We start from the raw sequence: 56,028 nt of genomic DNA, 5'->3' as shown, positions 1-56,028 counted from the left end.
CGAGGCCGACAGCACCACGGCGGACACGATGTTGCCGTTGTCGGGGTGCTGCGCGAGCACCTCGTCGATGGCGTCGTCGCGCTCCTGCGCGTTTTGCGGCAGGTTGATGAACTTCTCGGGCCCGCGGTAGTGCTGGCGCTTCTCGTAGGTCATGATGCCGTCGCGCAGCGCGTCGTAGGCCGCATTCTGGTCGCTGGCGACCAGGGTGGTGTAGACGTTCAGCCCGCGGGTATAGGCTTCGCTGCCGTACTGGGCAAAGATCAGCTGGCGCGCCATCTCGGCCACGTATTCGGCGTGCACCTTGTTGTCGGCGTTGCTGGAGCGCAGGCGCAGCGGCTCGGTGCGGGCCTTGTCGGCCTCGGCGCGGGAGATGAAGCCGTTCTCCTCCATGCGGTCGATGATGTAGAGCTGGCGCACCCGGGCGCGTTTGGGGTTGCTGATCGGGTTGTAGGCCGAAGGCGCCTTGGGCAGGCCCGCGAGCATGGCCGCTTCCGCCACCGAGATGTCCTTCAACGGCTTGCCGAAGTAGGTTTCCGAGGCGGCCGAGAACCCGTAGGCGCGGTTGCCCAGGTAGATCTGGTTCATATAGATTTCCAGGATCTGGTTCTTGGTCAGCAGGTGCTCGAGCTTGAAGGTCAGCAGGATTTCATAGATCTTGCGGGTGTAGGTCTTTTCCGAGGACAGATAGACATTACGCGCCACCTGCATGGTGATCGTGGAGGCGCCCTGGCTCTTGACCCGTCCCAGGTTGGCCAGCGCGGCGCGCAGCATGCCCTTGTAGTCCACGCCGTTGTGCTCGAAGAAGCGCGTGTCCTCGATCGCCAGCACGGCGTCGACCATCACCTTGGGGATCTCGGTGATGGGCGTGAGGTTGCGGCGTTCTTCACCGAACTCGCCCAGCAGCGCCCCTTCGGACGAGTAGATGCGCATCGGCAACTTGGGGCGGTAGTCCGCCAGCTCCGAGACATCGGGCAGGTTCGGATAGGCCATGGCCAGCCCGACGCCGAGGACCATCACGGCAGCCACGGCACAGCCGATCAGCACGCCGGTGAGCGTTGCGAAGAATTTGAGGATCTGGCCTCCCAGCGATGGGCGCGGTTGGGAGGCTTTGCGGGGAGGGGCCTTGTCGGAGGTCATGGGGTCAGGCCGTCTGGGATACATGCATAAGGGGCGGATGCTATCACGTAGACGTTAATGCCTCGTCGCCATGACGTAACTCAATGATTTTCACCGTTTTCAGGCCGTTTTTCCGACGCGGCCCGCAGCGTATTGTTTTGACAACGCACCAGATCGATTCGCCGTCATTTCTTTACGACGGCTCAAGCTTGCTGATAGCATGCCGCGAGGGTGTGGGTTTTGTAGCAAATTGAAAAAAGATAGAGAGGAGTCCACCGTGGTGTCAATGATGTCGCTTTTCAAGCGGCAGCCGCCGGCGCTGCTTGGAATTGACGTAAGCGCATCCAGTATCAAGCTGGTGGAGCTTGGGCGCAGTGGCAACGATAGTTACATCGTGGAACGCTGCGCGCAGGAGTTGCTGGAGCCGGGCTGGGTCACCGAGTCCGGTATCGAGCGCTTCGACGAGGTTGCCGACTCGCTGCGTCGGCTCGTCAAGAAAAGCGGTACCCGGACCAAGCAGGCCGCGCTGGCCTTGCCGCTGTCGGCCGTCATCCAGAAGAAGATCATCCTGCCGGCAGGTCTGTCCGAGCAGGAGATGGAATTCCAGGTCGAGTCCGAGGCCAACCAGTACATTCCCTTTTCGCTGGACGAGGTGAACCTCGATTTCTGCGTCATCGGGCCTACCGCCAATTCGGTGGGCGATGTCGACGTGCTGATCGCCGCTGCGCGCAAGGAAATGGTCCAGGACCGCCAGGGCCTGGCCGAGGCTGCCGGGCTGAAGCCCGTGGTCATCGAGATCGAGTCCAATGCCTCGGCCCTGGCCGCGAAACGCCTGATGGAGAACATGCCGAGCAAGGGCAAGGATGCGTTCGTAGCCGTTTTTGAAATAGGTGGGCACGCTTCGTTCATGCAGATTCTCCATAACGGAGAGGTGCTGTACGAGCGCGACCAGACCTTCAACGGCAACCAGCTGACGCAGATGATCATGCGCCAGTATGGCTTCTCGCAGGAAGAGGCAGAGCAGAAAAAGCGCAGCAACGACCTGCCGGCCGACTATAGGAAGGTCGTGCTGGATCCGTTTGTCGAGAATATCGCGGTCGAGGTGGGGCGGGCCCTGCAGTTCTTCTTCACCAGCACGCCGCACAATCGGATCGACCATATCTTCTTGGCGGGCGGATCGGCGGTTCTGGATGGCCTGGTGGAGTCCATCATCCAGACCACTGGCTTTGCCGCCTCGGTGGTCAATCCGTTCGAGAACATGGCGATGCACAACGCCTCGAGGAATCGCGGCAAGGGCGGCGGCTTCTCCACCTACCTGACGGCCTGCGGCCTGGCTTTCAGGAGGTTTGGCGCATGATTCTCATCAATCTGCTGCCGCACCGGGAGCTGGCCCGAAAGCGGCGAAAAGAAGCATTCAATGTCGCGCTGGTAGGCGCCGCTTTGGGTGGGTTGCTGATTTCCGCCGGTATTTACCTTGTCTATCAATACTATATTGAAGAACAAGCAGCGAGAAATCAGTATCTGAAATCGGAAATCAAGGCACTGGATGCCAAGATTGCCGATATTGCCAAGATCGACCAGGAAATCACGGCGCTGCGGGCGCGGCAAAAAGCGGTGGAAGACCTGCAGGCCGACCGCAACCTGCCCGTGCACCTGCTCAATGAGCTGGTGCTGCAGCTGCCGGACGGTGTCTATGTGGAGAGCATGAAGCAGGTGGACCAGACGGTCCAGATCCAGGGTGTGGCGCAATCCAACGAGCGGGTCTCGGAGCTGCTGAACAACCTCGCCAACAACACCCCCTGGCTGTCCAAGCCCGAACTGGTGGAGGTGGTTGGCACGGTCACCCAGCTCAATACCAAGGAAAAGCGGCGGGTGGCGGGCTTCAATCTGCGCTTCAAGCTGGTGCGTTCCAGCGAACTGAACCAGGATAACAACAGCGGAGCGCAGAAGAAAGAGGGTGCCCATGGCTAAGAAGGGAGTAGCCCTGGGCGAATACGCCCAGAAATTCCAGCAGCAGTTCCGGAACCTGGACCCCAAGGATCCTTCGGTGTGGCCGGCCGTGCCCAAGGCGCTGATGCTGATGTTGGTGGCGGCCATCGTCATCGGCCTGGCTTGGTATGCCTACCTCAGCGATTTCGAGGACAGCCTGCAGGCAGGCCGGGCCGAGGAGCTGAAGCTCAAGGACCAGTACAAGGACCGTGCGCGCAAGGCGGCCAATCTCGAAGCCTTGAAGAAGCAGCGCGAGCAGATCCAGCAGTATGTGATCCAGCTTGAAAAGCAACTGCCGAGCAAGGCGGAAATGGCGACCCTGCTGTCCGATATCAACCAGGCCGGCATCGGGCGCAGCCTGCAATTCGAGCTGTTCAGGCCCGGACAGGTGCTCGTCAAGGACTACTACGCCGAGCTGCCGATCTCGATCAAGATCAATGGCAAATACCATGATGTGGGGGCGTTTGCCGCAGACGTCGCCAACCTGTCGCGCATCGTCACGCTCAATAACGTGAGCCTGACGCCCAGCACGAAGGACAGCGATACGCTCACCATGGAAACCACGGCGCGCACCTTCCGGTATCTGGACGAGCAGGAGATCGCCCAGCAGCAAAGCGCCAGTAGCAAACAGAAGAAGAAATAGGGGGGGCCATGAATTCTTGGTTCAGATTCTGCTGGCTTCCGTGCCTGGCATTTCTGGTGGTCGGCTGCAGCGACGAGCAGGAAAACCTGCAGCAATGGATGCAGAACGAAAAGGCCAGCATCCGGCCGTCGGTCAAGCCCATTGCGCCGCCCAAGGAATTCGTGCCGCAAAGCTATATGGCGTCTGCGGCACTGGATCCTTTCAGCAAGGAGCGTCTGGCGTCGGTGATGCGCGGCAGCGCCGCCGTCAAGGACAGTGCCTCCGACGCCCTGGTGGCACCGGAGCGCGCCCGCAAGAAGGAGCAACTGGAAAGCTACCCACTGGATAGTTTCTCCATGGTGGGATATCTGCACAGGAATGCATCCGGGGTGGCCTTGGTGAAGCTGGACGGGCTGATCTACCAGGTGACCAAGGGAATGCACATGGGGCAGAACTACGGCAAGGTCATCAATATTTCTGAGAACGCCACGACCTTGCGGGAAGTTATACAGAACGGGGTAGGCGAATGGATAGAGAGGGAAGCAGTGCTGGAGCTGCAGGAGGCCAAAAAATGAAAAGAGCAAACGGGTGGAGTCATTTGGCATGGGCCAGCATATTGATGCTGTCGGTCAATGCATTTGCGGCGGGAACGATTTCCCGTATTTCCACCACCGTGCGGGACGGTGTGGAAATGGTCAAGATCGAAACCGATGCCACGCTGCTCGAAAGCCCGCAGAGCTTTGTCATTGATAACCCGCCCAAGGTGGTGCTGGATCTTCCTGGCTACCAGAATGGAGCCGGTACCAACAAGATCGAAGTCAACCAGGGAAATCTGCGCCATATCAATGTGGTGGATGTGGGCTCCAAATCCCGTATCGTGCTCAATCTGAAAAATGCCGCTAGCTTCACGACCAATATCGAGGGTGGCGATCTGGTCATTGCGCTGCAAGGGTCTGGTCTCGGCAAGGCGTCTAAATCGAATCTCGAGAAATTTGCCGACGATGGCAATCCCGATGCGCTGCCTTTGAGCGATCTGGATTTTCGTCGGGGCGCCGACGGCGCAGGGCGATTGATCGTGGGCCTGCCCAATAACCGTGTCGGCGTGAATATCAGCAGGAAGGCCGAAGGGCTGACGCTGGATCTGCAGCACGTCACCTTGCCCGAGGGGCTGCAGCGCAAGCTCGATGTGGTGGATTTCGGTACGCCGGTTCGGATGGTCAGCGCGGCACAGCGGGGGAATGGTGCTGTCATCGAGTTGAAAAACACTGGGGAATGGGAGCACAGCGCGTACCAGAGCGACAACCAGTTCGTCGTGGAGGTGCGGCAACGCCGGGTCGATCCGAACCGTCTTGGCTCCGGTGGCTCGTTCAACGGCGAAAAACTGTCACTGAATTTCCAGAACATCGAGGTACGTTCGCTGCTACAGGTCATTGCCGACTTCACCAATTTCAATATCGTGACGTCAGACACCGTCAATGGCTCGCTGACGCTGCGGCTCAAGGACGTGCCCTGGGACCAGGCCCTGCAGATCGTGCTCGATGCGAAAAGCCTGGGCATGCGCAAGTCCGGCAATGTGCTGTGGATCGCCCCCAAGGACGAAATCGATGAGCGCATCCAGAAGGACCTGGATGCGGCCGCCAAGATCATCGAAAAGCAGCAACTGCAGACCGAGGCCTTCCAACTGAACTATGCCAAGGCCGCGGCGCTCGCCCAGCAACTGGGCGGTACGGGCGGTACGGGTGGTGCCGCAGGTGGCGCGGCTGCCGGTGCGCGCGGGCGCTTCCTGTCGCCCCGCGGCTCCGTCATGGCCGAGCCCCGAACCAACCAGCTCTTCATCACGGATATTCCGCCCAAGATCGAGGAGTTCAGGAAACTGCTGGCGACCTTGGACATTCCGGTGCGCCAGGTCATGATCGAGGCGCGGATCGTGGAGGCCCGGGACACCTTTGGCCGGGCCTTGGGCGTGCGCCTGGGCGGTGGAGACCTGCGTGCCAATCGGGGGGGCGATGGCGGCTATGGCATTGGTGGGAATAACCGCATGGCAATCGGCACCAGCTACGACAACGCCGTGGCGAGCAGCGGCATGGGGGGAACGACCAGCAGTGGCGGCAACTTTGTGAATTTGCCGGCGGTTCTGGCGGGGGCACCTACGGCAGGTTCATTTGCCCTGTCCATTTTCAATTCAGCCGCCAACCGATTTCTATCGCTGGAGCTGTCTGCCATGGAGGCTGACGGCAAAGGGAAAATCATCTCTAGCCCGCGCCTGATTACGGCCGATCAAACCAAGGCGTTGATCGAGCAGGGTACGGAAATTCCTTATACTGCGTCAGCTCAAAACGGTGCTACTACCATAGAGTTCAAAAAGGCAGTATTGAAGCTGGAGGTGACACCGCAGGTGACGCCTGAGGGGAGTATTATTCTGGACCTTGATGTTGCCAAGGATTCCAGAGGGGTGGATTCTGGTGGTGGATCTCCGCCCGCCATCGATACCAAGCACATCAAAACCCAGGTGCTCGTCGAGAACGGCGGCACCGTGGTAATCGGCGGCATTTTTGAAATGCAGGAAACCCAGTCCACCAACAAGATTCCCGTGCTTGGGGATCTGCCGGTATTGGGAAATCTTTTCAAGAACAATACACGTGAATCGGAAAAGAGGGAGATGCTGGTATTCATTACGCCAAAAATGATTTCTGACAAGGGTGAAACTCGATAATTATTGATAGGTAGTTGTATATGAAATTTCTTTTGAAAACCTTGGTAGCAGCCATGCCAGTATTGCTGGCTGCTTGTGGTGGCGGTGGAGGCAGCTCGGGGGAGACGCAGGCGCCTTACACGATCACGCTGCGTACCGATAAGGCACAGTTGCCTGTCAACCTGGCCAACCAGAGGCCAAGCCTGGGCGCCTACGCCCCCTATACCACCACGCTGTACGTGGAAGCCAAGAAGAGCGGTGCTCCAATTCCTGGTGGTGAGGATATTTTTGGCTGCAATGTGGCCGGCGGCCTGGATTCTGGCGCGCTCTACTACCTGGATGGCAAGCCGGAGCACGAGACCGAGGTGGATGACGGCAATGGCGGCAAGACCAAGGTGCCGAATGCCTACCGCAGCATCACGCTGGGTTCCAACTCCGGCGGCAACTCGTTCCACTTCCATGCGGGCGACCAGGCTGGCTCGGTGAGCATCACCTGCTCGGTGACCGATCCGCGCGACAAGCAGGTGCGCAGCGCCAGCGTCAACATCCAGGTAGGTGGCGGCGGCACCAATGTGCCGGCCAGCATCGTCTACCAAGCGCAAGCCCCATACTACCTGGGCACGCGCGACAACCCGAACCATCTGCGCAACAACGTGGCCATCGAGGCGCTGGTCATGAATGACGGCAACCAGCGCATCAGCAGCAGCAAGCCCAATGTGCAGCTGAACATTCTGCCGACCACTGCGGCCGATGGCGCCCGCCTGCTGGCCAATGGCCAGACGGGCACCGCGCTGCAGGTGAGCACGTCGGGTGGGGTGGCGCAGTTCTCGTTGTCCAGCGGTGTGAATGCCGGCCTGCTGGCGGTGGAAATGATCACCGACCGCGCCGACAACGACGTGAGCAACGGCATCCAGCAGCCGATCCGCGCGCTGGCCGTGATTCCTGCGGTGCATGCGGTGACGGGTGATCCGGTGATCCCCGACAGCGAGGCCACGCTGACCGTGGAAAACGGCAAGCCCTACACCCATTACCTGGAAGCGTCGGGTGGACTGCCGCCGTACCAGTGGTCCACGACCTCGTCGCTGCCGGCTGGCCTGACGCTGAGCTCGTCGGGTGTGATTTCCGGCACGACGTCGTTGCCGGCCCCCGGCACTTTCACGCTCGTGCTGCAAGTGGTGGACGCCAATGGCGCCAAGGCGACCAAGACGGTGACGCTGAATGTCACCGGCAATCTGCCCGACAAGCCGGTGCAGTTCGCCATCAGCGGCTGTGCTAGCAGCGACGTGAACCAGGCGTGCGCCCTGCCGTCCACGCAAGTCGGCCTGTCGTATACCTACGCCTTCACGGCCACGGGTGGCGACAACGTCAAGTGGAAGATCTCCGGCGCGCCCTCGTGGATGAAGCTCGATGCCACCGGCGATCTCGGCGTCATCACCTCCGGCAACCTGCTGACCTGTGAGGACCGCGGCCGCTACACCTTCACGGTCACGGCCTACAACGACACCAATTCGGTGACCCGCCAGGCTTCGATCGTGGTGCAGGACGATCCGGATCCAGTGGTGTGCACGCCGCCGGTGACGCCGACACCCACCCCGTAAGTTGGCTGTGGTGTCCCCGGTGAGAGGGGGCACGTCGGCAACAGAGAATAAAAGCCTCGCAACGGTGGTTGCGGGGCTTTTTTATGCGCCCATGCCCCCACAAGACCTATGATCGCGGCTGTAGCTCCTACTGCTCCTATTGACTCCCCCATGCATCCCGTCATCACCCTCATCGGATTGCCCGGTTCCGGCAAGTCCACGGTCGGGCGCCAGTTGGCCCGCAAGTGGCGGCTGCCTTTTGTCGACTCGGACCATGCGATCGAGGACATGCTGGGCGGCTCGATCAGGAGCTATTTCGAGAGTCATGGCGAGAACGCGTTCCGCGACGTGGAGGCCAGCATGCTGCGCAGCCTGCTGGAGCGGCAGGAGCCCTGCGTGCTGTCCACCGGCGGCGGCTCGGTGCTGCGCGAGGAGAACCGGCGCATGCTGCACGAGCACAGCACGGTGTTCTACCTGCAGGCCGCGCCTGAGGATATCGCCCGCCGCCTGCGCCACGACACGACGCGGCCGCTGCTGCAGGGCGCCGATCCGCTGGTCCGGCTGCAGGACCTGCTGGCCCAGCGGGCGCCGCTGTATCTGGAGACGGCGCACTACGTCATCGATACCGGCCGCCTGAGCACCACGCAGACGGTGCGCAAGGTGGCCATGCAGGCGGAGCTGGCCGGCGCGCTGCTGCCGATGGCCGACTAGGATTCGGTAGCGACTTCAGCCCTTGGGCTTGCGCTTGGCGGTGGTCAGGTGCTGCACCAGCGCCTGGGTGCGGCTGGCCAGCCGGGCGTGGGGCGCGTTGGTGGCAGCCGGTACCGGCAGATCGGCGCTTTCCTCGGCCAGGCGTTTGGCGGCCTCGCCGGCCGGCAGGGCCGGGCGCAGCAGCACGACCAGGGCACCGGCGCCGCCTTCGGCCGGGCGGGCCTGCACAAAGGCCAGCACCTCGTTTTTCTGCACCAGCCAGCTGTGCACGCGGCTCTTGAGCACCGGCGTGCGGCCGGGCGAGCCCAGGCCCTTGCCGTGCACCACGCGCACGCAGCGCAGGCCGTGGCGGTGCGCCTGGCGGATGAAGGCGCCCAACTGGTCGCGGGCTTCGTCGGTGCGCAGGCCGTGCAGGTCGATCTGGCGCTGGATGCTCCAGTGCCCGGCGCGCAGCTTGTGCACCACGTCGCGCCCGATGCCGCGGCGGCGAAAGCTCAACTGGTCGTCGGTGTCGAGCAGGGTGCTGGCGTCGAAGGCGTCGCTCATGGTCTCCTGCAGCGCGCGCTCCTCGTCCAGCCAGTGCTGCAGCGGCAGGGGGTCGGGGGGCCGGGGCGCCAGGCGCGCGCGGTCGGCCGGGCGCAGGGGGCGGACGGCACCTATGGCACGGCGGAACAGCTGGCGGTCGCGTTCCGATTGCGCCAGCGCGGCTTCGTGCTGCTGCTGGCGCTGCTTTTTCTCGGCGGCGGTGCGCTCCTGCTGGGCGTTCAGGGCTTGCCGCAGTTGGCGCAGGTCGCGCAGCGATGCCGCCATGCTCACACCAGGCCTTCCTGCGCCATCGACAGCGTGGCGCCGGGCGCGACGATCACATGGTCGAGCACGCGCACGTCCACCAGGCCCAGTGCCGAGCGCAGGGTCTGCGTCAGCTGCCGGTCGGCGGCGCTGGGCGTGACATGGCCGCTGGGGTGGTTGTGCGCCAGGATCACGGCCGCGCTGTGGTGGTGCAGCGCGCGGATGACGACCTCGCGCGGGTACACGCTGGTCTGGTTGAGCGTGCCGCGGAACAGCTCTTCCAGCGCGATCAGCCGGTGCTGCGCATCGAGGAACAGCACCGCGAACACCTCGTGCGTGCGGTGCGCCAGGTGCAGCTGAACATAGGTCTTCACGGTATCGGTGCCGTCCAGCACCGGCCGCTGCTGCAACTGCTCGGCCATGGCGCGGCGGGCCAGCTCCAGCACGGCCATCAGTTCGGCGCGCTTGGCCGGGCCCAGGCCCTTGATGCGGCTCAGGTCGGCCAGGCTGGCCTGCAGCAGGCCGGCGATGCCGCCAAAGCCCGTGCCGCCGGCCTGATCGCCGCGCGGCGCCAGCAGCTCGGCGGCGAGCTGCAGCACGCTCTTGCCGGCAAGGCCGGTGCGCAGCAGGATGGCCAGCAGCTCGGCGTCACCGAGCGCTCCGGGGCCGCGGGCCAGCAGTTTCTCGCGCGGTTGGGCGTCCAGGGGCAGGTCTTTGAGCGGCATGTACTGGATATCGCGGAGGCAATGCGTAGGGGAATGCCCAGGTTTTTTACAATAGCGGCCAGTTTATAGGGATTTTCATGACAACCTCCTCGGCCTTCGTTTCGCCTGTTTCGCCCGATGCGCCGGTGGTGCAGGCCGGCTCGTTCCTGACGCTGCACTACCGCATGGCCGGTCCGGCCGGCGATGTGATCAACACCTTCGCCGACAAGCCCGCGACGCTGTCGCTGGGCGCGGGCGAGCTGTCGCCCGCGGTGGAGGAGTGCCTGATCGGCCTGCCCGAGGGCGCGCACACCACGTTCGAGATTCCGGCCGGCCAGGCTTTCGGCGAGCGCAACCCCGACATGCAGCAGTGGGTGGCGCGCAAGCTGCTCAACGAGCTGGGCGATCCGCACGAGCAGTACACCACCGGTGACGTGGTGCAGTTCCCCACGCCCGACGGCATGGGCACCTATGCGGGCGTGGCGCTGCAGGTGCGCGCCGACGGCGCGGTGCTGTTCGACTTCAACCACCCGCTGGCGGGCCAGCCGGTGACCTTCGAAGTCAAGCTGATCGGCGTGCTATGAGCGGGCCGCAAGCCATCGTGCTGGCCGAGCCGCGCGGCTTCTGCGCGGGGGTGGACCGGGCCATCGAGATCGTCGAGCGCGCCATCGAGAAGTTCGGCGCGCCCATCTACGTGCGCCACGAGATCGTGCACAACACCTTCGTGGTGAACGACCTCAAGGCCAAGGGCGCGATCTTCATCGAGGACCTGGCCGAGGTGCCGCCCGGCGCGACGCTGATCTTCTCGGCCCACGGCGTGAGCAAGGCCGTGCAGGCCGAGGCCGAGGCGCGCGGCTTCCAGATCTTCGATGCCACCTGCCCGCTGGTGACCAAGGTGCACGTCGAGGTGGCCAAGCTGGCCAAGGAGGGCTACGAGTTCATCATGATCGGCCACAAGGGGCACCCCGAGGTCGAGGGCACGATGGGCCAGCTGTCCGAGGGCATCCACCTCGTCGAGGACGTGGCCGACGTGGCCCGCGTGGCGCCGGCGCAGACCGAGCGCCTGGCCGTGGTGACGCAGACCACGCTGTCGGTGGACGACGCCGCCGAGATCACCGCCGCGGTGAAGGCGCGCTTTCCGGCCATCCGCGAGCCCAAGCAGCAGGACATCTGCTACGCCACGCAGAACCGCCAGGACGCCATCAAGCTGATGAGCCCGCAGGTGGACGTGGTGATCGTCGTCGGCAGCCCCACCAGCTCCAACAGCAACCGCCTGCGCGAGCTGGCCGTCAAGCTGGGCACGCCGGGCTACATGGTCGACAGCGCCGACGAGATCCAGCCGCAGTGGCTCGAAGGCGCGGCGCGCGTGGGCCTTACGGCCGGCGCCTCGGCGCCCGAGCTGCTGGTGCAGCAGGTGATCGACCGCATCAAGGCGCTGGGCGCCGTGTCGGTGCGAAAGATGGACGGCATCCAGGAGACCGTCAAGTTCCCGCTGCCCAAGGGGCTGAAGATCGACGTCGGCGGGCTGTCGATCACGGCCCGATCCCCGGAGACGGGGCACTGAATAACACTCTTTTTTGATAGCTGCCAGCGCTTGTTATGCAAGCAATTGCAGATGTTTTGATCTTGAAACTGGCGTATAGCAAGCGCCAAATGCTATAAAAAAACTTCAAAGGCTTTTCCCATGCTCGATATTCTGTTGCTTCGCAAAGACCTGGATTCGGTCGTCGCCCGCCTGCAAACGCGCAAGAACCCCCAGGCCTTCCTGGATGTGGACGCGTTCAAGGCGCTCGAGGCCGAGCGCAAGACCATCCAGACCCGCACCGAGGAACTGCAGGCCAAGCGCAACCAGCTGTCCAAGCAGATCGGCGCGCTGATGGGCAAGGGCGAGAAGGACGCCGCCGAAGCCGCCAAGGCCGAGGTCAACCAGGCGAAGGTCGAGCTGGACAGCTCGGCCGCGCGGCTGGAGCAGATCCAGGCCGAGCTGGCCGCGATGCTGGCCGCCGTGCCCAACCTGCCGCACGAGAGCGTGCCGGTGGGCGCCGACGAGGCGGCCAACGTCGAGGTGCGCAAATGGGGCACACCGCGCCAGTTCGACTTCGAGGTCAAGGACCACGTGGACGTGGGCGCGCCGCTGGGGCTGGACTTTGATGCCGGCACCAAGATCACCGGCTCGCGCTTCACCGTGATGAAGGGCCCGATCGCCCGCCTGCACCGCGCGCTGGCGCAGTTCATGCTCGACCTGCAGACCCAGGAGCATGGCTACACCGAGTGCTACGTGCCCTACATCGTCAACGCCGACTCGCTCAAGGGCACGGGCCAGCTGCCCAAGTTCGAGGGCGACCTGTTCGCGGCCAAGAAGGGCGGCCAGGACGGCGAGCCCGTGCCCGACAACGCGGCGCTGTACCTGATCCCCACGGCCGAGGTGCCGCTGACCAACCTGGTGCGCGACACCGTGCTGGCCGAGGACGAGCTGCCCATCAAGCTCACCGCGCACAGCCCGTGCTTCCGCTCCGAGGCCGGCAGCTACGGCCGCGACACCCGCGGCATGATCCGCCAGCACCAGTTCGACAAAGTCGAGATGGTGCAGGTCGTGCACCCCGACCAGAGCTACGCGGCGCTGGAAGAGATGACCCGCCACGCCGAGCAGGTGCTGCAAAAGCTCGGCCTGCCGTACCGCGTGGTGCTGCTGTCCACCGGCGACATGGGCTTCGGCGCCAGCAAGACCTATGACCTGGAGGTGTGGCTGCCGGCGCAGAACACCTACCGCGAGATCAGCTCGGTCAGCAACTGCGAGGCCTTCCAGGCGCGCCGCATGCAGGCGCGCTTCAAGAACGCGCAGGGCAAGAACGAGCTGGTGCACACGCTCAACGGCTCGGGCCTGGCCGTGGGCCGCACGCTGGTGGCCGTGCTCGAGAACTACCAGAACGCCGACGGCTCGGTGACCGTGCCCGAGCCGCTGCGCCACTACCTGGGCGGCCAGGCCGTGCTCAAGGTCTGAGCGGGCCACCTCGCCATGCAAGCAACGGGCCTTCGGGCCCGTTTTTCATGGCCGCGGGGAACAGTCTCCGAGGTGGCATGATCGCGCGGCAATGCTCGCTAGCATCGCCCCTTTGATTTTTGAGGAGACCCGCATGATCACCACTTTCAAGCCGCTGGCGCTCGCCGCCGCCCTGGCCGTCGCGCTCGCGGCCGGCAGCGTGCAGGCGCAGGCACCGGCGGTGCCCGCCGCTTCTGCTGTCACTGCTTCGCCGCAGGCCCAGGCCCTGCACGCCCGCATCGACGAGCGTGCCAAGGCCATCGAGCAGAAGCTCATTGCCTGGCGCCGCGACATCCACCAGCACCCCGAGCTGGGCAACCTCGAGACGCGCACCGCCGCGCTGGTGGCCGAGCATCTGCGCAAGCTGGGCATGGAGGTGAAGACCGGTGTGGCCGTGACCGGCGTGGTTGGCCTGCTCCAGGGCGGCAAGCCCGGTCCGGTGGTGGCGCTGCGCGCCGACATGGACGCGCTGCCGGTCAAGGAGCAGGTGGACCTGCCCTTTGCCTCCAAGGCCAAGAGCACCTACCTGGGCAAGGAAGTGGACGTGATGCACGCCTGCGGCCACGACACGCATACCGCCATGCTCATGGCCACGGCCGAGGTGCTGGCCGGCATGAAGGACCAGCTGCCCGGCAGCGTGAAGTTCATCTTCCAGCCCGCCGAGGAATCGCCCGCCACCTTCGAGCCCGATGGCGAGAAGATCTGGGGCGCCAAGCAGATGGTCAAGGAAGGCGTGATGAACAGCCCCAAGGTCGATGCCGTCTTCGGCCTGCATGTGTCCAGCGCCTACCCGGCGGGCTGGATCGCCTGGCGCCCGGGTCCAGCCATGTCGTCCGCGGACCAGTTCTGGATCGACGTGACCGGCAAGCAGACGCATGGCGCGCGGCCCTGGTCGGGCATCGATCCCATCGTGGCGAGCGCGCAGATCATCACCGGCATCCAGAGCATCATCAGCCGCCAGTCCAACATCGCGCTGGAGCCCGCGGTGGTGACGGTGGGCGCCATCAACGGCGGCAACCGCATGAACATCATCCCCGACAAGGTCTCGATGATCGGCACCATCCGCACCTACGACGAGGGCATGAAGAAGGACATCCACAAGCGCCTGGCCACGACGGCCGAGCACATCGCCGAAAGCTCGGGCGCCAAGGCCAAGGTCAAGGTGGTCGAGCTGTACAACGCCGTGGTCAACCCGCCCGACCTGGTCGCCAGGATGGGCCCCACGCTGGAGCGCGTGGCCGGCCCGGGCAACTTCGGCGTGCAGCCCAAGTCGTCGGCGTCGGAGGACTTCTCGTTCTACCAGCAGGAGGCGCCGGGCATGTTCTTCTACCTGGGCGTGACGCCCAAGGACAAGGACCCGAACACCGCGCCCAACAACCACTCGCCGCTGTTCTACGCCGACGAGTCGGCGCTGCTCTACGGCGTGCGCGCGCTGTCGAACCTGGCGGTGGACTACCTGCTGGCGGCGCAGCGCTGAAAAAGACAAAGCCCGCCGGGCGGCGGGCTTGCAAGAGGAGGAGGGGGCGCCTGGATCAGCCCAGCAGGCCCTTGACCTTCTCGATCGCGGTGTTGGCGCACTGCTCGTCCAGGTGGCCGCCGGGCGCGCCGCCCACGCCCACGGCGCCGATGACTTCGTTGCCGGACTTGACCGGCACGCCGCCGCCCAGCACCAGGAAGCCGGGGATGTAGACCAGGTTGGCCGCGCCGGGGTTCTTCTGCGTGTTTTCCATCATGGCCTGCGTGGGGGCCTTGGCCGAGGCCGAGGTGAAGGCCTTGCGCTCGCTGGCGCCCAGCGTGTGCGGGCCGGCGTTGTCGGCGCGCTGCACGGCGCGCACGGTGCCGGCGCGGTCCACCACGGTGGCGGCCACGGCATAGCCGTTGGCGGCGCAGGCGGCCACGGCGCCGGCGGCGATCTGGTTGGCCAGCTCCAGCGTCATGTTCTTCTCGGTGCGCACGGCGTTGTCGGCGTGGGCAGCCAGGGTGGATGCGGCCAGCAGGGCGGCGACGGCAAAGGCTTTCATCAGGAATCTCCGGTGGTTGATGGGGCGCCCGGCGTTGCCCAGGCGGTACCGCTACTGTAGGAGGACTGCCGCCGGCGCACCAGCCGTACGGCTACGTGTGGCGCTGCGTAGAAATACGGATGGCGCTGGCGCGAACCGGCCCGAGCGAGGCCGGCCGGTCAGCCCTGGCGCGGCGCGCCTTCGGCCACCAGTGCCGCATAGCCGCGCACCAGCTGGGCCAGCGAGTCGCAGGCCAGCTTGGCGAACAGGTTGGCGCGGTGGGTTTCCACGGTGCGCGGCGACAGCGCCAGCTCGCGCGCGATCTCCTTGTTGGTGAAGCCCTCGACGATGTAGGCCAGCACCTCGCGCTCGCGCTCGGACAGCTGCGCATAGTGCTCGCGCGCCGCCTGGTCGGCCTGGCTGCGCTCGCGCGAGCGCACATGCTGGCGCACGGCGTGCTGCAGGGCTTCGAGCAGCTGTTCGTCGTCCACCGGCTTTTCGAGGAACTCGGCCGCGCCGGCCTTGAAGGCGCGGCGGCACATGTCCACCGTGCCGTGGCCGGTGAGCATGATGACCGGCTGGTCCACGCGCTGCGCGGCCAGCGCATCGAGCACCGCCAGGCCGCCCAGGCCGGGCATGCGCACGTCCAGCACGATGGCGCCGATGGCGCGGCGGTCGAAGCCGTCGAGAAAGGCCTGCGGGTCGGCCCAGGCCTGCACGCGCAGGCCCACGGTGCCGATCAGCAGCGCCAGGCTGTCGCGCACGGCCTCGTCGTCGTCGATGAGCTGGATCAGCGGGGATTGCGGTTCGGTCATGGGGCAAGCGGGAGTTCGAGTTCGAAGCAGGCGCCGCGCGCATCGCCGCGGGCATCGGTGCGCACGCGCAGCGTGCCGTTCATCTCGCCGGCCAGGGTCTCGCACAGGCTGAGACCCAGGCCCAGGCCGCCGGGGCGGGTGCTGACGAAGGGCTCGAACAGGCGCGGCAGCAGCTCGGGCGCGATGCCGGGGCCGCTGTCGCAGACCTGCAGCAGGCCCAGGCGGCCCGAGGCCGTGGCCTGCAGCACGATACGGCGCTCGCCGGCGGGCACGGCGTCCAGCGCCTGCAGCGCATTGAGCAGCAGGTTGTGCACGATCTGCTCCAGCGCCACCGGGTCGGCCCGCACCCGCACCGGCGCGCCGGCATCGAACTGCACGGCCACGCCGCGGCGCGCGCAGTCGGGCTCCAGCAGGTGCAGCGTGGCGGCGACGGCTTCCTGCAGCACCACGGCCTGGATGCCGCCGCCGGGCCGCTCGATGGCGCGGCGCAGCCGGCCCACGACCTCGGAGGCGCGGCGCGCCTGGGCCACGGCCTGGCCCATGGCGCTGCGCGCGGTGTCCAGGTCGGGCTCGTCGTCGTCCAGCAGCCGGCGTGCGGCCTGGGTGTTGGCCACCACCGCCGTCAGCGGCTGGTTCAGCTCGTGCGCCATGCCGGCGGCCAGCTCGCCCAGCGTGTTCAGCCGCGCCACCTGGCCCAGGCGCAGCAGTTCCTCGGCCCGCAGCCGGGCGGTGCGCTGGCGCTGTAGCAGGCGCAGGCCCCACAGCAGCGCCGCCAGCGCCAGCGTGGCGGCGGCCATGCGCGCCCAGGGCAGGTCGGCGATGCCCACGCCGCGGCTGGCGACGAGGTCGAAATCCTGGCTGGCCGAGGCCAGCGTCTTGCGCACCGCGAAGCGCCAGGGCCCGCCACTGTCTTGCCCGGGCTGGACCAGGTACTGCTGGCCGCCGCGCTCCAGCGCCACGCGCACCGGGCTGCGCTGCGGGTCCATGGGCCAGTCCTGCCACGGCACGCTGGCGGCGAGGTCGATGCTGAGCGCGTAGCTCACCGGGTCGGCCCCCATCACCAGCCGGTAGCGGCCCGCTGGCAGGTCGACGGCGGCCAGCGCCCCCCGGTGGGCGGCGCGCGAGCGGGCCTCGGCCTCGGCCAGCGCCGGCTCGGGCCAGCGCTGGTCGGCGTCGCGCCGGGCGACGCCCAGGATGGACGGGTAGACGCCGGACAGCCGCTGCTCGGGGTGGCTGCCGTCGCTGCCCACGTCCAGCAGCGCCAGCGTGGCGAGCACGGCGTCGTACTGCACCACCTGCTGGCTCATCAGCCGGTGGGCGATGCGCGCCTGGGTGTCGAAATCCTCGTGCAGCCGGGTCAGCTCGCTGCGCACCAGCCATGCGGCAGCGGCCAGCGTGAGCACCAGCCACGCCAGCCACCAGACGCCATGCGTGCGCAGCCATTGCTTCATGGCGCGGATGGTACGGCTTTTTACAGCGGCATACCTGTCGGCACAGGCAAGCAGCCCTAAAATTGCGCGCCACGAATTTTTCCAGCGGTGCACCAGAACGAACAACACCAGCGCAGCTGCGAGATCGCGGGCTCCATCCACCCCATCCTTTTCCAGCCATGTCCCTGCCTTCGAATGCGCCGCTGCGCCCCCTGCCGTCCCTGATCTTCGCCAGCCGCTGGCTGCAGCTGCCGCTGTACCTCGGCCTGATCGCCGCCCAGGGTGTCTATGTCTGGCATTTCCTGGTCGAGCTGCTGCACCTGGTGGAGGCCGCCTTCGGCAGCCAGGAGGCGCTGCGCATCCTCACCACCAGCGTCGGCTACGCGCCCGATGCGTCGGTCAAGTCGCTGAACGAGACGGTGATCATGCTGGTGGTGCTGGGGCTGATCGACGTGGTGATGATCTCCAACCTGCTGATCATGGTCATCGTCGGCGGCTACGAGACCTTCGTGAGCCGGATGAACCTGGAGCGCCACCCCGACCAGCCCGAATGGCTGGGCCATGTGAACGCCTCGGTGCTCAAGGTCAAGCTCGGCCTGTCCATCATCGGCATCAGCTCCATCCACCTGCTCAAGACCTTCATCAACGCGGCCAACTACGACGAGAAGGTGCTGATGTGGCAGACCATCATCCACGTGGTCTTCCTGATATCCGCGCTGGCGATCGCGCTGACCGACCGCCTGCTGGCCCCGTCGCACGGCGCGGGCAAGGGGCACTGAGACTGCTCCGCTTTTCTTGGTGACAGGGCCGAGGGGGCAATTGGTGCTATCGTTTCCGGCCATATGCCTGAAGCAAACCTGACTTACCCCATCGAACCCCCGGCCATGGCCGCGTGGAAGGCCGTGGCGCCCGGCGTGCGCTGGATACGGCTGCCCATGCCGTTCAGCCTGGACCACATCAACATCTGGGCGCTGGACGATGGCGACGGCTGGGCCCTGGTGGACACCGGCGTGCGCACCGACCAGGTGGTGGAGACCTGGGACACCCTGCTGGCGACCGAGCCCTTCGACCGGCCGCTGACCCGCATCTTCGTCACCCACATGCACCCCGACCACGTGGGCATGGCCGGCTGGCTCACGCGCCGCTTCGACGTGCAGCTGTGGATCACGGCGCTCGAGTACCTGTCGTGCCGCGCGCTGGTGTCCGATTCGCAGCGCGAGGCGCCGCCCGATGCGCTGCGCTTCTACACCGAGGCGGGCTGGCCCGCCGCGGCCATCGAGAAGTACCGCACGCGCTTCGGCGGCTTCGGCAAGCTGATCTACACGCTGCCCGACAGCTTCCGCCGCCTGCAGGACGGCCAGCGCCTCACCATCGGCGAGCACGAGTGGGAGGTGGTGACCGGCAACGGCCATTCGCCCGAGCATGCCTGCCTGTACTGCGCCGAGCAGAAGCTGCTGATCTCGGGCGACCAGGTGCTCGCCAAGATCTCGTCCAATGTCTCGGTGCACCCGATCGAGCCCGAGGCCAATCCCATGGCCGACTGGCTGGCGTCGATCGAGAAGCTGAAGGCGCGCATCCCCGACGACGTGCTGGTGCTGCCGGCGCACGACAACTGCTTCCGCGGCCTGCACGCACGGCTCAAGCGCCTGCACGACGGCCAGATGGAGGCCTTCGAGCGCCTGCGCGGCGCGCTGAAGCAGCCGCAGCGGGTGATCGACGTGTTCGGCAGCCTGTTCTCGCGGCCCATCGATGCCAGCTCGCCGAACTTCCACCTGGCCACTGGCGAGACCATTGCCTGCCTGAACTACCTGATCCAGCAGGGGGAGGTGGTGAAGGAGGTGCGTGACGGGGTGGCTTGGTACCGGCTGGGGAATTGAGCCGGGGCTTCATTGGATTTATAGTGAAAATGGCTGCTAGTGCTTATGGGGTAAGCGCTGACAGCTATCTTTTTTATTGACGGAGGCCGGGACTCGGCCCGGCGGCCGACCTACTTTCTTGTTCGCACAAGAAAGTAGGCAAAGAAAGCGCCCCTGCTGTCTGCGACCCCGCTGCGCAGCAGCGGGGCAACCTGGGGCGTGGCGTTTGCGGGGTGCGCCGTGGAACTCTCTCCGCGCCCAAGGGCGCTCCGTTCAAACATCCCCGGCGAGTCAGACCACGAAGCATGCGCGCTCCGACGCGCATGCCACCCCGCAAACGCCCCGCCCCAGGTGCAGACAGAAGGGGTGGGAAGCAGGCCGGGCCATCGCTGGGGCAGCCCTCGCTGCGCTCGGCCCCGGTTTCAGCGCTCCAATCCATTTTCTTAACGAATCTGCCTTTAGCCAAAGCAGGGTAAGCGCTAGCTGCTATCAATCCTGATGTCACGGCTGCGGCAGCAAGGGTATTAACTTATGCCCATTCAATATTTGCAAAACGTATGATCTATCGCAGAGAATGCGTACTTTGCATAAAACACCATGGAACTGCGCCAGCTGGAAGCCTTTGCCGCCGTGATGTCCACGGGTAGCGTCACCGCTGCCGGGCGGCTGCTCGGGCGGTCGCAGCCGGCTGTGAGCCGCCTCGTGCAGGAGCTGGAGGCCGAGATCGGCTACGAGCTGTTCGCGCGCAACGGGCCGCGCGTCACGCCGACCGAGCAGGGCTTTCTGCTGTACGAGGACGTGGAGCATGCGCTCACCGGGCTGCAGCAGATCCGCCGCCGCGCCAAGGAGATCGAGCAGGGCCTGCGCCGGCCGCTGCGCGTGGTGGCCACCACCGCGCTGGCTGCGGGGCTGGTGCCGCAGGCGCTGGCCCGCATCGAGGGTGCCGAGGCCGCGGGCGCCATCCAGCTGCGCAGCGCGGCGCCCGAGCGCGTGGTGCACGATGTGCTGAGCGGCGCGGCGCACCTGGGCGTCACCAGCCTGCCGCTGGAGCACCGCGGCCTGCAGGTGCACTGGATCGGCCAGGCCGCCTGCGTGGCGGTGCTGCCAGAGTCCGACCCGCTGGCCCAACTCGACCGGGTACCGCTGGCGGCGCTGGCCGAACGGCAGATCGTGACCATGGCCAACCCCTACCGCCTGCGCCACCGGCTCGACGCGGCCTTCGCCGAGGCCCAGGCTGGGGGCGATGGCGCCGAGCGCCCCATGCCCCGGCTGATCGAAACCAATTCGTCGCTGAACGCGATGATGATGGTGCGCGCCGGCCTGGGCGTGGCGGTGCTGGAGCCGGTCACGGCCCACGGCGTGCCGCTGCCCGGCGTGGCCGTCCGCGCGCTCGACACCGACATTCCCTTTCTCTTTGGCGCGGTCACCCGGCAGGCCGCGCCCTTCCAGCCCGCCATGGACGCCCTGATGGCGGCGCTGGCCGAGGCGGCCGCCGCGCTGCTGCCCGGCTTCGTGCTGCACGACGCGGCCTCGCATGGCGCGCTGCTGCAGCAGGCGGCCCAGGAGGCCGAACCTGCCGCCATGGATACCACCGACACGGACAACCACCCATGAGTACCGAACCCATCACCACCTTGCAGGGCCTGGCCCATCTCGAGGCGCGGCTGCGCCAGGACATGGCCTGGCTCGACATCCCGGCCAAGAACTGGGTGCCCGAGCGCCAGCTGGACAGCCAGCCCGTGCTGCCCGTCGCCATCATCGGCGGCGGCATGGCGGGGCTGGCGGCGGCCACCGCGCTCAAGTTCCTGGGCGTGCCCGCGCCGCTGTTCGACCGCTCGCCCGAGGGCTTCGAAGGGCCCTGGGCCACGACGGCGCGCATGGAGACGCTGCGCTCGCCCAAGCAGCTCACCGGCCCGGCGCTGGGCATGCCGTCGCTGACCTTCCGCGCCTGGTTCGAGGCCCAGTTCGGCCTCGAAGCCTGGGACGCGCTCGACAAGATCCCGCGCCTGCAGTGGATGGACTACCTGCGCTGGTTCCGCCACGCGCTGGCGCTGGACGTGCGCAACCGGCACGAGGTGCGCGCCGTGCTGCCGCGCGCCGACGGCGTGGTGCAGCTCGACATCGACACGCCCGCCGGCCCGCAGACCGTGCTGGCGCGCCACGTGGTGCTGGCCACCGGCCGCGACGGCCTGGGCGGCGCCCATGTGCCGCCCTTCGTGGCGGGCCTGCCGCGCGGCAGCTGGGCGCACTCGTCCGACGTGATGGACTACGCCACCCTGGCCGGCCGCCGCGTGGGCGTGATCGGCGCCGGCGCCTCGGCCATGGACAGCGCGGCCACCGCGCTGGAGGCCGGTGCCGCGAGCGTGGACCTCATCATCCGCCGCACCGACATTCCGCGCGTCAACAAGGGCAAGGGCGCGGGCAACCCGGGGCTGACCTACGGCCACCTCGCGCTGCCCGAGGCCTGGAAGTGGAAGATCCGCCACTACATCAACGTGCAGCAGGTGCCGCCGCCGCGCGGCAGCACGCTGCGCGTGTCGCGCCACCCGAACGCGCGCTTCAACCTGGGCTGCGCCATCGAGGACGTGCGCTGGACCGGCGACGAGATCCGCGTGCAGACCTCGCGCGGCGTGTTCGCGCTGGATTTCCTGGTGTGCTCCACCGGCTTTCGCATCGACTGGACTGCGCGCCCCGAGTTCGCCGCGCTGGCGCCGCACGTGCGCTCGTGGAGCGACCGCTGCCAGGGCCCGCTGGGCGAGGCCGACCAGGAGCTCGAGGATTCGCCCGACCTGGGCCCCGCCTTCGAGCTGCAGGAGAAGGTGGCCGGCGCCTGTCCCGGGCTGTCGCGCGTGCATTGCTTCTCATACCCCGCCGCGCTGACGCACGGCACCGTCTCGGGCGACATCCCGGCCATCAGCGTGGGCGCCGAGCGCCTGGCGCAGGGCCTGGCCGGCCAGCTCTATGCCGAGGACGTGGAGCTGCACTACGCCAATCTGCAGGCCTTCAGCGAGCCCGAGGTCTTCGGCGACGAATGGGTGCCGGCCGAGCCCCCGGGAGCCGCGCTGTGACCGGATGGCTGCTGCGCCGCCTAGCCCAGGCCGCCGTGGTGGTGGTGCTGATGACCATCATCGTCTTCGTGGGCCTGCACGCCATCGGCAACCCGGTGGACATCCTGATCGGCCAGGACGTGGACCAGGTGGACCGCGCCCGCATCATCGCCGAGCTGGGGCTGGACCAGCCGCTGTGGCGCCAGTACCTGGCGTTCGTCAACGGCGCGCTGCACGGCAACCTGGGCACGAGCTTCGTCTACAACGTGCCGGCCGTCACGCTGATCCTGCAGCGCCTGCCGGCCACGCTGGAGCTGGCGATCGCCGCGCTCTGCATCGCGGTGGCCGTCGGCGTGCCGCTGGGGCTGTTCGCGGGCCTGTACCCCGAGCACCCGCTGTCCAAGCTGCTGATGGCGGGCAGCATCGTCGGCTTCTCGCTGCCCACGTTCTGGGTGGGCCTGATGCTCATCATGGCCTTCAGCGTGGGCTTGGGCTGGCTGCCGGCCAGCGGCCGTGGCGAGACGGTGCAGCTGTTGGGCGCGCAGTGGTCGTGGCCCACGCTGGACGGCCTGCGCCACATGCTGCTGCCGGCCATCAACCTGTCGCTGTTCAAGACCTCGCTGGTGATGCGGCTCACGCGCGCCAACGTGCGCGAGGTGATGCCGATGGAGTTCGTCAAGTTCGCGCGCGCCAAGGGCCTGTCGCCCATGCGCGTGGTGCTGGTGCACGTGCTGCGCAACACGCTGATCCCGCTGGTGACGGTGCTGGGTCTGGAGCTGGGCTCGACCATCGCCTTCGCCGTGGTCACCGAGAGCATCTTCTCGTGGCCCGGCGCGGGCAAGCTGATCCTCGACAGCATCAACGCGCTGGACCGGCCCGTCATCGTCGCCTACCTGGTCGTGGTGGTGTGCCTGTTCGTCACGCTGAACCTGATCGTGGACATTCTGTACAAGGTGCTGGACCCGCGCGTGCGGCTGGAGGGCGCGGCATGAGCGCGGTGACTTTGCAACATGAATCGCCCTGGCGGCGCCATGCCAGCGAGTTCTTCGCGTCGAAGACGGCGGTGCTGGGCCTGGCTATCGCGCTGCTGCTGATCCTCGCCGCGCTGCTGGCGCCGTGGATCACGCCGCAGAACCCCTACGACCTGAACCAGCTCGACGTGATGGACGCGCGCCTGGCGCCCGGCGCGCTCAACGGTGAGGGCACGTTCCACTACTGGCTGGGCTCGGACGGGCAGGGGCGCGACCTGTATTCGGGCATCCTCTACGGCCTGCGCATCAGCCTGACGGTGGGCGTGGGCTCGGCGCTGATCGCCGGCGTGCTCGGCACGCTGCTGGGCCTGCTGGCGGCCTATGCGGGCGGCAAGACCGATGCGCTCATCATGCGCCTGGTCGACCTGCTGCTGTCCTTCCCCTCGATCCTGGTGGCGATGATGATCCTGGCCTACCTGGGCAAGGGCGTGGGCAACGTGGTGCTGACGCTGGTGATCCTGGAGTGGGCCTACTACGCTCGCACCGCGCGCGGCCAGGCGCTGGTCGAGCGCCGGCGCGAGTACGTGGAGGCGGCGCGCTGCCTCGATATCCCGAGCTGGCGCATCATGCTGCGCCACATCCTGCCCAACTGCCTGCCGCCGCTGATCGTGATCGGCACGCTGCAGATCGCGCGCGCCATCACGCTCGAGGCCACGCTGAGCTTCCTGGGCCTGGGCGTGCCGGTGACCGAGCCGTCGCTGGGCCTGCTGATCTCCAACGGCTACCAGTACATGCTCTCGGGCGAGTACTGGATCAGCTTCTACCCCGGCATCGCGCTGCTCGTCACCATCGTGGCCATCAACCTGGTGGGCGACCGGCTGCGCGACGTTCTCAATCCAAGGTCGCACTCATGAGCGAGATGACGCTGCAGGTGCGCAATCTGCAAACCCACTTCCACACCCGCGCCGGCGTGCTGCGCGCGGTCGACGGCGTGTCGTTCTCGCTGGCGCGCGGCCGCATCCTCGGCCTGGTGGGCGAGTCGGGCTCGGGCAAGTCGGTCACCGGTTTCTCCATCATGGGCCTGGTCGATGCGCCGGGCCGCGTGGTCGGCGGCGAGGTGCTGTTCCAGGGCCGCGACCTGGCCAGGCTGGCGCCGCGCGAGATGCGCGCGCTGCAGGGCAGCCGCATCGCGATGATCTTCCAGGACCCGATGATGACGCTGAACCCCGTGCTGCGGGTGGACACGCAGATGATCGAGGCGGTGCGCGCGCACGAGCGGGTGAGCCACGCCCAGGCGCGCGAGCGCGCCCGCGACACGCTGGGCCTGATGGGCATCCCCAGCCCCGACGAGCGGCTGCTGGCCTACCCGCACCAGCTCTCGGGCGGCATGCGCCAGCGCGTGGCCATCGCCATCGCCATGCTGCACCGGCCCGACCTGATCATCGCCGACGAGCCCACGACGGCGCTGGACGTGACCATCCAGGCGCAGATCCTGTCCGAGGTGCAGAAGCTCGCGCGCCAGCAGGGCACGGCGCTGATCTGGATCACGCATGACCTGTCGGTGGTCGCCGGCCTGGCCGACGAGGTGGCGGTGATGTACGCCGGCCGCATCGTCGAGCACGGCCCGGTGGACGCGGTGCTCGATGCGCCGCTGCACCCCTACACGGCCGGGCTGATCGGCAGCCTGCCGAGCAACAACCGCCGCGGCCAGCGCCTGAGGCAGATCCCGGGCATGACGCCCAACCTGCTGCAGCTGCCCGCGGGCTGTGCCTTTGCCGCGCGCTGCCCGCGCGCGGGCGAGGCCTGCGTGCAGCGGCCGGATTTGACCGAGCCCAGGCCGCAGCGCCAGGTGCGCTGCTTCTACCCGCAGGAGGCCGCATGAACGAGATGCAACAGGCGCCCGCGGCCATCGAGCTGCGCCAGGTCAGCAAGCGCTTTGGCGAGCGCCCATCCGGCCTGCTCGATAGGCTGGGACTGGCCAAACCGCCGGCCGTGACGCGCGCGGTGGACCGCGTCGATCTGCGCGTGGCTCCCGGCGAGGTCGTGGGCCTGGTGGGCGAATCGGGCTGCGGCAAATCGACGCTGGGCCGGCTGGCCGCGGGGCTGCTCGCGCCGTCCGACGGCGAGGTGCTGGTCGGCGGCCTGGCGCTGCCCGACATGGACGCGCGCCAGCGCCACGCGGCGCGCATGCAGGTGCAGATGATCTTCCAGGACCCATATGCCAGCCTGAACCCGCGCATGCGGGTGGACGAGATCGTCGGCGAGGCGGCGCGCATCCACGGGCTGGTCGATGCGGCGGGCTTCGACGACTACGTCTGCGCGCAGATGCAGCGCGCCGGGCTCGACCCGGCGCTGCGCCATCGCTATCCGCACCAGTTCAGCGGCGGCCAGCGCCAGCGCATCGGCATTGCGCGCGCGCTGGCGGTGCAGCCGCAGGTGCTGGTCTGCGACGAGGCGGTGGCGGCGCTCGATGTGTCCATCCAGGCGCAGATCCTGAACCTGTTCATGGACCTGCGCCAGGAGCTGAACCTGACCTATCTGTTCATCAGCCACGACCTGGGCGTGGTCGAGCATCTGTCGGACCGCGTGGTGGTGATGTACCTGGGCCGCGTGATCGAGACCGCGCCGGTGGAGGAGCTGTTCAGCCGCCCCAACCACCCCTACACCCAGGCGCTGCTGGCCGAGGTGCCGACCATGGGCGCGCGCCACAGGACCTACACCGCCATCCAGGGCGAGATCCCTAGCCCGCTGCATCCGCCGTCGGGCTGCCACTTCCACCCGCGCTGTCCCAAGGCCATGCCGCGTTGCAAGGCCGAAGCGCCGCAGCTCAAGGGCATCGCCATCCAGCATTTCAGTGCCTGCCACCTGAATGAGGGAGCATGAAAAAAGTGAGCGGCTAGCGCTTGATGTGATTGGTTTGTAGATTGTTTTGTTTTTGAAGTTGGCTGGTGGAAAGCGCCAGCAGCTATTGTTTTTGATAAGGAGTTCGCCATGAAACGCTGGATGCTTTCCTCCCTGACCACCGCGCTGCTCGGCGCCGGCCTGGCCGCCCACGCGCAGGCGCTGAGCATCGGCTTCGCCGATCCGCTGTCGTCGCTGGACCCGCAGCTCAACAACCACGCGGGCGACCGCTCGGTGGACCTGCACTTCTGGGACCTGCTGGTCGAGAACAAGGCCAACCAGCTGCAGCCCGGCCTGGCCGAGAGCTGGAAGAACCTCGACCCCAAGACCTGGGAGTTCAAGCTGCGCAAGGACGTGAAGTGGCAGGACGGCAAGCCCTTCACCGCCGATGACGTGATCTTCTCGTACCAGCGCGCGCGCAACGTGCCCGGCAGCGTGGCCACCTTCGCCGGCTACCTGCGCACGGTCGAGTCCGTCACCGCCAAGGATGCGCACACCCTGGTCATCAAGACCAACATCCCCAACCCCGACCTGCCGCTGAACCTGGCCTCGGTGCACATCGTCAGCAAGCATGTCGGCGAGAAGGCCGGCACCGACGACTACAACGCCGGCAAGGCCGTGGTCGGCACCGGGCCGTACAAGTTCGTCTCGTACACGCCGGGCGACCGCGTGGTGATGGCGCGCAACGACGGCTACTGGGGCGGCAAGCCGGCCTGGGAGAAGGTGAACTACCGCTACATCAACAACGCCGCCGCGCGCACCGCCGCGCTGCTGGCCGGCGACGTGGACGTGATCGACAAGGTCTCGGTGTCCGACCTGGCCAAGCTCAAGCAGTCGCCGAGCGTCACCGTGTTCCCCTACGACGGCCTGCGCGTGATGCTGCTGCAGCCCAGCTACAACCCGGCGCCCACGCCCTTCCTGGCCGACAACGCCGGCAAGCCGCTGGCCAAGAACCCGCTGCTCGACCAGCGCGTGCGCGAGGCGCTCAGCATCGCCATCAACCGCAAGGCCATCACCGACCGCATCCTGCAGGACACCGCCACCGAGGCCAACCAGTGGATGCCCAAGGACACCTTCGGCTACAACCCCGAGGTCAAGAACATCGCCTTCGACGCCGCGCGCGCCAAGAAGTTGCTGGCCGACGCGGGCTTTCCCGAGGGCTTCAAGCTGACCATGCACGTGCCCAACGACCGCTACCCGCAGGGCCCCGAGACCGCGCAGGTCGTGGCCCAGTTCTGGACGCGTATCGGTGTCAAGACCCAGGTCGAGGTGGTGCCGTGGTCGGTGTACTCCGGCAAGGCCAACAAGAACGAGTACGCGATGAGCATGCTGGCCTGGGGCAACGGCACCGGCGAGGCCAGCTACGCGCTGGTGAACGTGCTGGCCACGGTGGACAAGGCCAAGGGCCTGGGCGCCTCGAACTGGGGCCACTACAGCAACCCGGCGGTGGACAAGGCGCTGGCCGAATCCACGGCCGAGTTCGACACCAAGAAGCGCGAGGCCATCCTGCGCGCCTCGGCCAAGGTGGTGTCGGAGGACGTGGGCATCATCCCGCTGTTCCACTACCGCAACGTGTGGGCCGCGAAGAAGGGCCTGAAGGTCACCCCGATGACCAGCGACCGCACCGCCGCGATGATGGTCACCAGGGACGGCAAGTGATCGCCACGCCCGTGCCTACCGCCGTGCTCTCTGTCACGCCGGCCGACGAGCTGATCGATGTGCCGCGCCGCATCCGCGTGGAGCGGCTCGCGCCTGGCCGGCAGGTGGCCATTGCCACCCGCACGCTGCGCAACGGCGTGGAATGGCGCAGCGAAGCCGTGTTTGCCGCCGGCGCCGACGGCGTGGTGGATTTGGAGCGCGATGCGCCGGTGTCTGGCAGCTATGGCGGCGTCAGCCCCATGGGCCTGGTCTGGTCGCAATCGCCGGTGGGCTCCAAAAGCCGCGAGGCCTTCAACCAGCCGGTGGCCGAGCCGCTGGTGACCGAGGTCACCGCCAGCGTGGACGGCCAGCAGCTGCAGGCCACGCTGGTGCAGCGCCTGGCGGCCGAGGGCGTGACGCGGCGCGAAGTGCGTGAGGACGGCCTGGTCGGCACGCTGTACCTGCCGGCCGGCCCCGGCCCGCATCCAGCGGTGGTTGTGCTGAACGGCTCGGGCGGCGGCATCAACGAGCCGCGCGCGGCGCTCTATGCATCGCGCGGCTTTGCCGCGCTGGCGCTGGCGTACTTCAAGGCGCCGGGCCTGTCGGACTACATCTCGAACACGCCGCTGGAGTACTTCCAGCAAGGCCTGCGCTGGCTGCGCCGCGAGGTGCGGCCGCTGCACGACTTCGTCGCCGTGAGCGGCCAGTCGCGCGGCGGCGAGCTGGTGCTGCTGCTGGGCGCGACCTTTGCCAAGGAAGTCTCCGCCGTGGTCGCCTATGTGCCCAGCGCCTTCGTGCACAGCGGCCAGAACGCCTGCGACCCGAAGATCGGCCGCGAGGGCCCGACCTGGCTGCTGGATGGCAAGCCGCTCACCCACCTGTGGGAGAACAACCGCACCGCGAGCTGGGCCCCCTACGACGACGGCCCCGAGCCGCGCCGCCACGACCGCGCCATGCGCACCGCGCTGCAGGACCCCGAGGCGCTGGCGCGCGCCCGCATCCCGGTCGAGAACATCGAGGGCCCGGTGATGCTGCTGTCCGCCACGGACGACGGCTCCTGGCCGTCGAGCATCTACGCGCGCATCGTGCGCGACCGGCTCGTCGAGGTGCAGCACCCGCACGACGTGCAGTGGCTGGACTTCGAGAATGCCGGCCACTCCATCCTTTTCCCCTGCGTGCCGACCACGCAGCTCGTCTACGCCCACCCGGTGTCGGGCAAGGTCAGCACCAGCGGTGGCAACGCGGCGGACAATGCGCGCGCTGACGAACAGTCGTGGGATGGGGTGCTGCGGTTTTTGCGCAGTGCGGTGGCCAAGCGTGCGGCTGGGTAGCGCTATGACTGGCATGGTCTTGCCGAAGGGCAGAGGCCGGGATATGCGCCCGGCGGCGCAGTTTCTTTCTTTGCCTCGCCAAAGAAAGAAACCAAAGAAAGGCGACCCTGCTGTCTGCGACCCCAGCGCCGCAGGCGCTTTGGCAACCTGTGGCGGGGCGTTTGCGGGGTGCGCCGCAGAACTCTCTGCGCGCCAAAGGCGCTCCGTTCGAACAACCGCGGCGAGTCAGATCACGAAGCATGCGCGCTCCGACGCGCATGTCCACCCCGCAAACACCCCACCACAGGCGCAGCCAGAAGGGGTGGGCAAACCCAACGGGCCATCGCGTCGCTCGGCTTTCCATCAATCCGCATAAGTCTTCAACCCAGCAGGAGATCCACACATGGCAGATCCCTTCACCTACCAACCCGATCAGGACCTGATCGACCGCATCGCCGGCCTCGCTCCCGGCAGCACCACCTACGCCGTGCGCCACCAGCGCGACAAGGTGGCCGCCGCCACGCAGGGCAGCTACGAGGCCTTGTTCGCCGCCGACCTGCAAGGCCTGTCGCTGCCCGAGCGCCTGGCCGTGGCCCTGCATGCCTGCGCACTCACGCCGGCACCCGAGCTGGCCGCGCACTACCGCGAGCGCCTGCAGGCCGCCGGCGCTGATGCGGCGCTGCTGGCGTCGGCCGAGTCCGGCCAGGCCGCGGAGCCGCGCCTCGCCGCGATGCTGGAGTTCACGCGCAAGCTGATTTCCAAGCCGGTGGAAGGCGACCAGGCCGCGATCCAGGCGCTGCCTGCCGCGGGCCTGTCCACGCCGGCCGTGGTCGCGCTGTCGCAGCTGATCGCGTTTTTGTCGTACCAGGTGCGCCTGGTGGCCGGCCTGAAGGCCATGAAAGCACTGGAGGCAGCAGCATGAGCACCATCATCAAAGCCAATGGCTTCACCAACGAGACGCTGGAGTGGAAGGCCTGGCTGGACGTGATCGACGTGGACCAGGCGACGCCCGAGCAGATCGCCATCCTGGAGGAAAGCCATCCCAAGGCCAAGACCTCGGACTACTACCGCTTCCTGGCCCACCAGCCCGAGATCCTGCGCCAGCGCTCCACCGCCTACAACGCCATCATGTACGCACCCGGCGGCCTGCCGCGCGCCGAGCGCGAGCTGGGCGCGACGGTGGTTTCGCGCATCAACGGCTGCGTGTACTGCGGCTCGGTCCATGCCCAGCGCTTCGAGCAACTGGCCAAGCGAACCGACGTGGTCGCCCAGGTCTTCGACAACCCGGCCACGGCCGGCACCAACGAGCGCGAGCGCGCCATCGCGCATTTCTCGATCAAGATCACCGAGCAGCCCGCCGGGCTGGGCGCACAGGACATCCAGGCGCTGAAGGACGTGGGCCTGAAGGAGGCCGAGATCCTCGACCTGCTGCATTCGGACGCGATCTTCGCCTGGGCCAACCGGCTGATGCTGAACCTGGGCGAGCCGGTGTTTCCGGACACGCAGGCTTAGGCGAACACAGGGCGCAGGTCAGTCTGCGCCGTCCTCTCCCAGGTCCGGCGGCGTGCTGCTGCCGATGCGGAAATCCTCGTTGCCCCAGGCACCGAGGTCGATCAGCTTGCAGCGCTCGCTGCAGAACGGCCGCCAGGCATTGGCCTTGGCAAAGCTCGACGGGCCCCCGCATTGCGGGCAGGTGATGCGGATCTCGTCCGGGGAAGAGGGCGTGTCTGGGTTCGGCATGGGAAAGGCTTCAAATATCCGTGGCCCGGCATGGGAGCCGGCTCACATGCACAGCGTCATTTCGTACTGGCCGTCGTCGCTGGCCAGGGCCAGCTGGCCGCCTTCGGCCTTCTGCAGCATGCGGACCGAGACCATCAGGCGGTTGCCGCTGATCTCGGGGATCAGGGGCGAGTGCTCGGGCATGGTCAGGCGCAGCAACTGGTAGGTCCGGTTCTGCGGCAGGTTCTGCTGGTACTGGCCACGCACGGTGGCGATGCGCTGCGGGCTGCCGCCATCGCGGAAGAGGCGTAGCAGCAGGTACAGCGCGTTGGCCAGCGGCTCGAAGGGCTGCACCCACTGCAGCAGGTCGGCATGGCGCTGCTGCGGGGGCTGGTTCTGCCAGGCAAAGTAGCCTGGCAGGTCGAAGGTGCAGGTGCCGCCGGGAATGCCCATGCGGTTGCGGATGGCCATCAGCCACTCGTTCTCGGCCAGCGCCTGGCTGGGCTTGGTGGGCTGGTCGCGCAGCCGGCTGTGGGCCTCGTCGATGCGGCCGATGATCTGGTCCAGCGCGGCCACGTTGACGTCGGGGCTGGCGCGGTAGGCGTTGAACTGCTGGCGGTGGCGCTCCAGGTCCTTGAGCACGTCCGATTTCAGGTCGGAGCGCGACGACACGTCCATGCCCTCGAACAAGGTGGCGATGGCGAAATGGTGGTCAATGGCTTCGGTGCGCGTGAGCAGGGTTTCGAGGCGCCGCAACAGGTATTCGAGCCGCAGGTAGGCCCGGATACGCTCGTTGAAGGGGTACTCGTAAACAATCACGCGGTTCTACAGCAAGGTGCTGGGTTGGGTGCTACCGAAAATATAGTGTCTAGGCTGGTTTCAGGCGATTGTATATGTCGGCCACCAGCTCGCGCAGCGCTTGTAACGATGCTGTTTCATTAAATACCACCCAGTCGGCCTTGCGCAAGCGCTGTGCCCGCGTGGACTGCTGGGCGATGATGGCCTGCACCTGCTCGGGCGCCAACTGGCTGCGCTGCATGACGCGGGCGATCTGGGTCTGCTCGGTGCAGTCCACCACCAGCACCTGGTCCAACCGCTGTGCCCAGTGCGGCGATTCGGCCAGCAGCGGGATATCGAACACCACGAAGGGAATGGCGGGCTGCGCACAGGCAGCATCGTAGGCGGCGAAGATCTTGCGCTGGATCAGCGGGTGCAGGATGGACTCCAGCAGCCGCTTCTTCTCGGGCGAGCGGAACACGGTGTCGCGCATCAGCTCGCGGTTCAGCGCCTCGTCGGCCGTGATGTATTCGGCGCCGAACTGTTCGGCGATCAGGGGCAGGGCATCGCCCCGGGGCTGGGTCAGGCTGCGCGAGATGGCGTCGGCATCGATCACCACGGCGCCCAGCGCCGCGAACATGCCCGATACCGTGCTCTTGCCGCTGCCTATGCCGCCGGTGACGCCCAATCGCAGTTTGCGCTGGCTCGTGTTTGCACTCATGGGTGCAACAGTCTATCGATGAGCGAGGTGCCCAGCAGCATCACCAGGAAACCGCCCAGCGCCAGGAAGGGGCCGAAGGGCACGTAGCCGCCTTCGCGCAGCTTGGACGAGAGTTTCATCGCGATGCCGATGACGGCGCCGACCACCGACGAGACCAGCGCGATGGGCACCAGGGCCTGCCAGCCAAACCACGCGCCCAGCGCGGCGAGCAGCTTGAAGTCGCCGTAGCCCATGCCTTCCTTGCCGGTCAGCAGCTTGAAGACCCAGTAGATGCTCCACAGCGCCAGGTAGCCGGCCGCGGCGCCCACCACCGAGTCGTGCAGCGCCACGCCCGTCCAGCCGAAGGTGCTGGCCAGCAGGCCGGCCCACAGCAGCGGGTAGGTGAGGTCGTCGGGCAGCAGCGTGGTGTCCCAGTCGATCAGCGCCAGTGCCAGCAGCAGCGCCGAGAACAGGCACCAGGCACCGGCTTGGACGCTGACGCCGAAGCGGTGCACGCACCAGCCGAACAGCAGACCGGTGGCCAGCTCCACCAGCGGGTAGCGCAGGCCGATGCCGGCCTTGCACTGGCTGCACTTGCCGCCCAGCAGGGCGTAGCTCAGCAGCGGAATGTTCTGCCACCAGCGGATGCGGTGCCCGCAATGGGGGCAGCGCGATGCCGGCGTGCAGAGGTTGAAGGCGGGTTCCTCGGGGGTATCGTCGGCGGGTGCGGTGCCGTCGTCCTCCAGCATGGCCTTGGCCTCGCGCTGCCATTGCCGTTCCATCATCAACGGCAGGCGGTGGATGACCACATTCAGAAAGCTGCCGATCAGCAGGCCGATCACCACGGCTAGCGCCACCGGCGCCATATCCAGCATAGCGAGCATCACACCACCTGCCCGAGCTTGAAGATGGGCAGGTACATCGAGACCACGATGCCGCCGATCAAGGTACCCAGGAAGACGATGATGATGGGCTCCATCAGGCTCGACAGGCCGGCCACGGCCTCATCCACCTCAGCCTCGTAGAAGTCGGCGGCCTTGCCCAGCATGTGGTCGATGGAGCCGGATTCCTCGCCGATCGCGCACATCTGCAGCACCATCGACGGGAACACGTGGGCATTGGTCATGGCCACGGTGAGGCTGGTGCCGGTGGAGACTTCCTGCTGGATCTTGTCGGTGGCGTCGACGAACAGGGAGTTGCCCGAGGCGCCGCCCACCGAGTCGAGCGCTTCCACCAGCGGCACGCCGGCCGCGAACATGGTGGACAGCGTGCGTGTCCAGCGCGCCACGCAGGCCTTCTCGACCAGCGGGCCGAAGATGGGGATGCGCAGCAGCAGCCGGTCCATGAAACGCTGCATCTTCTCGTTGCGCTTCCAGGCCTGGAAGAAGAAGTACAGGCCGCCGCCGATGGCGGCAAAGATCACGTACCACCACTTCACGAAGAAGTCGCTGATGCCCATGACGATCAGCGTGGGCGCCGGCAGGTCGGCGCCGAACGAGGTGAACACCTCCTTGAACGCCGGGATCACCCAGACCATGATGATCGACACCACGACGAAGGCCACGATGACCACCGCGGACGGGTACATCAGCGCCGAGCGGATCTTGCTCTTGATGGCCTCGGTCTTCTCCATGTAGGTGGCCAGGCGGTCGAGCAGGTCTTCCAGGATACCGGCGGCCTCGCCGGCCTCCACCAGGTTGCAGTACAGCGCGTTGAAGTACATCGGGTGGCGGCGAAAGGCCGTGCTCAGCGACGAGCCGGTCTCCACGTCGGTGCGCACGTCATTGAGCAGCTTGGTGACGCTGGCATTCGTGCTGCCCCGGCCCACGATGTCGAAGGCCTGCAGCAGCGGTACGCCGGCCTTCATCATGGTGGCGAGCTGGCGGGTGAACAGCGCGATGTCCTTGGGCTTGATCTTCTTGCCCGAGCGCATCCTGCGCTTCTTGATCTTCGACGGCAGCACGCCCTGGCGCCGCAGCGATGCGATGACCTGGTTCTCGCCGCCGGCCCGCATCTCGCCGCGCACGACCTTGCCCTGCCGGTCCTTGCCTTCCCATTCGTAGACGGTTTCGTTGGGACTCTTTCTGGCGGATGTTGTTGTTGCCGTTGCCATTTCCCTCTCCCTTGCAAAATTATTCGTTGGTGACTGCCAGCACTTCCTCGAGCGACGTCAATCCTTTTTGTACTTTGTGCAGGCCCGAGCCGCGCAGCGAGCGCACGCCTTCGGCACTGGCCTGTGCAGCGATCTCCAGCGCCGAGCCTTCGCGCAGGATGATGCGCTGGATCTCCTCGGACACCGGCATCACCTGGTAGATGCCGACGCGGCCCTTGTAGCCATTGTTGCACTCGTCGCAGCCCACGGCCTCGTAGGGCACCCAGGTGCCGTCCAGGTCCTCCTCGCGAAAGCCCGCATCCAGCAGCGATTCGTGGGGGATGTCCGCCGGGCGCTTGCAGACCGGGCACAGCCGGCGGGCCAGGCGCTGGGCGGTGATCAGGATCACGCTGGACGCGATGTTGAACGGCGCGATGCCCATGTTGCGCATGCGCGTGAGCGTGGTCGGCGCGTCGTTGGTGTGCAGCGTGGACAGCACCAGGTGGCCGGTCTGCGCGGCCTTGATGGCGATGTCGGCGGTTTCCAGGTCGCGGATTTCACCCACCATGATGATGTCCGGGTCCTGGCGCAGGAAGGCGCGCAGCGCCGCCGCGAAGGTCAGGCCGGCCTTCTCGTTCACGTTCACCTGGTTGACGCCGGGCAGGTTGATTTCCGATGGGTCTTCCGCCGTTGCGATGTTGACGGCGGCGGTGTTGAGCATGTTCAGGCAGGTGTAGAGCGACACCGTCTTGCCCGAGCCGGTCGGGCCGGTCACCAGGATCATGCCGTAGGGGCGGTGGATGGCGTCGATCAGCCGGGCCTTTTCCTCGGGCTCGTAGCCCAGCGCGTCGATGCCCATCTTGGCGCTGCTGGGGTCGAGGATACGGATCACGATCTTCTCGCCGAACAGCGTGGGCAGGGTGCTGACGCGGAAGTCGATGACCCGGTTGGGGCCCATCTTCAGCTTCATGCGGCCGTCCTGCGGCACGCGCTTTTCCGAGATATCCAGGCGCGAGATCACCTTGATGCGCGAGGCGAGCTTGTCCTTGATGCCGATGGGCGGCGAGGCGATCTCGCGCAGCTCGCCATCGATGCGGAAGCGGATGCGGTAGGTGTTCTCGAAGGGCTCGAAGTGCAGGTCGGAGGCGCGCATGTTGAACGCATCCACCAGCATCTTGTGCAGAAAACGCACGATCGGGGCGTCTTCGACATCGTTCGCCTCGTCGGCGGCCTGCTCGGCGCGGTCGTCGGTGAGTTCGAAGTCGATGTCGTCGTCGCCGACGATGGCATCCAGGCTTTCGCTGGTCGATTTGCCCAGGGTTTCGAGCGCCTTGGCGATCTTGTCGTGCTCGGCCACCACCCAGTCCACGCCGAGCTGCGTGGAGAACTTGATCTGGTCGGCAATGGAGTGGTCGGTCGGATCGGCCGCAGCCACCACCAGGCGGCTGCCGCGCTTGGCCAGGGCGATGATCTTGTGCGTCTGCTGCAGCTTGCCGTCCAGCAGCCCGGCGGGCAGGCGCTGCAGGTCGATGCTGTCCAGGTCCAGGATAGGCACGCTGAAGACCGAGGAGATGATGTCCGCGACATCCCGGGCGGATACGGCACCCGCGTCGGTCAGCTCGGCGATGAAGCTGTTGCGGTTTTTCTGACTCTTGGCGTAGATGGCCTCGGCCTTGGCCAAGGGGAGCTTGTTGCTGCTGACCAACGCCCGGGCGATACCGGGCAGGGCAAGCGTCGTCGCGGCGGAGGAGGTCTCAGGCTCGGTCATGTAGCCAATTGTCAATATTGGTGAAAAATTATCTTTAGGCCGTGCGGACTGTAGCAGTGGTTGGTGGAAAAAGAAATGCGATGCCGCTCACTGCGGCCTAGACGGAGCGGGAAAGCAACTGTGCTGCCAGCGCGTGCAAGGCCTGTGCATATTCGTTGTCGGCCAGCCCCTCGAGGGACTGTATGGCCTCCTGGGCCTGGGCGGCGGCGGCGTCGCGCGTGGCGTCCAGCGCGCCGGTGTCCCGCACCACGCGGATGATGGCGTCCATGTGCGGCGTTTCGCCTTCGGTGATGGCGGTCTCGATCATCGCCTTGTGCTCGGGCGAGGCCCGGCGCATGGCGATGATCAGCGGCAGCGTGACCTTGCCTTCGCGCAGGTCGTCACCCAGGTTCTTGCCCATCAGGTCGGCGTCGCCGGCGTAGTCGAGCACGTCGTCGATCACCTGGAAGGCCGTGCCCAGTGCCTGGCCGTAGCTGGCGCAGGCCTGCTCCACTTCGGGGCCCGCATTGGCCAGCACCGCACCCAGGCGGGCGCTGGCCTCGAACAGCTTGGCGGTCTTGGAGCGGATCACCGACAGGTAACCGGCCTCGTCCAGGTCGATGTTATGGGTGTTGATCAGCTGCTGCACCTCGCCCTCGGCGATCACGTTGGTGGCTTCCGACAGGATCTGCATGACCTTCATGCTGTCGGCGTCCACCATCATCTGGAAGGCGCGCGAGTACAGGAAGTCGCCCACCAGCACGCTGGCCGCGTTGCCGAAGCTCTCGTTGGCGGTGGGGCGGCCGCGGCGCAGCGTCGATTCGTCCACCACGTCGTCGTGCAGCAGCGTGGCGGTGTGGATGAACTCGACCACCGCGGCCAGGTTGAAGCGCTGCGCGCCCCGGTAGCCCAGCGCCCCGCACACCAGCAGCAGCAGCGAGGGCCGCAGCCGCTTGCCGCCGGCGGCAATGATGTAGTGGGAGATTTCGCCGATCAGCGGCACCGAGGAGCTCAGCCGTTTTGCAATCAGTGCATCAACCTGGCGCATGTCGTCGGCGATGAGCGTCAGGGGGTTGGCGGCATGAGGGGCGAGGGAGTTGGACAAGGCGAGACACTCGGTGGATCAACGGGACTCGGCATTATAGGAAACCGCCCGGGTTTTCCTGAGCGGGAAAGCCTCCTGCGCTACAGCGCGCGTGGCTGCAGCCCTACCCGCACGCGCCGCCCACCACAGTCAGGATGGGACTCCACGGTGACGGGCAGCCAGCGGGCGATGACCGCGGCGTTGGTGGCGCTGCGCGGGCTCCAGGCGCTGGCCGTGTAGCTGGCGGGGCGGCCGCTGCGCCATACCGCCAGGGCCAGCGGCAGCATCCACTGGTCCGCGAGATAGGGGCCGAGCGCGGCGCCGCTGGTCTGGTAGGCCTGCACGGTACGGGCCACGCGGGCGGCCACCTGCTCGGATGAGATGCCCGGCTGGCCGAAGCCGCAGAACACCTCGGTCAGCTCCTGGTGCCGCAGGATGGCCAGCAGCGCATTGCCCGGCCCCTCGTTCTGGCGCGCCACCGCCTGGCGCAGCTGGCCGCGCTCATGGGTCCAGCCCAGGTGGCGGCCGATGGCCTCCAGCTCGCGCGCCGGTATGCGGCGGGGCAGGCCGGGCGCCAGCGCCTCGGCCCAGGCGTCCTGCAACGGGCCGGGCTCCGGCAGGTCCACCGGTGCGAGCGCCGCGGCCGGGCGCACCGTGGCCTGCACCTGCCCACCGCCGGCGGGATGGAAGCCCCGGCGCAGCAATTGCAGCTCCAGGCCCACGCCCAGCCGCGCCAGCAACGGCGCGAAGGCGTTCTGCAGAAAGTCGAAGGGCGGCGCCATCGGGTTGTGCGTGCCGCCGCTCAGCTGCAGGCGGCTGTCGCCGTCGGCCAGCATCAGCGCGGGCAGCACGGTCTGCAGCACCAGCAGGCAACTGCCGGCGCCGGCCACCGGGAAGTGGTAATTGCCGGCGCGCACCGGCCCCGGGGTGAAGCGCAGCGCGGTGCTGCCCGGCTCGGCGCCTTCCGCCGCGCCGCCGCATACGCCGGCCGCCGCCTGCACGCAGGCCAGGTGCTGGCGCATCAGCCCGGGCTTAGGGCGCCCCGCGCGGATGCGCTCCATGGCGAGCGGCCGCCCGGTGACCATCGCCAGCGCCAGGCTGGTGCGCAGGATCTGGCCGCCGCCTTCGCCCTGCGAGCCGTCGATGGCCACGGCCTCGGATAAGGTGTTTTGCATAAAATATGCCTCCAGCGCTTGTGCAGTAAGCGCAAGCAGCTATCTTTTTTGAATATTGCGCTGGCTGCGGTTGGCACGCGCAGTTCCTAGCCCTTCACGCAGACCACCTGCTTGAGCGTGTACACCACCTCCACCAGGTCCTGCTGCGCGGCCATCACGGCGTCGATGTCCTTGTAGGCCATCGGGATCTCGTCGATCACGTCGGCGTCCTTGCGGCATTCCACGCCCTCGGTGGCCTGGATCTGGTCGGCCACCGTGAAGCGCTTCTTGGCCTGGGTGCGGCTCATGGTGCGGCCCGCGCCGTGGCTGCAGCTGTTGAAGCTCTCCGGGTTGCCCTTGCCGCGCACGATGTAGCTCTTGGCGCCCATGCTGCCCGGAATGATCCCCAACTGGCCCTGCGCGGCGCTCACCGCGCCCTTGCGGGTGACGAAGACCTCCTGGCCGAAGTGCGTCTCGCGCTGCACATAGTTGTGGTGGCAGTTCACCGCTTCCACATGCGTCTCGAACGGCTTGGCGATGGCCTGCCGCAGCGCCTGGATCACGCGGACCATCATCACCTCGCGGTTGGCGGCGGCGAACTTCTGCGCCCAGCCCACGGCCTTCACGTAGTCGCCGAAGTAGCGCGCGCCTTCCTCGAAGTAGGCCAGGTCCTGGTCGGGCAGGTTGCGCTGGTGCAGCTCGGCGTCCTTCTTGGCCAGCTCGATGAAGTGCGTGCCGATGGCGTTGCCCACGCCGCGCGAGCCGGAGTGCAGCATGATCCACACGGCCTGCCGTTCATCGAGGCAGAGCTCGATGAAGTGGTTGCCGGTGCCCAGCGTTCCCAGGTGCTGGTAGTTGTTGGTCTTGGCCATGCGCGGATGCGCTTCGCAGATTTCCTCGAACTCCTGCGCCAGCGCGGCCCAGGCGCGGTCGGTCTCGGCCGGCGGGGTGTCCCAGGCGCCGCGGTCGCGGCCCTGGCGCGTGGGCGTGCGGCCCACGGGCACCGCGCGCTCGATGGCGGCGCGCACGCCCGAGAGGTTGTCGGGCAGGTCGCTGGCTGCCAGCGTGGTCTTGCAGGCCATCATGCCGCAGCCAAGGTCCACACCCACGGCCGCCGGGATGATGGCCTTGAGTGTGGGCACCACCGAGCCGATGGTGGCGCCGATGCCCAGGTGCACGTCGGGCATCACCGCCACATGCTGGTAGACGATGGGCAAGCGGGCGATGTTGCGCAGCTGCTTGCGGGCGTCTTCCTCCACGGGCACGCCGCGGGTCCACATCTTGACGGGCACGCCGTTCGGGACTTCCTCGATGTCGTACGGTGGTTGGGTCATTTTTTGATTCTCCTGGTTCAACGCATTTTCACCAGGCCGTTGAGCACCTGGTCGAGTCCGCCAAAGACGGAAATCTTGTCGATGCGCTCGGCCACGCGCTCCAGCGTCTCCAGCTCCTTCATGCGCAGGGCCACGGGGTTGTCCTCCATGACCTTGGCGGTGTTGAGCAGCGAGCGCGTGGCGGCGGTTTCCTCGCGGCGGCGGATCACGTTGGCCTGGGCCTGCTTCTCGGCCTGCACCACCTGGGTCAGGATGGCCTTCATGTCGCCGGGCAGCACGATGTCCTTCACGCCCACGCTCTCCAGCTGCAGTCCGTAGGCAGGCAGCCTGGCGGCCATGTGCGTGCCGACCGTTTCGTCGATCGCCGTCTTGTTCTCCAGCAGCTCGTCGAGCGTGCGCGTGCCCACGGCGGCGCGCAGCGCGAATTGGAGCTCGCGGTACAGGTGCTCGGCGGGCTTGGGCAACTGGCGATGGGCCAGCAGCACATCGGTGTAGCGCCAGGCCGCATTCAGGTTGACACGCAGGCCCACCTTGTCGCGGGTCATGATGTCCTGGCCCGAGACCTCCATGGCTTGCAGGCGCAGCTCCACGATCTCGTGCTTGAGCGCGCGGCCGAACTTCCAGAAGCCATGCGTGCCCGGAGGCAGCAGCGGCTGCAGCTGGCCGTCGACCGTCAGCACGGCGCAGGCCGACTCGGGCACCTCGACCAGCGCCACGCCTGCCAGTCCCGCCATGGGACGGGCACGCAGCGCGGACTGCGCCAGGCGCGCCACCAGCGCAGGCGGCAGCGCGGCGCCGGCGCGCAGGTCGACGATGTCCACGTCCACCTCGGCCAGCCCCTTCCAGTACAGGCGGCGTGTGGCGGGCGGCAGGATTTCGACCAGCACGCCGTTTTCGCTGCGCAGGCCGGCCTCGTGCTCGGCCAGCTCCACGCGCACGAAGTGCTCGGCCATGACCTCGGGCTCGCGCGTCAGCAGGTAGTCGGCGAGGCTGTGCGCGAACGCGGCCTGCTCCAGCGCAAAGGTTTCCACGCGCAGGCTGTCGAAGCCGCTGAACAGGCGGTGCGTGCCGCTGGCCAGCACGCGCTCGAAACTGCCGTTGCGCAGCAGGATGCCTTTTTCGTTCTTCTTGATCTGTACGGTCATGATTCTCAGCATTTTTTTCTCCTTGTCGTATCGCGGTTGCCGTTACAGCGGCGGCGGGGCCCCAGGGGCGCAGCTTCGGGCCATGCAGTGCGCCGGTGCTGCGGCCCGATGGTCATCGGGCGGCCGCGCGGCTGGCTGCGGGCGCGGGCTGCGCCGGGTCTGGCGCAAACCGCCGCCGGCTGACGGGGAGCGGCGCTGGAATGGCTGCTGCCATCCCGCATCTGCGCCCCGCGTTCGGCGGGTGGTCTTTCGACCGTTTCAAGGCCGGCCCTTGCGGGCCGGCGGTCATGGGCAGGATTCGAACCTGCGACGGACTCCTTGCGAAGTTGCTCTTCCCACTGAGCTACCAGTTGGTGGCACGCCTGGAGTCGAACCAGGCACCACGAAGGGTGGTTTCCACAACCGTGCCGTTCACCAGGTGCTTGCGCCGTGCGGCATACCGCCTACCAACAGTGCCTCGCAAGGCATCCGGGTTGGCGGCACCGGCAGGGCGGGCTTGGGGCCCCAACCCTGTCCTGTGAGCGTTCGGCGCCTGCACCTGATGCCTGGTCTATTGCCAGATGCGTGCCAAGTTTTCTGCCTGCCGGCCAATTTCCACCAATGCATTGATTTTCAAGAGGAAAAAATTTGATGATCGTGGAAGGGGGCGATGCGTATCTTGAGAAAAATAGATAAACAGCTAGATTTATAGATAATGAGATATGGCTAAAAGCAAGGTTGTCATCGGATTCCTGGGTACGCAGCTCGACGCCGGGCGGGGTGCGGGCCGGTGGCAGAAATGGCGTCCCTCGGTGTCTTTGCTCCAGCACGAAGACATGGTCGTCGACCGGTTCGAGCTGCTGTACACGCCACCGCATGCAGAACTGGCCGAGCTGGTGCGCGGCGACATGGCCACGGCATCGCCGGAGACCACGGTGAGCCTGGTGCCGCTGGACATTGCCGATCCCTGGGATTTCGGCGAGGTCTATGCGCGACTGTTCGACTGGCTGCAGGGCTACCGCTTCGATGCGGAGCGCGAGGAGTACTGGGCCCACATCACCACCGGCACGCATGTGGCGCAGATCTGCATGTTCCTGTTGGTGGAGTCGCGTCGCATCCCGGGCGTGCTGGTGCAGACCTCGCCGCCCAAGCGCCAGCGGGAGGGCGATCCCGGCACCTATGCCCTGATCGACCTGGATCTGTCGCGCTACGACGGGATCGCGCAGCGCTTCGGCTCGGAGCAGCGCGATGCGGTGCAGTTCCTCAAGAGCGGCATCGCCACGCGCAATGCGCGCTTCAACGCCTTGATCGACGAGGTGGAGCGGGTGGCGGTGCGCTCGCGCGCGCCGATCTTGTTCACCGGGCCCACGGGCGCGGGCAAGTCGCACCTGGCGCGGCGCATGTATGAACTGAAGCGGGCGCGCCACCAGGTGGAGGGGGAGTTCGTCGAGGTGAACTGCGCCACGCTGCACGGCGATGGTGCCGCATCCACGCTGTTCGGGCACAAGAAGGGCTCCTTCACCGGCGCGGCGGCTGAGCGCGCCGGGCTGCTGCGCACCGCGCACCGGGGCGTGTTGTTTCTCGACGAGATCGGCGAGCTGGGCCTGGACGAGCAGGCGATGCTGCTCAAGGCCGTCGAGGAAAAGCGCTTCTACCCGCTGGGCAGCGACCGCGAGGTGGAGAGTGATTTCCAGCTGGTCGCCGGCACCAACCGCGACCTGCGCCGCGAGGTGGCCGAGGGGCGCTTCCGCGAAGACCTGTTCGCCCGCATCAATCTGTGGAGCTATGTGCTGCCGGGACTGGCGGCGCGGCCCGAGGACATCGAGCCGAACATCGACTACCTGCTGGTGCGCGCGGCGGCCGAACTCGGCGGCGCCGTGCGCTTTGCCACCGAGGCCCGGTCCGCCTATCTGCGCTTTGCCGCATCGGGAGAGGCGCTGTGGCGCGGCAATTTCCGCGACCTGTCGGCCAGCATCATGCGCCTGGGCACGCTGGCAGAGGGCGGGCGCATCAGCGTGGGGCTGGTCGAGGCCGAGATTGCGCGCCTGCGCTGGCTGTGGCAGCCGCAGGCCGAAGCTTTGGGGGTGGCCGAGGGCGTGGAGGACGCGCTGCGGCAACTGGTGGGCGCCGAGGCCTGGGAGGCGCTGGACCGGTTCGACCGCATCCAGCTGCAGGGCGTGTGGGAGGTTTGCCGGCGCGCGCGCAGCCTGTCGGATGCAGGGCGCACGCTGTTCCAGGCCTCGCGCGGGCAGCGCACGGTGGTCAACGACGCGGACCGGCTGCGCAAGTACCTGACGCGCTTCGGTCTGTCGTGGGATCTTGTGGCTGGCTAGGGGATGCCTGCAACCCCCAGGGCGCGTGGGATTTCAAGGACTTGCGTCAATTGTGCAGTGGTGATAGAATAGCGGGCTCTGCAGAATTTTTGCAGAGGTATTCCTGAATACACGAGGTTCAATATGTACGCGGTCATAAAAACCGGTGGCAAGCAGTATCGCGTTGCTTCCGGCGAAAAAATCAAGGTAGAACAGATTGCTGCGGACGTTGGCCAGGAAATCGTGATCGACCAGGTGCTCGCAGTCGGCAACGGCGCTGAGCTCAAGGTTGGCACGCCCCTGGTGTCCGGCGCAACGGTTACGGTCACGGTGGTGGCTCATGGTAAGCACGACAAGGTTCGCATCTTCAAGATGCGCCGTCGCAAGCACTACCAGAAGCGCCAAGGTCATCGTCAGCAGTACACCGAATTGCAAATCGGTGCAATCGCTGCTTAACAGGAGCTATATCTCATGGCACAGAAAAAAGGCGGCGGCTCTACGCGAAACGGACGTGATTCCAAGCCGAAAATGCTGGGCGTGAAGGCTTTCGGTGGCCAGCTGGTCAGCGCAGGCTCCATCATCGTGCGCCAGCGCGGCACCAAGTTCCACCCCGGTGTGAACGTGGGCGTGGGCAAGGATCACACCTTGTTTGCTCTGGCGGATGGCCATGTGTCCTTCGAAACGAAGGGTGCACTGTCCAAGCACACGGTGAACATCACCAAGGCAGCCTGATAGGCGCCTGGAGCACGTGGACCCGGTTCCGGGTCCATCCACAAGGCCCCGCCCGTGCGGGGCTTTGTTGTTTTTATTGCATATGCGGCCGGTGCGACAATGCGGGCGAACCGGGCTGAATCGAGATAGCAACCATGAAATTCGTTGACGAGGCTTTTATCGACGTTGCCGCAGGCGACGGTGGCAATGGGTGCGTCTCTTTCCGCCACGAGAAGTACAAGGAATTCGGCGGGCCCAATGGCGGCGACGGCGGCCGGGGCGGCCATGTCTTTGCCATCGCCGACGTGAACCTGAACACCCTGGTGGACTACCGCTATTCGCGCCGCCACGAGGCCAAGCGCGGCGAGCACGGCATGGGCTCCGACATGTTCGGCGCGGCGGGCGACGACATCACGCTGAAGATGCCGGTGGGCACCATCATCACCGATGCCGAGACCGGCGAGGTGCTGTACGAGCTGCTGACGCCCGGCGAGGTGGTGACGATTGCCAAGGGCGGCGACGGCGGCTTCGGCAACCTGCGCTTCAAGAGCGCGATCAACCGCGCGCCGCGCCAGAAGACGCCCGGCTGGCCCGGCGAGCGCAAGAACCTGAAGCTGGAGCTGAAGGTGCTGGCGGACGTGGGCCTGCTTGGCATGCCCAATGCGGGCAAGTCGACCTTCATCTCGGCGGTGTCCAACGCGCGCCCCAAGATTGCGGACTACCCCTTCACCACGCTGCACCCCAACCTGGGCGTGGTGCGCGTGGGGCCGGAGCAGAGTTTCGTGGTGGCCGACATTCCGGGCCTGATCGAAGGCGCCTCCGAAGGCGCGGGCCTGGGGCACCAGTTCCTGCGCCACCTGCAGCGCACGCGGCTGCTGCTGCACGTCGTGGACGCAGCGCCGTTCGACGAGAATGTCGATCCGGTGGCGCAGGCCAAGGCCATCGTGGCCGAGCTCAAGAAGTACGACGCCGAGCTGTACGACAAGCCGCGCTGGCTGGTGCTGAACAAGCTCGACATGGTGCCCGGGGACGAACGCGCTGCGCTGGTCAAGGATTTCGTCAAGCGCTTCAAGTGGAAGGGGCCGGTGTTCGAGATCTCGGCACTGACGCGCGAGGGCTGCGAGCCGCTGATCCGCTCGATCTACGAGCATGTCCACAAGGTGCAGCTGCAGGAGCAGGGCTATGTCGAGGTCGATCCGCGCTTCAAGGACGAGGAGACGCCGGACTTGTCCGACGACCCGCGCTTTGCGCCGCCGGCCTGAAAACTCCTTTTTTGATAGCTGCTGGCGCTTGCCAGTAAAGCGTTTGAAGCCAATTTTATTCAAAAAATGACATCGCATGTTCTGCGCGACGCACGTCGCATCGTCGTCAAGGTGGGCTCCAGCCTGGTCACCAACGAGGGCCGGGGGCTGGATGAGGCAGCCATCGGCGAGTGGAGCCGGCAGCTGGCGGCCCTGGTCGGCGGCAAGGACGGCGTGCGCCGCGAGGTGATCATGGTCTCCAGTGGCGCCGTGGCCGAAGGCATGAAGCGCCTGGGCTGGGCGCGCCGCCCGCAGGAGATCCACGAGCTGCAAGCGGCGGCGGCCGTCGGCCAGATGGGCCTGGTGCAGATGTACGAGACCAAGCTGCGCGAGCAGAACCTCGCCAGTGCCCAGGTGCTGCTGACGCACGCCGACCTGGCCGACCGCGAGCGCTACCTGAACGCCCGCGTCACGCTGCTGACGCTGCTGCGCCTGGGGGTGCTGCCGGTCATCAACGAGAACGACACGGTGGTCAACGACGAGATCAAGTTCGGCGACAACGACACGCTGGGCGCCCTGGTGGCCAACCTGGTGGAGGCCGATGCGCTGGTGATCCTGACCGACCAGAAAGGCCTGTACACCGCCGATCCGCGCAAGAACCCGGATGCCCAGTTCGTGCACGAGGCCCAGGCCGGCGATGTGGCGCTCGAAGCCATGGCCGGCGGCGCCGGCTCCGGCATCGGCAAGGGCGGCATGCTGACCAAGATCCTGGCGGCCAAGCGGGCGGCGGGCTCGGGCGCCTCGACGGCCATCGCCTGGGGGCGCGAGCAGGACGTGCTGCTGCGCCTGGTGGCAGGCGAATCCATAGGCACGCTGCTGGTGGCCCACACGCCCAAGAAGCAGGCCCGCAAGCAGTGGATGATGGACCACCTGCAGTTGCGCGGGGCCGTGGCGGTGGACGAGGGCGCAGCCCGCAAGCTGCAGCAGGAAGGCAAGAGCCTGCTGCCCATTGGCATGGTGAGCGTCGAGGGCGAGTTCTCGCGCGGCGACGTGATCGCCGTCAAGGACGCGCAGGGCCGCGAGATCGCCCGGGGCCTGGCCAATTACTCCAGCGTCGAGGCGCGGCGCCTGTGCCGCAAGTCGTCCGGTGAGATCGAGCAGTTGCTGGGCTACATGGGTGAACCGGAGATGCTGCACCGCGACAACATGGTGCTGATGGGCACGGCGGCCTGAATGCAAAAAGCCCCCCGGGATTTCGTCTCGGGGGGCTTTTTTTATCTATCGCATGCCCAGGTCGGAACTGGGATCGGGATCGAAGGTAGCGCCGGGCGGCAGCTCCATCTCCTGCATGGTGCGCAGCGGCGAATGGAAGGACAGCGAGCCGGTTTCGCCCGCGGCGTGGCCATGCAGCGGCGCGGTCCGGTGGCGCATATCCTGCCGCGGCGCGGTGGAAAGGCCCTCGCCATGGTCGCGCTGGCGCGTGCCGCTGCGCAGATAGCGGTTGCGCAACTCGTTGCGCGGCAGAAAGCGCGACAGCTCGGTCAGCGCCAGCTCGTAGACGCCGCGCTTGAACTCCACCACCACGTCCAGCGGCACCCAGTAGTCGTTCCAGCGCCAGGCGTCGAACTCGGGATGGTTGGTGGCGCGCAGATTCAGGTCCCAGTCGTTGCCTGTCAGCTGCAGCAGGAACCAAATCTGCTTTTGTCCGCGATAATAGCCTCTTGCATCGCGACGGATATAGCGCTCGGGCACCTCGTAGCGCAGCCAATCTCGCGTTCTGGCCACAATACGAACATGATCCGGTCGCAAGCCCACTTCTTCGTGCAGCTCACGAAACATCGCCTGCTCAGGGGTTTCTCCACGGTCGATACCGCCCTGCGGAAACTGCCAGCTGTGGGTGCGGATGCGTTTGCCCCAGAACACCTGGTTGCGCTGGTTGAGCAGGATGATGCCGACGTTAGGCCGAAAGCCTTCTCTGTCCAGCATAATCTAACCCCAATTTTTTAAACTGCATCCATTATGCCCGCCGCCGATACCACCAACACGCGGGCAACTACTTAACACCATGAAAGCATCTCAATTTCTGATTTCCACTCTCAAAGAGGCGCCTGCGGACGCGGAAGTCGTCAGCCACAAGCTGATGACGCGCGCCGGCATGATCAAGAAGCTGGGCGCAGGCATCTACAACTACATGCCCATGGGCCTCAGGGTGATTCAGAAGGTCGAGGCCATCGTGCGCGAGGAGATGAACCGCGCCGGTGCCATCGAGGTGACGATGCCGGTGGTGCAGCCGGCCGAGCTGTGGCAGGAGACCGGCCGCTTCGACAAGATGGGCCCGGAGCTGCTGCGCATCCAGGACCGCCATGGACGTGACTTCATCGTCCAGCCCACCAGCGAAGAGGTGGTGACGGACATCGGCCGCCAGGAGTTCAAGAGCCACAAGCAGCTGCCCAAGAACCTCTACCAGATCCAGACCAAGTTCCGCGACGAGCGCCGTCCGCGCTTCGGCCTGATGCGCGGCCGCGAGTTCATCATGAAGGACGCCTACTCCTTCGACAAGGACAAGGACGCCGCCCAGGTCAGCTACCAGGGCATGCGCGCGGCCTACAAGCGCATCTTCGACCGCTTCGGCCTGCAGTACCGCGCGGTGCGTGCCGACAGCGGCGCGATCGGCGGCGACCTGAGCGAAGAGTTCCAGGTGATTGCCGCCACCGGCGAGGATGCCATCGTCTACAGCCCGAACAGCGACTACGCGGCCAACATCGAGAAGGCCGAGGCGCTGGCGCCCACCGCGCCACGCGCTGCCGCCGGCGAAGCCATGGCCAAGGTGGCCACGCCGGGCAACAGCACCTGCGAATCGGTGGCCACGCAGTTGGGCCTGCCGCTGGCACGCACGGTGAAGTCGCTGGTGCTGGCAACGGACGCCACCAACGAGGCCGGCGAGATCGTCAAGACCCAGGTCTGGCTGCTGCTGCTGCGCGGCGACCACGAGATGAACGAGATCAAGGTCGGCAAGGTCGAGGGCCTGGCGGGCTTCCGCTTCGCCACCGTGTCCGAGATCGAGGCGCACTTCGGCTGCCAGCCCGGCTACCTGGGCCCCATCGGCCTGCAAAAACCGGTCAAGCTGGTGGTGGACCGCGAGGTGGCCGTGATGGCCGACTGGATCTGCGGCGCCAACGAGGCGGACTACCACCTCACCGGCGTCAACTTCGGCCGCGACCTGCCCGAGCCGGACGTGGTTGCGGACCTGCGCAACGTGGTCGCCGGCGATGCGTCGCCCGACGGCCAGGGCTTGCTGGCGATCGAGCGCGGCATCGAGATTGGCCATGTGTTCTACCTGGGCACCAAGTATTCCCAGGCCATGAACGCCACCTTCCTCGACGAGAACGGCAAGCCCCAGTTCTTCGAGATGGGCTGCTACGGCATCGGCGTGACACGCCTGCCGGCCGCGGCCATCGAGCAGAACCACGACGAGCGCGGCATCATCTGGCCCGACGCGATCGCGCCGTTCACCGTGGTGGTCTGCCCCATCGGCTTCGACCGCAGCGCCGAGGTCAAGGCTGCGGCCGAAAAGCTACATGACGACTTGGCGGCCGCCGGCGTGGATGTGATACTGGACGACCGCGGCGAGCGCCCTGGCGCCATGTTTGCCGACTGGGAGCTGATTGGCGTGCCGCATCGCGTGGTGCTGTCCGACCGGGGCCTGAAGGAAGGCCAGCTCGAATACCAGCACCGCCGCGATACCGAAGCCACCAAGGTGGCGGCGGCCGATGTGCTCGGGTTTGTGCTGCAACGTATCCAAAACTGATGAGTCCTGAGGGGAAAAGCCATCGCAGCGATGGCCTGCCGGCGGTGCCGGCCGGCCTGTCGCGCCGCGCCTGCATCCTGTCCGCAATGGCCGGGCCGGGCGCGTGGCTGGCCGCGCCCCAGGCGGCCCATGCCGGCGGGCAGCTCGAGGAGCCGCTGATCGATTCGGTGCGCACGGCGCTCAGTGCCGCCGTGGGCAGTAACGCGCCGCCCGAGCCGGTGTTCGTCTCCACCGAGGCCAAGATCCGCTACCTGCGCTGGCTGGGCTCGATGAGTGACCGCCTGCGCAAGCGCAAGCCCGACTGGGAGATCCGCCGCGATTTCCTGCAGACCGTGTGGTACGAGTCGCGCCGCGCGCGCCTCGACGAATCGCTGGTGCTGGGGCTGGTGCAGGTGGAGAGCGGCTTTCGCAAGTTCGCCGTGTCGTCGGTGGGCGCGCGCGGCTACATGCAGGTGATGCCGTTCTGGACGCGCGCCATCGGCGACGGCGACCCGGAAAAGCTCTTCCACATGCAGACCAACCTGCGCTTTGGCTGCGTGATCCTGCGCCACTACATCGACCGCGAGAACGGCGACCTCTTCATGGCGCTGGGCCGCTACAACGGCAGCCGCGGCAAGGACACCTACCCGAACCTGGTGTTCGGCGCGCAGCGCAACTGGCTGCACTCCGACAAGGTCGAAGCCTAGGCCTTCCAGCCGCGCAGCACCGCCCACTGGCTGGTGGCCAGCGCTGCGATCAGCAGGGTGTAGCCGGCCAGCGTGCCGTCGCGGCCCCAGAGCATGAGGGCCACGAAGAGCGCGACCACCCCCGCCAGAAAATGCAGCGCCAGCTGCCCGTACCAGGGCAGCAGCGCCTGCGTGCGGCGGGCGAAGAGCCAGCGGCCGGCCACCAGCAGCACGCTCAGCGCGGCGGCCGGGGCACAGAAGTTCATCAGGTGCAGCAGGGCGGTCGAGGGATTCATGGAAACGTGATGCAGATCAAGGTGGGCGCAGCAGCCGCAGGGCTGTCTTACCTGTGCGACGCTCCAGGTTGGGGCATTATTTTATAATCGTGGGCTATGGCAGTCTGGGCCCTCGGCATCAATCACAACACGGCACCGCTTGATATCCGGGGCCGTTTTGCGTTTGCGCTCGACCAGATCGCGCCCACGCTGCACAGCCTGCGCAGCAGCCTGTCGGGCCCGCACCGCCACACCGGCGTGGAAACCGCCATCCTCTCGACCTGCAACCGCACCGAGATCTACTGCGCGGCCGACGCCCCGGCGCTGGACCACACGCTGCACTGGCTGGCGCACAGCGGCAACGTGCCGGCCGATGCGCTGCGCAGCTACACCTATACGCTGCAGGATGGGCTGGTGGCGCGCCATGCCTTCCGCGTGGCCAGCGGCCTCGATTCGATGGTGCTGGGCGAGGCCCAGATCCTCGGCCAGATGAAGAACGCCGTGCGCGCCGCCGAAGAGGCCGGCGCGCTGGGCACCACGCTGAACCAGCTGTTCCAGCGCAGCTTCTCGGTCGCCAAGGAAGTGCGCAGCGCCACCGAGATCGGCGCCAGCAGCATCAGCATGGCGGCGGCGGCCGTGCGGCTGGCGGGCCAGCTGTTCGAGGACCTGTCCAAGATCCGCGTGCTGTTCGTCGGCGCGGGCGAGATGATCGAGCTGTGCACCACGCACTTCGCCGCCAAGCATCCCGAGCGCATCACCATCGCCAACCGCACGCTGGACCGCGGCGAGAAGCTCGCGGCCCGTTTCGGCGCCGGCGTGATGCGCCTGGCCGATCTGCCCGAGCACCTGCACGAGTATGACGCCGTCATCAGCTGCACCGCTTCCAGCCTGCCGATCATCGGCCTGGGCGCGGTCGAGAGCGCGCTCAAGAAGCGCAGGCACCGCCCGATCTTCATGGTCGACCTGGCCGTGCCGCGCGACATCGAACCCGAGGTGCAGAGCCTGCGCGACGTCTACCTGTACACCGTGGACGACCTGGCCGGCGTGGTGCAGAGCGGCCAGGCCTCGCGCCAGGCCGCGGTGGCCGAGGCCGAGACCATCATCGATGCCGGCGTGCAGAGCTTTTTGCACTGGATGGACCAGCGCCGGCCCGAAGGCGGCTCGGTGCAGCTCATCCGCCAGATCAACGCCCAGGCCGATGCCTGGCGCGCGCAGGAGATCGAGCGCGCCCGCAAGCGCCTGGCCAAGGGCGACGACCTGGACGCCGTGCTCGAGGCGCTGTCGCGCGGCGTGGCGCAGAAGATGCTGCACGGCGCGATGGCCGAGCTGCACACCGGCGATGCCGCCTCGCGCGCGCAGACGGCCGAGGTCGTGTCGCGCCTGTTCCTGCGTTCTCACAACAAAAACAGCCTCTAGCGCAGGTGTAGGCTGCGCTGACAGCTCTCATTTGCAGAGCAGCTCCGGTGCCATGGCGCGCCGGCCTTTCCTTCCCCCGTACCGGTTTTCCCCCATGAAAGACTTTCTCCGCCAGCAACTGGAGCGCTATGCCGAGCGCCTGAAGGAGCTGGACTTCCTGCTCTCGCGCGAAGACATCATGGCCGACATGGCGCAGTTCCGCGTGCTCTCGCGCGAGCATGTGGACGTGTCGGCCGTGGCCGGCCGCTACCAGCGCCACCAGCAGGTCGAGGCCGACGTGGCCACCGCCCGCGAGATGCTGGCCGACCCCGACATGGCCGACATGGCGCAAGAAGAGATCGCCAGCGGCGAGGCCGAGCTGGAGCAGCTCGAAAGCCAGCTCCAGCGCATGCTGCTGCCCCGCGACCCCGATGACGCGCGCAACGCCTTCCTCGAAATCCGCGCCGGCACCGGCGGCGACGAGTCGGCGCTGTTCGCGGGCGACCTGGCGCGCATGTACACGCGCTACGCCGAGCGCCAGGGTTGGCGCGTGGAGATCATGAGCGCCAACGAGTCCGAGCTGGGCGGCTACAAGGAAGTGGTGCTGCGCTTCGAGGGCCAGGCTGGTAACGGCCCCTCCGGTGGCGGCATCTACGGCGCCATGCGCTTCGAATCGGGCGGCCACCGTGTGCAGCGCGTGCCCGCCACCGAGACCCAGGGCCGGATCCACACCAGCGCCTGCACCGTGGCGGTGATGCCCGAGCCCGACGAGCACCAGGCCATCACGCTAAACCCGGCCGATTTGCGCATCGACACCTTCCGCGCCAGCGGCGCCGGCGGCCAGCACATCAACAAGACCGACTCGGCCGTGCGCGTGGTCCACCTGCCCACCGGCATCGTCGCCGAATGCCAGGACGGCCGCAGCCAGCACAGCAACAAGGCCAAGGCGCTGCAGGTGCTGCAGGCGCGGCTGCAGGAGAAGGAGCGCAGCGAGCGCGCCGCCAAGGAGGCCGCGATGCGCAAGGGCCTGATCGGCAGCGGCGACCGCAGCGACCGCATCCGCACCTACAACTTCCCGCAGGGCCGCATGACGGACCACCGCATCAACCTGACGCTGTACAAGCTCGGCTTCATCATGGACGGCGACCTGCAGGAGTTGATGGAGTCGCTGCAGGCCGCCCGCGAGGCCGAGCAGCTGGCCGAGCTGGAAGTCAACCAATAAACCAGGAGCGGCTGGCGCTTGCTGCACAAGGATTTCAAATGCTTTTGTATCTGAAATGCCTATGCAACAAGCGCCAGCAGCTATCAAAACCATGAGCGCCACCACCACCGTCGCCCAGGCCCTGCAGCAAGCGCTGGCGCGCGGGCTGCCGCGCATCGACGCCCAACTGCTGCTGCTGCACGCACTGGGCCAGCCGCTCGACGCCCGCGCCTGGCTGCTCACGCACGACGGCGATGCCATGGAGGATGTCGTCGCCGGGGCGCAGCAGGCCTTCGAGGCGCTGTGCCAGCGCCGCCTGGCCGGTGAGCCCGTGGCCTACCTCACCGGCCGCAAGGAGTTCTACGGCCTGCAGCTGCAGGTCGACGCCCGCGTGCTCGATCCGCGCCCCGACACCGAAACCCTGGTGGACTGGGCGCTGGAGCTGCTGCCCGGCGGAGATGGACACCCTTTGCGCCTGGCCGACCTGGGCACCGGCAGCGGCGCGATCGCGCTGGCGCTGCAGAGCCAGCGGCCGGCCGCCGAGGTCTGGGCCGTGGATGCCAGCGACGATGCGCTGGCCGTGGCCCGCGCCAATGCCGAGCGGCTGCGGCTGCCGGTGCGCTTTGCGCGCAGCGACTGGCTGTCGGCCCTGGAAGGGCGGTTCGACGCCATCGTCACCAACCCGCCCTACATCCGCGACGACGACCCGCACATGGCCGCGCTGCGCCACGAGCCGCGCCAGGCGCTGACCAGCGGCGCGGACGGCCTCGACGACATCCGCCGCATCGTGCAGGCCGCGCCCGCCCATCTGCGCGACGGCGGCTGGCTGCTGATCGAGCACGGCTGGGACCAGGCCGGCGCCGTGCGCGCGCTGTTGGCACAGCAGGGCTTCTCGCAGGTGCAAAGCCGCGAAGACCTCGCCGGCATCGAGCGGGCCAGCGGCGGATGTTGGCCTGCCGCCCGGGTTTTGCCAGTCGTGAAATAATCAACCATCCTTATCAGAAACCCCCACCTACCACCATGAGCGACACCCAGCAACGCATCGACCAACTGGTCAAGGGCAACGACATCCTGCTGTTCATGAAGGGCACGGCCAGCTTCCCGCAGTGCGGCTTCTCCGGCCGCGCCGTGCAGATCCTGAAGGCCTGCGGCGTCGAAGCCAAGAACATCGCCACCGTCAACGTGCTCGAGGATCCCGAGATCCGCCAGGGCATCAAGGACTACAGCCACTGGCCCACCATTCCGCAGCTCTACGTGCGCGGCGAGTTCGTCGGCGGCTCGGACATCATGATGGAGATGTACGAATCGGGCGAACTGCAGCGCCTGGTGAGCGCGCAGGGCTGATCCCCGCCGCCGCAACGAGCCGCCTCCGGGCGGCTTTTTCGTGGCCGGGCGGCAGATACACTGGAATACCTCTTGTTTTCCTGAACCATCCATGAGCGTGCTCCAAAGCCTTCTGGTCATCGTGGCGCTGATCGCCGCCAGCGCGTTCTTTTCGATCGCGGAGATTTCGCTGGCGGCGTCGCGCAAGCTGCGGCTGCGCCAGATGATGGAGGAGGGCGATGCCCGCGCCGAGCAGGTGATGCGCACGCAGGACCAGCCGGGCGAGTACTTCACCGTGGCGCAGATCGGCGTGAATGCCGTCGCCATCCTGGGCGGTGTGGTGGGCGAGGGCGCGCTCACGCCGTTCTTCTCGTCGTGGCTGGAACTGTGGCTGTCGCCCGAGCGCGCGGCCACCGTGGGCTTTCTGGCCTCGTTCACGCTGGTGACCTCGCTGTTCATCCTGCTGGCCGACCTGAGCCCCAAGCGCCTGGCGATGGCCGAGCCTGAGCGGCTGGCCGTGCTGGTCAGCCATCCGATGGCATGGCTGACGGCGTTGTTCAAGCCGCTGGTGTGGCTGTTCGGCAAGCTGGCCAACGGCGTGGCCACGGTGCTGGGCCTGCCCACGGTGCGCGACGACCGCATCACCTCCGACGACATCCTGGCCATGGCCGAGGCCGGCACGCGCGCCGGGGTGCTGGCCGAGCAGGAGCAGCAGGTGATCGAGAACCTGTTCGAGCTCGATACGCGCACCGTCGGCTCGGCCATGACGCAGCGCGACCGCATCGCCTTCTTCTACCGCGACGACAGCGACGACATCATCCGCGCCCGCATCGCCGAGGAGCCGTTCTCGACCTACCCGGTCTGCGTGGGCGACATCGACCACGTGGTCGGCTACGTGGACGCCAAGGACCTGTTCCAGCGCGTGCTGAACAACCTGCCCATCTCGCTGGCCGACGATGCGCTGGTGCACAAGGCGCTGGTGGTGCCCGACCGGCTGACGCTGGCCGAGGTGCTGCTGCAGTTCCGCCAGGCGCACGAGGACTTCGCCATCATCGTCAACGAATACAGCCTGGTGGTGGGCGTGGTCACGCTGAACGACGTGATGAGCACGGTGATGGGCGACCTCGTCGGTCCGGTGAGCGAGGAACTGATCGTGCAGCGCGACGAGACTTCGTGGCTGATCGACGGCATCACGCCCATCGAGGACGTGGAGCGCACGCTGGACCTGGAGCCGCTGCCGCACCCCGGCGAGTACGAGACCCTGGGCGGCTTCCTGATGGTGATGCTGCGCCGCATTCCGCGCCGCACCGACAAGGTGCGCTGGGGCCAGTACCAGTTCGAGGTGATGGACGTGGACAGCTACCGCATCGACCAGGTGCTGGTGACGCTGGTCGACACTGCGCCGACGGCTTCCGGCAGCAGCGACGCGGGCTAAGATGCCGCGGTAAATAATTCACATTTTTCATCACGGGCGGATGGCAGTTTGTCGATAATTGTGGCTTTCTGATACATCTTCGGTAAATGCCGCCTGCGTGTGGCTTGCACCCGCCACGCCATGAACGCATTGCCGCAGCGCGCCGCCCCGAGCGCCCGTATTCCTGTACTCGTGGGCTGGGCGATCGTGGTGCTGGTGGGCGTGCTGCTGATCGGCGGTTCCCAGTCGCTGCGCTTCTTCGACACCTACGATTTCAAGCGCGTGGCTGGCCACCTGCTCCTGACGCCCCTGGGCGACGGAATCCGCTGGGCGCTGCCCGACGGGCCCTTCGGCCCGCCGCAGAACCCGGAACTGGCGACCTTCCTTTTCTCGTTCCTCGGTTGGGTGCAGCGCTACCTGCCGGGCGCCGTCTTCGATATCTCGCGCACCGCGCTCCTCGCCAAGTGCCTGCTGGCGGCCTGTGCGCTGGTGCTGGCCCGGCAATGCGCGGCTGCGCTGAACCGCGGTGCCTGGTGGTGCATGGGCCTGGCGCTGGCCTGGCTGGGCGTGTTCTTCATGGCGCACAACATCGGCATGGCGCAGTCGCTGTATGCCGAATACGTCTTTCTTTTCGGGCTGCCGCTGGTGCTGGTCGGCCTGCTGGCCCGTAGCCGGCGGGCGCGGCTGGCGTGCCTGGTGATCGGCACCCTGGTCTGCGGGCTGGCCAAGGTGCAGTACTTCTAT

At 67.0% G+C, this 56,028-nt stretch carries 53 protein-coding genes, 1 tRNA gene and 1 pseudogene (2 of these 55 cut by a window edge); 36 read left to right on the top strand and 19 right to left on the bottom strand.

Going from position 1 to position 56,028, the window contains the following annotated elements; translation table 11 throughout:
- Positions 1-1,137, bottom strand: the start of a protein-coding gene (locus tag ACYVKR_RS08480; RefSeq protein ID WP_460480368.1) for a penicillin-binding protein 1A. It extends 1,227 nt beyond the left edge of the window; 1,137 of the gene's 2,364 nt are visible here — the first part of the coding sequence; its start codon is at positions 1,135-1,137; its stop codon lies off the left edge, out of view.
- A 256-nt stretch (positions 1,138-1,393) separates the two neighbouring features.
- Here ACYVKR_RS08480 and ACYVKR_RS08475 point away from each other — a divergent pair, with 256 nt between their 5' ends.
- The 7 genes from ACYVKR_RS08475 (at position 1,394) to ACYVKR_RS08445 (ending at position 8,707) form a co-directional block, all read left to right on the top strand.
- Positions 1,394-2,473, top strand: a complete 1,080-nt coding sequence (locus ACYVKR_RS08475) for a pilus assembly protein PilM (RefSeq protein ID WP_460480367.1) — start codon at positions 1,394-1,396, stop codon at positions 2,471-2,473.
- Entirely contained in the window at positions 2,470-3,087 is a 618-nt protein-coding gene (locus tag ACYVKR_RS08470) for a PilN domain-containing protein (protein WP_460480366.1), read from the top strand. The genes ACYVKR_RS08475 and ACYVKR_RS08470 overlap by 4 nt, the downstream gene beginning before the upstream one ends.
- Positions 3,080-3,748 (top strand): type IV pilus inner membrane component PilO, encoded by a 669-nt coding sequence (locus ACYVKR_RS08465; RefSeq protein WP_460480365.1) that lies wholly within the window; start codon positions 3,080-3,082, stop codon positions 3,746-3,748. The genes ACYVKR_RS08470 and ACYVKR_RS08465 overlap by 8 nt, the downstream gene beginning before the upstream one ends.
- An 8-nt stretch (positions 3,749-3,756) precedes the next feature.
- Positions 3,757-4,302: a pilus assembly protein PilP gene (locus ACYVKR_RS08460; RefSeq protein ID WP_460480364.1), complete on the top strand. Its 546-nt coding sequence runs from the start codon at positions 3,757-3,759 to the stop codon at positions 4,300-4,302.
- A complete protein-coding gene (gene pilQ / locus ACYVKR_RS08455; RefSeq protein WP_460480363.1) occupies positions 4,299-6,440 on the top strand; it encodes a type IV pilus secretin PilQ in 2,142 nt (713 codons plus the stop codon). The genes ACYVKR_RS08460 and pilQ overlap by 4 nt, the downstream gene beginning before the upstream one ends.
- 53 nt (positions 6,441-6,493) lie before the next feature.
- Positions 6,494-8,017, top strand: a complete 1,524-nt coding sequence (locus ACYVKR_RS08450; RefSeq protein ID WP_460480362.1) for an Ig domain-containing protein — start codon at positions 6,494-6,496, stop codon at positions 8,015-8,017.
- Between the two features lie 150 nt (positions 8,018-8,167).
- Positions 8,168-8,707, top strand: coding sequence for a shikimate kinase (locus ACYVKR_RS08445; RefSeq protein ID WP_460480361.1), 540 nt, complete (start codon positions 8,168-8,170; stop codon positions 8,705-8,707).
- Between the two features lie 171 nt (positions 8,708-8,878).
- Here the strand turns inward: ACYVKR_RS08445 and ACYVKR_RS08440 are convergent.
- Both ACYVKR_RS08440 and radC read right to left on the bottom strand, forming a co-directional pair.
- A pseudogene (locus ACYVKR_RS08440) lies at positions 8,879-9,517 on the bottom strand (Smr/MutS family protein); the annotation flags it as partial.
- Positions 9,518-9,519: 2 nt separating this feature from the next.
- The gene (radC, locus tag ACYVKR_RS08435) at positions 9,520-10,221 is read right to left on the bottom strand and encodes a JAB domain-containing protein (RefSeq protein WP_460480360.1); all 702 of its coding nucleotides are present in this window, start codon (positions 10,219-10,221) and stop codon (positions 9,520-9,522) included.
- A 77-nt stretch (positions 10,222-10,298) separates the two neighbouring features.
- Here radC and ACYVKR_RS08430 point away from each other — a divergent pair, with 77 nt between their 5' ends.
- The 4 genes from ACYVKR_RS08430 (at position 10,299) to ACYVKR_RS08415 (ending at position 14,717) form a co-directional block, all read left to right on the top strand.
- Positions 10,299-10,784: an FKBP-type peptidyl-prolyl cis-trans isomerase gene (locus tag ACYVKR_RS08430; protein ID WP_460480359.1), complete on the top strand. Its 486-nt coding sequence runs from the start codon at positions 10,299-10,301 to the stop codon at positions 10,782-10,784.
- Complete coding sequence (ispH, locus tag ACYVKR_RS08425; protein ID WP_460480358.1) at positions 10,781-11,764, top strand: 4-hydroxy-3-methylbut-2-enyl diphosphate reductase; 984 nt, start codon at positions 10,781-10,783, stop codon at positions 11,762-11,764. The genes ACYVKR_RS08430 and ispH overlap by 4 nt, the downstream gene beginning before the upstream one ends.
- 120 nt (positions 11,765-11,884) lie before the next feature.
- A complete protein-coding gene (gene serS / locus ACYVKR_RS08420; protein ID WP_460480357.1) occupies positions 11,885-13,201 on the top strand; it encodes a serine--tRNA ligase in 1,317 nt (438 codons plus the stop codon).
- A 133-nt stretch (positions 13,202-13,334) separates the two neighbouring features.
- Complete coding sequence (locus ACYVKR_RS08415) at positions 13,335-14,717, top strand: amidohydrolase (RefSeq protein WP_460480356.1); 1,383 nt, start codon at positions 13,335-13,337, stop codon at positions 14,715-14,717.
- Positions 14,718-14,772: 55 nt separating this feature from the next.
- On the opposite strand, the gene ACYVKR_RS08410 is transcribed toward ACYVKR_RS08415, so the two are convergent.
- The 3 genes from ACYVKR_RS08410 to ACYVKR_RS08400 all read right to left on the bottom strand — a co-directional run bounded on the left by ACYVKR_RS08410 (position 14,773) and on the right by ACYVKR_RS08400 (position 17,506).
- Positions 14,773-15,261: a GlcG/HbpS family heme-binding protein gene (locus tag ACYVKR_RS08410; protein ID WP_460480355.1), complete on the bottom strand. Its 489-nt coding sequence runs from the start codon at positions 15,259-15,261 to the stop codon at positions 14,773-14,775.
- A gap of 158 nt (positions 15,262-15,419) precedes the next feature.
- On the bottom strand, positions 15,420-16,055 hold the full coding sequence (locus ACYVKR_RS08405; protein ID WP_460480354.1) for a response regulator transcription factor: 636 nt from the start codon (positions 16,053-16,055) through the stop codon (positions 15,420-15,422).
- Complete coding sequence (locus ACYVKR_RS08400) at positions 16,052-17,506, bottom strand: sensor histidine kinase (protein ID WP_460480353.1); 1,455 nt, start codon at positions 17,504-17,506, stop codon at positions 16,052-16,054. The genes ACYVKR_RS08405 and ACYVKR_RS08400 overlap by 4 nt, the downstream gene beginning before the upstream one ends.
- Positions 17,507-17,664: 158 nt before the next feature.
- On the opposite strand from ACYVKR_RS08400, the gene ACYVKR_RS08395 reads away from it, so the two are divergent.
- The 12 genes from ACYVKR_RS08395 to ACYVKR_RS08340 all read left to right on the top strand — a co-directional run bounded on the left by ACYVKR_RS08395 (position 17,665) and on the right by ACYVKR_RS08340 (position 30,720).
- Positions 17,665-18,264 (top strand): YqhA family protein, encoded by a 600-nt coding sequence (locus tag ACYVKR_RS08395; RefSeq protein ID WP_460480352.1) that lies wholly within the window; start codon positions 17,665-17,667, stop codon positions 18,262-18,264.
- Positions 18,265-18,327: 63 nt separating this feature from the next.
- Entirely contained in the window at positions 18,328-19,362 is a 1,035-nt protein-coding gene (locus ACYVKR_RS08390; RefSeq protein ID WP_460480351.1) for an MBL fold metallo-hydrolase, read from the top strand.
- 576 nt (positions 19,363-19,938) lie between these two features.
- On the top strand, positions 19,939-20,955 hold the full coding sequence (locus ACYVKR_RS08385) for a LysR family transcriptional regulator (RefSeq protein WP_460480350.1): 1,017 nt from the start codon (positions 19,939-19,941) through the stop codon (positions 20,953-20,955).
- Entirely contained in the window at positions 20,952-22,409 is a 1,458-nt protein-coding gene (locus tag ACYVKR_RS08380) for an NAD(P)-binding domain-containing protein (RefSeq protein ID WP_460480349.1), read from the top strand. The genes ACYVKR_RS08385 and ACYVKR_RS08380 overlap by 4 nt, the downstream gene beginning before the upstream one ends.
- The gene (locus tag ACYVKR_RS08375) at positions 22,406-23,380 is read left to right on the top strand and encodes an ABC transporter permease (protein WP_460480348.1); all 975 of its coding nucleotides are present in this window, start codon (positions 22,406-22,408) and stop codon (positions 23,378-23,380) included. The genes ACYVKR_RS08380 and ACYVKR_RS08375 overlap by 4 nt, the downstream gene beginning before the upstream one ends.
- Complete coding sequence (locus ACYVKR_RS08370) at positions 23,377-24,273, top strand: ABC transporter permease (protein ID WP_460480347.1); 897 nt, start codon at positions 23,377-23,379, stop codon at positions 24,271-24,273. The genes ACYVKR_RS08375 and ACYVKR_RS08370 overlap by 4 nt, the downstream gene beginning before the upstream one ends.
- Positions 24,270-25,241 carry an ABC transporter ATP-binding protein gene (locus ACYVKR_RS08365; protein WP_460480346.1) on the top strand — a complete coding sequence of 324 codons (972 nt, stop codon included), beginning with the start codon at positions 24,270-24,272 and terminating at the stop codon, positions 25,239-25,241. The genes ACYVKR_RS08370 and ACYVKR_RS08365 overlap by 4 nt, the downstream gene beginning before the upstream one ends.
- A 5-nt stretch (positions 25,242-25,246) precedes the next feature.
- Positions 25,247-26,242, top strand: a complete 996-nt coding sequence (locus ACYVKR_RS08360) for an ABC transporter ATP-binding protein (protein WP_460480679.1) — start codon at positions 25,247-25,249, stop codon at positions 26,240-26,242.
- A gap of 108 nt (positions 26,243-26,350) precedes the next feature.
- On the top strand, positions 26,351-27,919 hold the full coding sequence (locus tag ACYVKR_RS08355; RefSeq protein WP_460480345.1) for an ABC transporter substrate-binding protein: 1,569 nt from the start codon (positions 26,351-26,353) through the stop codon (positions 27,917-27,919).
- Positions 27,916-29,229 carry an acyl-CoA thioester hydrolase/BAAT C-terminal domain-containing protein gene (locus ACYVKR_RS08350; RefSeq protein WP_460480344.1) on the top strand — a complete coding sequence of 438 codons (1,314 nt, stop codon included), beginning with the start codon at positions 27,916-27,918 and terminating at the stop codon, positions 29,227-29,229. Before ACYVKR_RS08355 ends, ACYVKR_RS08350 begins: the two co-directional genes overlap by 4 nt.
- A gap of 382 nt (positions 29,230-29,611) precedes the next feature.
- A complete protein-coding gene (locus ACYVKR_RS08345) occupies positions 29,612-30,130 on the top strand; it encodes a CMD domain-containing protein (RefSeq protein ID WP_460480343.1) in 519 nt (172 codons plus the stop codon).
- Positions 30,127-30,720, top strand: a complete 594-nt coding sequence (locus tag ACYVKR_RS08340) for a carboxymuconolactone decarboxylase family protein (RefSeq protein ID WP_460480342.1) — start codon at positions 30,127-30,129, stop codon at positions 30,718-30,720. Before ACYVKR_RS08345 ends, ACYVKR_RS08340 begins: the two co-directional genes overlap by 4 nt.
- An 18-nt stretch (positions 30,721-30,738) precedes the next feature.
- Here the strand turns inward: ACYVKR_RS08340 and ACYVKR_RS08335 are convergent, their stop codons facing one another.
- From ACYVKR_RS08335 to ACYVKR_RS08285, 11 genes are all read right to left on the bottom strand, one after another.
- The gene (locus ACYVKR_RS08335; protein WP_460480341.1) at positions 30,739-30,948 is read right to left on the bottom strand and encodes a DNA gyrase inhibitor YacG; all 210 of its coding nucleotides are present in this window, start codon (positions 30,946-30,948) and stop codon (positions 30,739-30,741) included.
- A gap of 42 nt (positions 30,949-30,990) precedes the next feature.
- On the bottom strand, positions 30,991-31,746 hold the full coding sequence (gene zapD, locus ACYVKR_RS08330) for a cell division protein ZapD (protein WP_460480340.1): 756 nt from the start codon (positions 31,744-31,746) through the stop codon (positions 30,991-30,993).
- 49 nt (positions 31,747-31,795) lie between these two features.
- Entirely contained in the window at positions 31,796-32,425 is a 630-nt protein-coding gene (coaE, locus tag ACYVKR_RS08325) for a dephospho-CoA kinase (protein WP_460480339.1), read from the bottom strand.
- Positions 32,422-33,279, bottom strand: a complete 858-nt coding sequence (locus ACYVKR_RS08320) for a prepilin peptidase (RefSeq protein WP_460480677.1) — start codon at positions 33,277-33,279, stop codon at positions 32,422-32,424. The genes coaE and ACYVKR_RS08320 overlap by 4 nt, the downstream gene beginning before the upstream one ends.
- Positions 33,280-33,287: 8 nt before the next feature.
- Complete coding sequence (locus tag ACYVKR_RS08315) at positions 33,288-34,517, bottom strand: type II secretion system F family protein (RefSeq protein ID WP_460480338.1); 1,230 nt, start codon at positions 34,515-34,517, stop codon at positions 33,288-33,290.
- A gap of 19 nt (positions 34,518-34,536) precedes the next feature.
- Positions 34,537-36,264: a type IV-A pilus assembly ATPase PilB gene (gene pilB, locus ACYVKR_RS08310; RefSeq protein WP_460480337.1), complete on the bottom strand. Its 1,728-nt coding sequence runs from the start codon at positions 36,262-36,264 to the stop codon at positions 34,537-34,539.
- A 97-nt stretch (positions 36,265-36,361) separates the two neighbouring features.
- Positions 36,362-37,291 carry a polyprenyl synthetase family protein gene (locus tag ACYVKR_RS08305; protein ID WP_460480675.1) on the bottom strand — a complete coding sequence of 310 codons (930 nt, stop codon included), beginning with the start codon at positions 37,289-37,291 and terminating at the stop codon, positions 36,362-36,364.
- Between the two features lie 137 nt (positions 37,292-37,428).
- Positions 37,429-38,502 carry an RNA 3'-terminal phosphate cyclase gene (gene rtcA, locus ACYVKR_RS08300; protein WP_460480336.1) on the bottom strand — a complete coding sequence of 358 codons (1,074 nt, stop codon included), beginning with the start codon at positions 38,500-38,502 and terminating at the stop codon, positions 37,429-37,431.
- 86 nt (positions 38,503-38,588) lie between these two features.
- A complete protein-coding gene (locus tag ACYVKR_RS08295; RefSeq protein WP_460480335.1) occupies positions 38,589-39,815 on the bottom strand; it encodes an RtcB family protein in 1,227 nt (408 codons plus the stop codon).
- A gap of 17 nt (positions 39,816-39,832) precedes the next feature.
- Positions 39,833-40,972 carry a slipin family protein gene (locus ACYVKR_RS08290; protein WP_460480334.1) on the bottom strand — a complete coding sequence of 380 codons (1,140 nt, stop codon included), beginning with the start codon at positions 40,970-40,972 and terminating at the stop codon, positions 39,833-39,835.
- Positions 40,973-41,245: 273 nt separating this feature from the next.
- A tRNA-OTHER gene (locus ACYVKR_RS08285) sits at positions 41,246-41,308 on the bottom strand.
- Positions 41,309-41,661: 353 nt separating this feature from the next.
- Between ACYVKR_RS08285 and rtcR the strand changes: the two genes are divergently transcribed.
- The 5 genes from rtcR (at position 41,662) to proB (ending at position 46,436) form a co-directional block, all read left to right on the top strand.
- Positions 41,662-43,272, top strand: coding sequence for a sigma 54-dependent transcriptional regulator (rtcR, locus tag ACYVKR_RS08280; protein ID WP_460480333.1), 1,611 nt, complete (start codon positions 41,662-41,664; stop codon positions 43,270-43,272).
- Between the two features lie 123 nt (positions 43,273-43,395).
- Entirely contained in the window at positions 43,396-43,707 is a 312-nt protein-coding gene (gene rplU, locus ACYVKR_RS08275) for a bL21 family ribosomal protein (RefSeq protein ID WP_460480332.1), read from the top strand.
- 15 nt (positions 43,708-43,722) lie between these two features.
- Positions 43,723-43,983, top strand: coding sequence for a bL27 family ribosomal protein (gene rpmA, locus ACYVKR_RS08270; protein ID WP_460480331.1), 261 nt, complete (start codon positions 43,723-43,725; stop codon positions 43,981-43,983).
- Positions 43,984-44,117: 134 nt separating this feature from the next.
- On the top strand, positions 44,118-45,224 hold the full coding sequence (gene cgtA / locus ACYVKR_RS08265) for a GTPase Obg (protein ID WP_460480330.1): 1,107 nt from the start codon (positions 44,118-44,120) through the stop codon (positions 45,222-45,224).
- Positions 45,225-45,290: 66 nt separating this feature from the next.
- Complete coding sequence (proB, locus tag ACYVKR_RS08260) at positions 45,291-46,436, top strand: glutamate 5-kinase (protein ID WP_460480329.1); 1,146 nt, start codon at positions 45,291-45,293, stop codon at positions 46,434-46,436.
- Positions 46,437-46,481: 45 nt separating this feature from the next.
- Here proB and ACYVKR_RS08255 read toward each other — a convergent pair whose 3' ends face one another.
- Positions 46,482-47,189, bottom strand: coding sequence for an RNA pyrophosphohydrolase (locus ACYVKR_RS08255; protein WP_460480328.1), 708 nt, complete (start codon positions 47,187-47,189; stop codon positions 46,482-46,484).
- A gap of 79 nt (positions 47,190-47,268) precedes the next feature.
- Here ACYVKR_RS08255 and ACYVKR_RS08250 point away from each other — a divergent pair, with 79 nt between their 5' ends.
- Positions 47,269-49,011, top strand: coding sequence for a proline--tRNA ligase (locus tag ACYVKR_RS08250; RefSeq protein ID WP_460480327.1), 1,743 nt, complete (start codon positions 47,269-47,271; stop codon positions 49,009-49,011).
- Positions 49,011-49,697, top strand: a complete 687-nt coding sequence (locus ACYVKR_RS08245) for a lytic transglycosylase domain-containing protein (RefSeq protein ID WP_460480326.1) — start codon at positions 49,011-49,013, stop codon at positions 49,695-49,697. The genes ACYVKR_RS08250 and ACYVKR_RS08245 overlap by 1 nt, the downstream gene beginning before the upstream one ends.
- On the opposite strand, the gene ACYVKR_RS08240 is transcribed toward ACYVKR_RS08245, so the two are convergent.
- A complete protein-coding gene (locus ACYVKR_RS08240) occupies positions 49,694-49,972 on the bottom strand; it encodes a hypothetical protein (RefSeq protein WP_460480325.1) in 279 nt (92 codons plus the stop codon). The two genes, ACYVKR_RS08245 and ACYVKR_RS08240, sit on opposite strands and share 4 nt — an antisense overlap.
- Positions 49,973-50,068: 96 nt before the next feature.
- Here ACYVKR_RS08240 and hemA point away from each other — a divergent pair, with 96 nt between their 5' ends.
- From hemA to ACYVKR_RS08210, 6 genes are all read left to right on the top strand, one after another.
- Complete coding sequence (hemA, locus tag ACYVKR_RS08235; protein WP_460480324.1) at positions 50,069-51,367, top strand: glutamyl-tRNA reductase; 1,299 nt, start codon at positions 50,069-50,071, stop codon at positions 51,365-51,367.
- 94 nt (positions 51,368-51,461) lie between these two features.
- Complete coding sequence (prfA, locus tag ACYVKR_RS08230; RefSeq protein ID WP_460480323.1) at positions 51,462-52,568, top strand: peptide chain release factor 1; 1,107 nt, start codon at positions 51,462-51,464, stop codon at positions 52,566-52,568.
- Positions 52,569-52,659: 91 nt separating this feature from the next.
- Positions 52,660-53,532, top strand: a complete 873-nt coding sequence (prmC, locus tag ACYVKR_RS08225; RefSeq protein ID WP_460480322.1) for a HemK/PrmC family methyltransferase — start codon at positions 52,660-52,662, stop codon at positions 53,530-53,532.
- Positions 53,533-53,567: 35 nt separating this feature from the next.
- Positions 53,568-53,891, top strand: a complete 324-nt coding sequence (gene grxD, locus ACYVKR_RS08220) for a glutaredoxin family protein (RefSeq protein ID WP_460480321.1) — start codon at positions 53,568-53,570, stop codon at positions 53,889-53,891.
- A 91-nt stretch (positions 53,892-53,982) separates the two neighbouring features.
- Complete coding sequence (gene paeA, locus ACYVKR_RS08215; protein WP_460480320.1) at positions 53,983-55,305, top strand: hemolysin family protein; 1,323 nt, start codon at positions 53,983-53,985, stop codon at positions 55,303-55,305.
- A 120-nt stretch (positions 55,306-55,425) separates the two neighbouring features.
- A protein-coding gene (locus ACYVKR_RS08210; protein WP_460480319.1) for a hypothetical protein crosses the window boundary here: on the top strand, positions 55,426-56,028 show its 5' portion. 804 nt of this gene lie beyond the right edge of the window; 603 of the gene's 1,407 nt are visible here — the first part of the coding sequence; the start codon lies at positions 55,426-55,428; its stop codon lies off the right edge, out of view.

It is taken from the genome of Comamonas humi (assembly GCF_054782535.1).
Note: the sequence above shows the minus strand (reverse complement) of the source record. Positions and strands in the feature narration are given on the sequence as shown.

Coding starts and splice junctions, on each gene's coding strand:
- ACYVKR_RS08380 (WP_460480349.1), top strand. CDS start 20,952: ATGAGTACCGAACCCATCACCACCTTGCAGGGCCTGGCCCATCTCGAG.
- ACYVKR_RS08400 (WP_460480353.1), bottom strand. CDS start 17,506: ATGAAGCAATGGCTGCGCACGCATGGCGTCTGGTGGCTGGCGTGGCTG.
- ispH (WP_460480358.1), top strand. CDS start 10,781: ATGAGCGGGCCGCAAGCCATCGTGCTGGCCGAGCCGCGCGGCTTCTGC.
- ACYVKR_RS08245 (WP_460480326.1), top strand. CDS start 49,011: ATGAGTCCTGAGGGGAAAAGCCATCGCAGCGATGGCCTGCCGGCGGTG.
- ACYVKR_RS08365 (WP_460480346.1), top strand. CDS start 24,270: ATGAGCGAGATGACGCTGCAGGTGCGCAATCTGCAAACCCACTTCCAC.
- ACYVKR_RS08320 (WP_460480677.1), bottom strand. CDS start 33,279: ATGCTGGATATGGCGCCGGTGGCGCTAGCCGTGGTGATCGGCCTGCTG.
- ACYVKR_RS08465 (WP_460480365.1), top strand. CDS start 3,080: ATGGCTAAGAAGGGAGTAGCCCTGGGCGAATACGCCCAGAAATTCCAG.
- rtcA (WP_460480336.1), bottom strand. CDS start 38,502: ATGCAAAACACCTTATCCGAGGCCGTGGCCATCGACGGCTCGCAGGGC.
- prmC (WP_460480322.1), top strand. CDS start 52,660: ATGAGCGCCACCACCACCGTCGCCCAGGCCCTGCAGCAAGCGCTGGCG.
- prfA (WP_460480323.1), top strand. CDS start 51,462: ATGAAAGACTTTCTCCGCCAGCAACTGGAGCGCTATGCCGAGCGCCTG.
- ACYVKR_RS08385 (WP_460480350.1), top strand. CDS start 19,939: ATGGAACTGCGCCAGCTGGAAGCCTTTGCCGCCGTGATGTCCACGGGT.
- coaE (WP_460480339.1), bottom strand. CDS start 32,425: ATGAGTGCAAACACGAGCCAGCGCAAACTGCGATTGGGCGTCACCGGC.
- ACYVKR_RS08250 (WP_460480327.1), top strand. CDS start 47,269: ATGAAAGCATCTCAATTTCTGATTTCCACTCTCAAAGAGGCGCCTGCG.
- rplU (WP_460480332.1), top strand. CDS start 43,396: ATGTACGCGGTCATAAAAACCGGTGGCAAGCAGTATCGCGTTGCTTCC.
- serS (WP_460480357.1), top strand. CDS start 11,885: ATGCTCGATATTCTGTTGCTTCGCAAAGACCTGGATTCGGTCGTCGCC.
- ACYVKR_RS08415 (WP_460480356.1), top strand. CDS start 13,335: ATGATCACCACTTTCAAGCCGCTGGCGCTCGCCGCCGCCCTGGCCGTC.
- grxD (WP_460480321.1), top strand. CDS start 53,568: ATGAGCGACACCCAGCAACGCATCGACCAACTGGTCAAGGGCAACGAC.
- ACYVKR_RS08355 (WP_460480345.1), top strand. CDS start 26,351: ATGAAACGCTGGATGCTTTCCTCCCTGACCACCGCGCTGCTCGGCGCC.
- proB (WP_460480329.1), top strand. CDS start 45,291: ATGACATCGCATGTTCTGCGCGACGCACGTCGCATCGTCGTCAAGGTG.
- pilB (WP_460480337.1), bottom strand. CDS start 36,264: ATGACCGAGCCTGAGACCTCCTCCGCCGCGACGACGCTTGCCCTGCCC.
- rtcR (WP_460480333.1), top strand. CDS start 41,662: ATGGCTAAAAGCAAGGTTGTCATCGGATTCCTGGGTACGCAGCTCGAC.
- hemA (WP_460480324.1), top strand. CDS start 50,069: ATGGCAGTCTGGGCCCTCGGCATCAATCACAACACGGCACCGCTTGAT.
- ACYVKR_RS08305 (WP_460480675.1), bottom strand. CDS start 37,291: ATGCGCCAGGTTGATGCACTGATTGCAAAACGGCTGAGCTCCTCGGTG.
- ACYVKR_RS08395 (WP_460480352.1), top strand. CDS start 17,665: ATGTCCCTGCCTTCGAATGCGCCGCTGCGCCCCCTGCCGTCCCTGATC.
- ACYVKR_RS08360 (WP_460480679.1), top strand. CDS start 25,247: ATGCAACAGGCGCCCGCGGCCATCGAGCTGCGCCAGGTCAGCAAGCGC.
- ACYVKR_RS08335 (WP_460480341.1), bottom strand. CDS start 30,948: ATGCCGAACCCAGACACGCCCTCTTCCCCGGACGAGATCCGCATCACC.
- ACYVKR_RS08255 (WP_460480328.1), bottom strand. CDS start 47,189: ATGCTGGACAGAGAAGGCTTTCGGCCTAACGTCGGCATCATCCTGCTC.
- ACYVKR_RS08470 (WP_460480366.1), top strand. CDS start 2,470: ATGATTCTCATCAATCTGCTGCCGCACCGGGAGCTGGCCCGAAAGCGG.
- ACYVKR_RS08445 (WP_460480361.1), top strand. CDS start 8,168: ATGCATCCCGTCATCACCCTCATCGGATTGCCCGGTTCCGGCAAGTCC.
- cgtA (WP_460480330.1), top strand. CDS start 44,118: ATGAAATTCGTTGACGAGGCTTTTATCGACGTTGCCGCAGGCGACGGT.
- ACYVKR_RS08240 (WP_460480325.1), bottom strand. CDS start 49,972: ATGAATCCCTCGACCGCCCTGCTGCACCTGATGAACTTCTGTGCCCCG.
- ACYVKR_RS08370 (WP_460480347.1), top strand. CDS start 23,377: ATGAGCGCGGTGACTTTGCAACATGAATCGCCCTGGCGGCGCCATGCC.
- ACYVKR_RS08295 (WP_460480335.1), bottom strand. CDS start 39,815: ATGACCCAACCACCGTACGACATCGAGGAAGTCCCGAACGGCGTGCCC.
- ACYVKR_RS08405 (WP_460480354.1), bottom strand. CDS start 16,055: ATGACCGAACCGCAATCCCCGCTGATCCAGCTCATCGACGACGACGAG.
- ACYVKR_RS08450 (WP_460480362.1), top strand. CDS start 6,494: ATGCCAGTATTGCTGGCTGCTTGTGGTGGCGGTGGAGGCAGCTCGGGG.
- ACYVKR_RS08290 (WP_460480334.1), bottom strand. CDS start 40,972: ATGCTGAGAATCATGACCGTACAGATCAAGAAGAACGAAAAAGGCATC.
- ACYVKR_RS08430 (WP_460480359.1), top strand. CDS start 10,299: ATGACAACCTCCTCGGCCTTCGTTTCGCCTGTTTCGCCCGATGCGCCG.
- rpmA (WP_460480331.1), top strand. CDS start 43,723: ATGGCACAGAAAAAAGGCGGCGGCTCTACGCGAAACGGACGTGATTCC.
- pilQ (WP_460480363.1), top strand. CDS start 4,299: ATGAAAAGAGCAAACGGGTGGAGTCATTTGGCATGGGCCAGCATATTG.
- radC (WP_460480360.1), bottom strand. CDS start 10,221: ATGCCGCTCAAAGACCTGCCCCTGGACGCCCAACCGCGCGAGAAACTG.
- ACYVKR_RS08340 (WP_460480342.1), top strand. CDS start 30,127: ATGAGCACCATCATCAAAGCCAATGGCTTCACCAACGAGACGCTGGAG.
- ACYVKR_RS08315 (WP_460480338.1), bottom strand. CDS start 34,517: ATGGCAACGGCAACAACAACATCCGCCAGAAAGAGTCCCAACGAAACC.
- ACYVKR_RS08345 (WP_460480343.1), top strand. CDS start 29,612: ATGGCAGATCCCTTCACCTACCAACCCGATCAGGACCTGATCGACCGC.
- paeA (WP_460480320.1), top strand. CDS start 53,983: ATGAGCGTGCTCCAAAGCCTTCTGGTCATCGTGGCGCTGATCGCCGCC.
- ACYVKR_RS08410 (WP_460480355.1), bottom strand. CDS start 15,261: ATGAAAGCCTTTGCCGTCGCCGCCCTGCTGGCCGCATCCACCCTGGCT.
- ACYVKR_RS08460 (WP_460480364.1), top strand. CDS start 3,757: ATGAATTCTTGGTTCAGATTCTGCTGGCTTCCGTGCCTGGCATTTCTG.
- ACYVKR_RS08390 (WP_460480351.1), top strand. CDS start 18,328: ATGCCTGAAGCAAACCTGACTTACCCCATCGAACCCCCGGCCATGGCC.